This is a genomic window from Paenibacillus sp. EKM211P (assembly GCF_011066175.1).
Taxonomy (GTDB): domain Bacteria; phylum Bacillota; class Bacilli; order Paenibacillales; family Paenibacillaceae; genus Paenibacillus; species Paenibacillus polymyxa.
Genome location: NZ_JAAMNS010000026.1, coordinates 1 through 57671 on the forward strand (window position 1 = coordinate 1; position 57671 = coordinate 57671).

Annotated in this window: 52 protein-coding genes, 1 tRNA gene, 1 other RNA gene and 1 riboswitch (1 of these 55 running past the window's edge); of the genes, 38 read left to right on the forward strand and 16 right to left on the reverse strand. The window is 46.5% G+C overall.

What is annotated here, in order from left to right; all coding sequences use genetic code 11:
* The first annotated feature begins 424 nt into the window (after positions 1–424).
* The 10 genes from guaB (at position 425) to G9G57_RS24650 (ending at position 8879) form a co-directional block, all read left to right on the forward strand.
* Positions 425–1882 carry an IMP dehydrogenase gene (gene guaB / locus G9G57_RS24605; protein ID WP_017427215.1) on the forward strand — a complete coding sequence of 486 codons (1458 nt, stop codon included), beginning with the start codon at positions 425–427 and terminating at the stop codon, positions 1880–1882.
* Between the two features lie 326 nt (positions 1883–2208).
* Entirely contained in the window at positions 2209–3597 is a 1389-nt protein-coding gene (locus G9G57_RS24610; protein ID WP_016818537.1) for a D-alanyl-D-alanine carboxypeptidase family protein, read from the forward strand.
* A 132-nt stretch (positions 3598–3729) separates the two neighbouring features.
* The gene (pdxS, locus tag G9G57_RS24615) at positions 3730–4611 is read left to right on the forward strand and encodes a pyridoxal 5'-phosphate synthase lyase subunit PdxS (protein WP_013368723.1); all 882 of its coding nucleotides are present in this window, start codon (positions 3730–3732) and stop codon (positions 4609–4611) included.
* Between the two features lie 16 nt (positions 4612–4627).
* Positions 4628–5194, forward strand: coding sequence for a pyridoxal 5'-phosphate synthase glutaminase subunit PdxT (gene pdxT / locus G9G57_RS24620; protein ID WP_017427217.1), 567 nt, complete (start codon positions 4628–4630; stop codon positions 5192–5194).
* A 36-nt stretch (positions 5195–5230) separates the two neighbouring features.
* Positions 5231–6514 carry a serine--tRNA ligase gene (gene serS, locus G9G57_RS24625; protein WP_013368725.1) on the forward strand — a complete coding sequence of 428 codons (1284 nt, stop codon included), beginning with the start codon at positions 5231–5233 and terminating at the stop codon, positions 6512–6514.
* A gap of 90 nt (positions 6515–6604) precedes the next feature.
* A tRNA-Ser gene (locus tag G9G57_RS24630) sits at positions 6605–6693 on the forward strand.
* Between the two features lie 144 nt (positions 6694–6837).
* Complete coding sequence (locus G9G57_RS24635; protein ID WP_017427219.1) at positions 6838–7179, forward strand: hypothetical protein; 342 nt, start codon at positions 6838–6840, stop codon at positions 7177–7179.
* Positions 7180–7206: 27 nt separating this feature from the next.
* The gene (locus G9G57_RS24640; RefSeq protein ID WP_017427220.1) at positions 7207–7377 is read left to right on the forward strand and encodes a hypothetical protein; all 171 of its coding nucleotides are present in this window, start codon (positions 7207–7209) and stop codon (positions 7375–7377) included.
* A 72-nt stretch (positions 7378–7449) separates the two neighbouring features.
* Positions 7450–7605, forward strand: a complete 156-nt coding sequence (locus tag G9G57_RS24645) for a small acid-soluble spore protein P (RefSeq protein ID WP_014599349.1) — start codon at positions 7450–7452, stop codon at positions 7603–7605.
* A 197-nt stretch (positions 7606–7802) separates the two neighbouring features.
* Positions 7803–8879: a hypothetical protein gene (locus G9G57_RS24650; protein WP_031462570.1), complete on the forward strand. Its 1077-nt coding sequence runs from the start codon at positions 7803–7805 to the stop codon at positions 8877–8879.
* A 123-nt stretch (positions 8880–9002) separates the two neighbouring features.
* On the opposite strand, the gene G9G57_RS24655 is transcribed toward G9G57_RS24650, so the two are convergent.
* Together G9G57_RS24655 and tadA are read right to left on the reverse strand one after the other, a co-directional pair.
* Complete coding sequence (locus tag G9G57_RS24655) at positions 9003–9560, reverse strand: GNAT family N-acetyltransferase (protein WP_044788224.1); 558 nt, start codon at positions 9558–9560, stop codon at positions 9003–9005.
* A gap of 60 nt (positions 9561–9620) precedes the next feature.
* Positions 9621–10121 carry a tRNA adenosine(34) deaminase TadA gene (tadA, locus tag G9G57_RS24660; protein ID WP_017427224.1) on the reverse strand — a complete coding sequence of 167 codons (501 nt, stop codon included), beginning with the start codon at positions 10119–10121 and terminating at the stop codon, positions 9621–9623.
* Between the two features lie 328 nt (positions 10122–10449).
* On the opposite strand from tadA, the gene G9G57_RS24665 reads away from it, so the two are divergent.
* Both G9G57_RS24665 and rluF read left to right on the forward strand, forming a co-directional pair.
* The gene (locus G9G57_RS24665) at positions 10450–12726 is read left to right on the forward strand and encodes a PAS domain S-box protein (RefSeq protein WP_019685757.1); all 2277 of its coding nucleotides are present in this window, start codon (positions 10450–10452) and stop codon (positions 12724–12726) included.
* Between the two features lie 50 nt (positions 12727–12776).
* On the forward strand, positions 12777–13478 hold the full coding sequence (rluF, locus tag G9G57_RS24670; RefSeq protein ID WP_014599354.1) for a 23S rRNA pseudouridine(2604) synthase RluF: 702 nt from the start codon (positions 12777–12779) through the stop codon (positions 13476–13478).
* Positions 13479–13614: 136 nt separating this feature from the next.
* Here the strand turns inward: rluF and motB are convergent, their stop codons facing one another.
* Both motB and motA read right to left on the reverse strand, forming a co-directional pair.
* Positions 13615–14442, reverse strand: coding sequence for a flagellar motor protein MotB (gene motB / locus G9G57_RS24675; protein WP_016818543.1), 828 nt, complete (start codon positions 14440–14442; stop codon positions 13615–13617).
* Complete coding sequence (motA, locus tag G9G57_RS24680) at positions 14435–15229, reverse strand: flagellar motor stator protein MotA (RefSeq protein ID WP_013368736.1); 795 nt, start codon at positions 15227–15229, stop codon at positions 14435–14437. The genes motB and motA overlap by 8 nt, the downstream gene beginning before the upstream one ends.
* 187 nt (positions 15230–15416) lie before the next feature.
* On the opposite strand from motA, the gene G9G57_RS24685 reads away from it, so the two are divergent.
* A complete protein-coding gene (locus tag G9G57_RS24685) occupies positions 15417–15710 on the forward strand; it encodes a hypothetical protein (protein ID WP_028542600.1) in 294 nt (97 codons plus the stop codon).
* A gap of 118 nt (positions 15711–15828) precedes the next feature.
* Positions 15829–16128 (forward strand): 4a-hydroxytetrahydrobiopterin dehydratase, encoded by a 300-nt coding sequence (locus G9G57_RS24690; protein WP_007428083.1) that lies wholly within the window; start codon positions 15829–15831, stop codon positions 16126–16128.
* 78 nt (positions 16129–16206) lie between these two features.
* On the opposite strand, the gene G9G57_RS24695 is transcribed toward G9G57_RS24690, so the two are convergent.
* From G9G57_RS24695 to G9G57_RS24710, 4 genes are all read right to left on the reverse strand, one after another.
* Complete coding sequence (locus G9G57_RS24695; RefSeq protein ID WP_016818545.1) at positions 16207–16713, reverse strand: GNAT family N-acetyltransferase; 507 nt, start codon at positions 16711–16713, stop codon at positions 16207–16209.
* A 303-nt stretch (positions 16714–17016) separates the two neighbouring features.
* Complete coding sequence (locus G9G57_RS24700; protein ID WP_016818546.1) at positions 17017–17517, reverse strand: C40 family peptidase; 501 nt, start codon at positions 17515–17517, stop codon at positions 17017–17019.
* Positions 17518–17522: 5 nt separating this feature from the next.
* Positions 17523–17660, reverse strand: a riboswitch (cyclic di-AMP (ydaO/yuaA leader).
* Positions 17661–17936: 276 nt separating this feature from the next.
* Positions 17937–18764, reverse strand: a complete 828-nt coding sequence (locus G9G57_RS24705; protein ID WP_117290641.1) for a hypothetical protein — start codon at positions 18762–18764, stop codon at positions 17937–17939.
* A gap of 11 nt (positions 18765–18775) precedes the next feature.
* Positions 18776–20788, reverse strand: a complete 2013-nt coding sequence (locus G9G57_RS24710; protein ID WP_117290643.1) for a M1 family metallopeptidase — start codon at positions 20786–20788, stop codon at positions 18776–18778.
* A 124-nt stretch (positions 20789–20912) separates the two neighbouring features.
* On the opposite strand from G9G57_RS24710, the gene G9G57_RS24715 reads away from it, so the two are divergent.
* The 3 genes from G9G57_RS24715 (at position 20913) to G9G57_RS24725 (ending at position 22790) form a co-directional block, all read left to right on the forward strand.
* Complete coding sequence (locus G9G57_RS24715; protein WP_016818549.1) at positions 20913–21419, forward strand: YwhD family protein; 507 nt, start codon at positions 20913–20915, stop codon at positions 21417–21419.
* 348 nt (positions 21420–21767) lie between these two features.
* A complete protein-coding gene (locus G9G57_RS24720) occupies positions 21768–22274 on the forward strand; it encodes a PTS sugar transporter subunit IIA (protein ID WP_016818550.1) in 507 nt (168 codons plus the stop codon).
* A 165-nt stretch (positions 22275–22439) separates the two neighbouring features.
* Positions 22440–22790, forward strand: coding sequence for a YunG family protein (locus tag G9G57_RS24725; protein WP_044788227.1), 351 nt, complete (start codon positions 22440–22442; stop codon positions 22788–22790).
* A gap of 367 nt (positions 22791–23157) precedes the next feature.
* Here G9G57_RS24725 and G9G57_RS24730 read toward each other — a convergent pair whose 3' ends face one another.
* The gene (locus tag G9G57_RS24730) at positions 23158–23970 is read right to left on the reverse strand and encodes a pentapeptide repeat-containing protein (protein ID WP_117290645.1); all 813 of its coding nucleotides are present in this window, start codon (positions 23968–23970) and stop codon (positions 23158–23160) included.
* An 89-nt stretch (positions 23971–24059) separates the two neighbouring features.
* Complete coding sequence (locus tag G9G57_RS24735; protein WP_016818553.1) at positions 24060–24452, reverse strand: VOC family protein; 393 nt, start codon at positions 24450–24452, stop codon at positions 24060–24062.
* 122 nt (positions 24453–24574) lie between these two features.
* On the opposite strand from G9G57_RS24735, the gene G9G57_RS24740 reads away from it, so the two are divergent.
* Both G9G57_RS24740 and G9G57_RS24745 read left to right on the forward strand, forming a co-directional pair.
* Entirely contained in the window at positions 24575–25624 is a 1050-nt protein-coding gene (locus G9G57_RS24740; RefSeq protein ID WP_117290647.1) for a hypothetical protein, read from the forward strand.
* Between the two features lie 135 nt (positions 25625–25759).
* Positions 25760–26224 carry a transporter gene (locus G9G57_RS24745; protein WP_164965646.1) on the forward strand — a complete coding sequence of 155 codons (465 nt, stop codon included), beginning with the start codon at positions 25760–25762 and terminating at the stop codon, positions 26222–26224.
* A 148-nt stretch (positions 26225–26372) separates the two neighbouring features.
* Here the strand turns inward: G9G57_RS24745 and G9G57_RS24750 are convergent, their stop codons facing one another.
* The gene (locus tag G9G57_RS24750) at positions 26373–28430 is read right to left on the reverse strand and encodes a transglycosylase domain-containing protein (RefSeq protein ID WP_117290649.1); all 2058 of its coding nucleotides are present in this window, start codon (positions 28428–28430) and stop codon (positions 26373–26375) included.
* Between the two features lie 283 nt (positions 28431–28713).
* On the opposite strand from G9G57_RS24750, the gene speE reads away from it, so the two are divergent.
* Together speE and G9G57_RS24760 are read left to right on the forward strand one after the other, a co-directional pair.
* Positions 28714–29541 carry a polyamine aminopropyltransferase gene (gene speE, locus G9G57_RS24755; protein ID WP_164965650.1) on the forward strand — a complete coding sequence of 276 codons (828 nt, stop codon included), beginning with the start codon at positions 28714–28716 and terminating at the stop codon, positions 29539–29541.
* A 264-nt stretch (positions 29542–29805) separates the two neighbouring features.
* Entirely contained in the window at positions 29806–31098 is a 1293-nt protein-coding gene (locus G9G57_RS24760; RefSeq protein WP_107735245.1) for an MFS transporter, read from the forward strand.
* Positions 31099–31217: 119 nt separating this feature from the next.
* Here G9G57_RS24760 and G9G57_RS24765 read toward each other — a convergent pair whose 3' ends face one another.
* Together G9G57_RS24765 and G9G57_RS24770 are read right to left on the reverse strand one after the other, a co-directional pair.
* Positions 31218–32957, reverse strand: coding sequence for an ABC transporter ATP-binding protein (locus G9G57_RS24765; RefSeq protein WP_017427233.1), 1740 nt, complete (start codon positions 32955–32957; stop codon positions 31218–31220).
* Positions 32954–34705, reverse strand: coding sequence for an ABC transporter ATP-binding protein (locus G9G57_RS24770; RefSeq protein ID WP_164965647.1), 1752 nt, complete (start codon positions 34703–34705; stop codon positions 32954–32956). The genes G9G57_RS24765 and G9G57_RS24770 overlap by 4 nt, the downstream gene beginning before the upstream one ends.
* A 150-nt stretch (positions 34706–34855) precedes the next feature.
* Between G9G57_RS24770 and G9G57_RS24775 the strand changes: the two genes are divergently transcribed.
* From G9G57_RS24775 to argS, 3 genes are all read left to right on the forward strand, one after another.
* The gene (locus G9G57_RS24775; protein WP_016818561.1) at positions 34856–35746 is read left to right on the forward strand and encodes a LysR family transcriptional regulator; all 891 of its coding nucleotides are present in this window, start codon (positions 34856–34858) and stop codon (positions 35744–35746) included.
* Positions 35747–35856: 110 nt separating this feature from the next.
* The gene (locus G9G57_RS24780; protein WP_025363677.1) at positions 35857–36282 is read left to right on the forward strand and encodes a DUF1934 domain-containing protein; all 426 of its coding nucleotides are present in this window, start codon (positions 35857–35859) and stop codon (positions 36280–36282) included.
* Complete coding sequence (gene argS, locus G9G57_RS24785) at positions 36279–37958, forward strand: arginine--tRNA ligase (RefSeq protein WP_016818563.1); 1680 nt, start codon at positions 36279–36281, stop codon at positions 37956–37958. The genes G9G57_RS24780 and argS overlap by 4 nt, the downstream gene beginning before the upstream one ends.
* 126 nt (positions 37959–38084) lie before the next feature.
* On the opposite strand, the gene G9G57_RS24790 is transcribed toward argS, so the two are convergent.
* Together G9G57_RS24790 and G9G57_RS24795 are read right to left on the reverse strand one after the other, a co-directional pair.
* Complete coding sequence (locus G9G57_RS24790) at positions 38085–38945, reverse strand: hypothetical protein (RefSeq protein ID WP_113050834.1); 861 nt, start codon at positions 38943–38945, stop codon at positions 38085–38087.
* Positions 38946–39086: 141 nt separating this feature from the next.
* Positions 39087–39965, reverse strand: a complete 879-nt coding sequence (locus G9G57_RS24795) for a LysR family transcriptional regulator (RefSeq protein ID WP_113050835.1) — start codon at positions 39963–39965, stop codon at positions 39087–39089.
* 201 nt (positions 39966–40166) lie between these two features.
* Between G9G57_RS24795 and G9G57_RS24800 the strand changes: the two genes are divergently transcribed.
* From G9G57_RS24800 to G9G57_RS24815, 4 genes are read left to right on the forward strand one after another with little or no spacing between them, the layout of a single operon-like run.
* Positions 40167–41165 (forward strand): ABC transporter ATP-binding protein, encoded by a 999-nt coding sequence (locus G9G57_RS24800; protein WP_019685774.1) that lies wholly within the window; start codon positions 40167–40169, stop codon positions 41163–41165.
* 19 nt (positions 41166–41184) lie between these two features.
* A complete protein-coding gene (locus G9G57_RS24805; protein ID WP_113050836.1) occupies positions 41185–42255 on the forward strand; it encodes an ABC transporter substrate-binding protein in 1071 nt (356 codons plus the stop codon).
* A gap of 4 nt (positions 42256–42259) precedes the next feature.
* Positions 42260–43930 (forward strand): ABC transporter permease, encoded by a 1671-nt coding sequence (locus tag G9G57_RS24810; RefSeq protein WP_113050837.1) that lies wholly within the window; start codon positions 42260–42262, stop codon positions 43928–43930.
* Positions 43927–45312 (forward strand): MBL fold metallo-hydrolase, encoded by a 1386-nt coding sequence (locus tag G9G57_RS24815; RefSeq protein WP_016818569.1) that lies wholly within the window; start codon positions 43927–43929, stop codon positions 45310–45312. The genes G9G57_RS24810 and G9G57_RS24815 overlap by 4 nt, the downstream gene beginning before the upstream one ends.
* Before the next feature lie 18 nt (positions 45313–45330).
* Here the strand turns inward: G9G57_RS24815 and G9G57_RS24820 are convergent, their stop codons facing one another.
* The gene (locus tag G9G57_RS24820; RefSeq protein WP_016818570.1) at positions 45331–46491 is read right to left on the reverse strand and encodes a S8 family peptidase; all 1161 of its coding nucleotides are present in this window, start codon (positions 46489–46491) and stop codon (positions 45331–45333) included.
* Positions 46492–46896: 405 nt separating this feature from the next.
* On the opposite strand from G9G57_RS24820, the gene rpoE reads away from it, so the two are divergent.
* From rpoE to dnaX, 10 genes are all read left to right on the forward strand, one after another.
* On the forward strand, positions 46897–47448 hold the full coding sequence (rpoE, locus tag G9G57_RS24825) for a DNA-directed RNA polymerase subunit delta (RefSeq protein WP_013368770.1): 552 nt from the start codon (positions 46897–46899) through the stop codon (positions 47446–47448).
* A gap of 401 nt (positions 47449–47849) precedes the next feature.
* Positions 47850–49451, forward strand: coding sequence for a CTP synthase (locus tag G9G57_RS24830; protein ID WP_016818572.1), 1602 nt, complete (start codon positions 47850–47852; stop codon positions 49449–49451).
* 214 nt (positions 49452–49665) lie between these two features.
* Positions 49666–50034 carry a response regulator gene (locus G9G57_RS24835; RefSeq protein ID WP_164965648.1) on the forward strand — a complete coding sequence of 123 codons (369 nt, stop codon included), beginning with the start codon at positions 49666–49668 and terminating at the stop codon, positions 50032–50034.
* A 248-nt stretch (positions 50035–50282) separates the two neighbouring features.
* Complete coding sequence (gene fba / locus G9G57_RS24840; RefSeq protein WP_016818574.1) at positions 50283–51137, forward strand: class II fructose-1,6-bisphosphate aldolase; 855 nt, start codon at positions 50283–50285, stop codon at positions 51135–51137.
* A 225-nt stretch (positions 51138–51362) separates the two neighbouring features.
* A complete protein-coding gene (locus G9G57_RS24845) occupies positions 51363–52616 on the forward strand; it encodes a UDP-N-acetylglucosamine 1-carboxyvinyltransferase (protein ID WP_016818575.1) in 1254 nt (417 codons plus the stop codon).
* Between the two features lie 260 nt (positions 52617–52876).
* Complete coding sequence (gene rho / locus G9G57_RS24850; protein ID WP_019685779.1) at positions 52877–54214, forward strand: transcription termination factor Rho; 1338 nt, start codon at positions 52877–52879, stop codon at positions 54212–54214.
* A gap of 93 nt (positions 54215–54307) precedes the next feature.
* The gene (locus G9G57_RS24855; RefSeq protein ID WP_019685780.1) at positions 54308–55579 is read left to right on the forward strand and encodes a radical SAM protein; all 1272 of its coding nucleotides are present in this window, start codon (positions 54308–54310) and stop codon (positions 55577–55579) included.
* 152 nt (positions 55580–55731) lie between these two features.
* Positions 55732–55929: a 50S ribosomal protein L31 gene (gene rpmE, locus G9G57_RS24860; RefSeq protein ID WP_016818578.1), complete on the forward strand. Its 198-nt coding sequence runs from the start codon at positions 55732–55734 to the stop codon at positions 55927–55929.
* A 111-nt stretch (positions 55930–56040) separates the two neighbouring features.
* Positions 56041–56307: signal recognition particle sRNA large type (gene ffs, locus G9G57_RS24865), an RNA gene on the forward strand.
* 157 nt (positions 56308–56464) lie between these two features.
* Positions 56465–57671 carry the 5' portion of a DNA polymerase III subunit gamma/tau gene (dnaX, locus tag G9G57_RS24870; protein WP_164965649.1) on the forward strand. It continues 542 nt past the right edge of the window, so only the first 1207 of its 1749 coding nucleotides appear in the window; its start codon is at positions 56465–56467; the stop codon falls past the right edge of the window.

Consider the following 57671-nt stretch of genomic DNA (forward strand, 5'->3'; position numbering starts at 1 on the left):
ACGACCGTTAAGCCCTCCAGCGCCGATGGTACTTGGACCGCAGGGTCCTGGGAGAGTAGGACGTTGCCAAGCAACAACTAAAGAGGACCACGATCTTACTGAGATCATGGTCCTCTTTTGTATATTTTTTTATATAAGTGAATTTATTTATATTCTTACTCCTTTGTTGCTTACTCAAAGTGAAATATGCTTTTGTAAGTAGAGAGGTACCTTTAAACCGTTTGTTTATAATGGTTGTCCTTCGTAGGAGTACAGTTGTTTGTACAGGGAAATACTACGGGTTAGGGCTGTTGATGAAGGCTTGACACCCCTATACCGCTTTGCTAAGATTGCAATAATATATTTTCAGAGAGCCTTGATTTGTCCATGTCGGACAGACAACAAGACCAATACAGACTAAACATTTTGAAGGAGGATCATCTTGGTGTGGGAAGATAAATTCGGTAAGGAAGGCCTTACCTTTGACGATGTTTTGTTGGTACCTCGTAAGTCGGTGGTACTGCCCAAAGAAGTAAGCGTAGCAACTCGTTTGAGTGATAACGTGAAGCTGAACATTCCTTTAATGAGTGCTGGTATGGATACTGTTACTGAGGCAGTGTTAGCAATTGCGATGGCTCGTGAGGGCGGTATTGGTGTTATTCATAAAAATATGTCGATTGAACAGCAAGCGGTAGAGGTAGATAGGGTTAAACGCTCAGAGAGCGGTGTTATCACCAACCCATTCTCATTGACTCCGGATCACTTGGTATCCGATGCTGAGGCCGTTATGGGTAAATATCGTATTTCCGGTGTGCCTGTTGTAAACGAAGAGAACAAATTGGTGGGTATTATTACTAACCGTGATCTTCGCTTTATTCACGACTTTGATCTTAAAATTAGTGAAGTCATGACGAAGGAAGAACTGGTAACTGCACCAGTAGGCACGACTTTACAAGAAGCGGAAGTCATTTTGCAAAAGCATAAAATTGAAAAGCTTCCACTGGTCGATGAAGGGAACTACCTCAAAGGTTTGATCACCATCAAAGATATTGAGAAAGCTATTCAATTTCCGAACGCAGCGAAGGATGCACAAGGGCGTCTTCTGGTCGGTGCGGCTGTCGGCATTTCCAAGGATACGTTTGAACGGACTGAAGCACTTGTAAAAGCTGGTGTGGATTTGATTGTTGTGGATTCCGCTCATGGCCATCATATTAACATTATTGAAGCAGTCCGCGAGTTGCGTAAAACATATCCTGACCTGACGATTGTAGCAGGTAATGTAGCTACAGGTGACGGAACGCGCGAATTGATTGAAGCAGGAGCATCGGTCGTTAAGGTCGGTATTGGTCCAGGCTCTATCTGTACAACACGCGTAATTGCAGGGATTGGTGTTCCACAAATAACAGCTATTTATGATTGTGCAACAGTAGCACGTGAATATAATATTCCGATTATTGCAGATGGCGGTATTAAATACTCTGGTGAAATTACAAAGGCCATTGCGGCAGGGGCCTCTGCAGTAATGCTGGGAAGTCTTTTTGCAGGTACGGAAGAAAGCCCAGGCGAGTCGGAAATTTATCAAGGACGTCGCTTCAAAGTATATCGTGGTATGGGCTCTATGGCTGCGATGAAGCAAGGTAGTAAAGATCGTTATTTCCAAGATGACGACAAGAAATTGGTACCAGAAGGTATAGAAGGACGCGTTGCTTATAAAGGGCCACTTTCTGACACTGTTCACCAGCTGTTGGGCGGTCTTCGCTCCGGTATGGGATATTGTGGTACTGCTAATATTGAGGAGCTTCGAAACGATACAAGCTTTATCCGTATTACAGGTGCAGGTCTGCGCGAAAGCCATCCGCATGATGTGCAGATTACGAAAGAAGCACCAAACTACTCTCTATAAAGTTCGGCTGTAATAGACTTGACGACAGGCAGAGCGCATTTCGCTCTGCCTGTCTTTTTTTAGAGATACCCCTGTGATAGAATAGACAAGTGTCCGCCTTCTCATGAGGTTATTGATGAATTAGGACGCTTAGGTATTTTGGACGATTCCTACCAGTTAAGAAGATTCGAGCACAGAATGCTCATGACAAGCTATATCTTAGGAAACGAAATGACACTAAATTGTATAATACTAAAACATTAATTCTTTGGCCAAGTAAAGGCTGTAACCACCGTCTCGTTATACATAGCGGATCGGGTTGAGGTACGAGAGGAGTTTGTATTCATTTGAAAGCGAACAATTTTAAGAAAAATAATAAACGCAGCATGATTAAAAAGAGTGTGACTGCAGTCATGGTGCTTAATATGATGTATATGTCAGCTTTACCTGTTGTAGGCAATTTCGATTCAAGCGTGGCTACTTTTGCTGCTGGAGCGGCAACAGAAGCAACGAATATCACGGGAACAGGTTCTATTAACCCCCCTAGTCTGGCACTTCGTTCAGCTATTTTGATTGAGCCTTCCACTGGGCAGGTTTTGCTCTCTATGAATCCAGATGAGCCGCTCCCGCCAGCCAGTATGACCAAAATGATGACAGAGTACATCGTAGCGGAGCAGGTTAAGCAAGGCAAACTTAAGTGGACGGATAAGGTTACAGTGAACGAGAATGCTTCTAAGAGTATCGGATCACGTATTTTTTTGGCTCAAGGGGATCAACATACGGTAGAAGAGCTTTATATTGCCATGGCAGTAGGTTCTGCCAATGATGCAACAGTAGCTCTTGCTGAACGCGTATCTGGAACCGAGCAGGATTTTGTGAAACTAATGAATGAAACAGCTCAGAAAATGGGTATGAAAAATACGTATTTTATCAACTCGACTGGTTTGGATCGCAAGGATATGCCTGCAGGGTTTCAGCCGGACACAGACCGGGAAACTGTGATGACTGCGAGAGACGCAGCTACTCTAGCAGGTTACATCATTAAGGACCATCCAGATTATACACGGTTTACCACAATTCAATCGTACAAATTCCGTCCAACCGATAAAGCACCGATTATTAACTATAACTGGATGCTGGAAGCGAACAAAAATATTACTAACTTTAGAAAATTCGCTTATCCAGGTTTAGACGGAATGAAAACAGGTCATACGGCTAATGCTGGAAACTGTTTTACAGGTACGGCTGAACGTAATGGAATGCGTCTCATCAGTGTAGTTATGGGCGCTGACTCTGATGCACACCGTTTTACAGAGACGGCTAAAGTGCTGAACTATGGCTTTGATAACTTTGAAGTGAAGCAGGTTGTGGCTCCAAAGACGGTGGTTAAAGGTGTTGAGAATGTGCCTGTGACCAAAGGTACGGAAACAGAAGTGCCGATCGTCACAAAAGATGCAGTAAGTTTTATCGTGCCTAAGGGTGCGAGCAATCCTAAGGTAACCTTTACAACGAATATAACACCAGCAAGCTCTCTCGTGGCACCTTTGAAGCAAGGGGCAAAAGTCGGAACGATTACGTACACATACAAAACGGATGGCGTGGATAAAGGCCAGACGAAAACTGTTGATTTGGTTACAACTACAGCAGTAGAAGAGGGCGGTTGGTTCCGAATGCTTTTCCGGGCAATTGGTGATTTCTTCGGCGATTTGTTCCAGGGAATTAAAAATCTCTTCTAAAGATGAAACGCTAACCGGTCTAACCTGTTCTGCATTACTTATTTTGCAACTTGAAATGATTGTGTATTTGGCGTTCGTACGGTAAAATCTTAAGTTAGAAATCTAAACGTAACCCTTACAGGAGGCAACGACATGGAAACGGGAACTTCGCGTGTAAAAAGAGGTATGGCAGAGATGCAAAAAGGCGGCGTAATCATGGATGTCATGAACGCTGAACAGGCTAAAATTGCTGAGGCAGCAGGCGCTACAGCCGTAATGGCTCTTGAACGAGTGCCTTCGGATATCCGTGCAGCGGGTGGGGTTGCTCGCATGGCTGACCCTACGATTGTGGAAGAGGTAATGAAGGTTGTTTCTATTCCTGTTATGGCTAAGGCTCGTATTGGTCACTTTGTTGAGGCAAAGGTACTGGAATCTCTAGGTGTTGACTACCTCGATGAGAGCGAAGTATTGACACCTGCGGATGAGGTATTCCACATCGATAAGCGGGAGTTCACCGTTCCATTTGTTTGTGGAGCCAAGGATCTAGGGGAAGCATTGCGTCGTATCGGTGAAGGCGCATCTATGATCCGTACAAAGGGTGAACCGGGAACTGGAAATATTGTTGAGGCTGTTCGTCACATGCGTTTTATCAATGGTCAAATTCGCAAGGTGCAAAACCTGTCAAAGGACGAGCTGTATGCAGAAGCGAAAAACCTCGGAGTTGCTTATGAGCTGCTGTTGGAAGTGCATGAGCTTGGTAAGCTTCCAGTGGTTAACTTCGCAGCGGGCGGTGTAGCAACACCTGCAGATGCTGCGTTGATGATGCATTTAGGCGCTGATGGTGTATTTGTAGGTTCTGGTATCTTCAAGTCGGATAGTCCTGAGAAATTTGCGCGGGCCATTGTGGAAGCGACCACTCATTATACGGATTACAAGCTGATTGCAGAAGTGTCCAAGAATTTGGGGACTCCTATGAAAGGCATTGAAATTTCCAAACTGGCGTCGCATGAGCGCATGCAAGATCGTGGTTGGTAAGAAAGAAGGGACCGGCATGAAAATAGGTGTATTGTCGCTGCAAGGCGCTGTAGCTGAGCATATACGAAGTGTTGAACGTGCGGGTGCTGAAGGTATAGCAGTGAAGAAGATCGAACAGCTCGATGAGCTGTCCGGTCTTATCATTCCCGGTGGTGAAAGCACCACTATCGGTAAGCTAATGCGCAAGTATGATTTTATAGAGGCTATACGCCAATTTTCCAATCAAGGGAAGCCTGTATTTGGCACTTGCGCGGGATTGATTGTACTGGCCAAAACGATTCAAGGACAGGAAGAAGCACATTTGGGACTCATGGATATTACAGTATCGCGTAATGCCTTTGGTCGCCAACGAGAAAGCTTTGAAACTGACTTGAACATTAAAGGGATTGAGGAGCCGGTTCGTGCGGTGTTTATACGCGCGCCTTTAATACAATCTGTCGGAATGGGAGTAGATGTGCTATCTGAGTATAACGGCGAGATTGTAGCAGCCCGTCAGGGTCATCTGCTGGCTTCATCTTTCCATCCGGAATTAACAGACGATTACCGGTTACATCAGTATTTTGTGGATATGGTCCGCGGATAGCGGAAAGTCAGGTTTGTAGTGTAGGAGGGATCACCTGTGTTAGATATAAAGATTTTGCGTAATGAGCTTGGTCGGGTTGAGAAAGCTTTACAGAACAGAGGTAAATCTCTGGATCTGATTAATGGTTTTACAGATCTGGATGTAAGCCGTCGTGAGTTGCTTCAGGAAAGTGAAGGACTCAAAAATCGTCGGAATGTCGTATCTGGTGAAGTAGCCAAGTTGAAGAAGAATAAGGAAAATGCGGATGATCTTATTGCTGAAATGCGCCAGGTCTCCGATCGTATTAAAGAATTGGATGAGCAAGTGCGGGAACTGGAAGTTCAGATCGACGAACTGGTGATGTCGATTCCTAATATTCCTAATGAGACTGTGCCTGTAGGCGCTTCGGAAGAGGATAATGTGGAAATTCGCCGCTGGTCGGAGCCGCGCGAGTTTTCTTTTACACCCAAAGCGCATTGGGAGTTGGCTCAGGATCTAGATATTCTTGATTTTGAGGCTGCAGCTAAGGTGACGGGTTCTCGTTTTACGTTCTATAAGGGACTGGGAGCGCGATTGGAACGTGCGCTAATTAACTTTATGATGGATCTGCACAGCAGTGAGCATGGTTATGAAGAAATGCTACCTCCATACATTGTAAATCGGGACAGTCTGTACGGAACGGGTCAGCTTCCGAAGTTTGAAGAGGATCTGTTTAAACTGCGTGATACCGAGTATTATCTTATTCCTACGGCCGAAGTTCCGGTAACGAACTACCACCGTGAAGAGATTATGAATGCAGATCAGCTTCCTAAATATTATGTGGCATACAGCTCTTGCTTTCGCTCAGAGGCAGGATCAGCAGGGCGTGATACACGTGGCTTGATTCGTCAGCATCAATTCAATAAGGTGGAAATGCTCAAGCTGGTTCACCCAGATACCTCTTATGAAGAATTAGAGAAAATGACGAATAACGCTGAGCGTGTTTTGCAGCTGCTTGGACTTCCATATCGGGTGCTGGCACTTTGCACAGGAGATATGGGTTTTACGTCTGCCAAAACGTACGATCTGGAAGTATGGTTGCCGGAGAGCGGCATGTACCGTGAGATTTCTTCCTGTTCCAACACTGAAGACTTCCAAGCGCGTCGTGCAAACATCCGGTTTCGTCCAGATGCGAAGGCAAAGCCTGAATTTGTACATACACTGAACGGTTCAGGATTGGCTGTAGGACGGACTGTAGCTGCTATTTTGGAGAACTATCAGCAAGAGGACGGAAGCATTGTGATTCCCGAAGTGCTACGTTCATACATGCGAGGCATTGAGGTTATAACTCCTAAACAGTAAGCCTTGCATTCTTAAAAATTCTGTGGTAAAATAATTTTGTTGCGCCTGAGTTGTTTAATAGAGGGAAGCAGCTTTATCCATTTACCACCTGGAGAGGTACCGAAGCGGTCATAACGGGGCGGTCTTGAAAACCGTTAGAGTGCAAGCTCACATGGGTTCGAATCCCATCCTCTCCGCCATATTCTAAATAAAACCAAGCCATTCGAATCTGATAGCTGGTACATTAGGCTCTATATGCTAATGATCAGGATCGTGAAGAATGGCTTTTTTGTTGTATAAAAAACCTGTTTTTTTCACACGTTATCAGATGTGGAGGTGCTGGCATGAATCGAGAAATGACAGTAGATCAGCAAAAGCTGGTAGAGGCCTGGCAGGAACAACTGCCGATTCTTTTGAATTCAGGGGATAAATCACAGGTACAGGCAGATGAAGCTGATAACCGGGCTATACGAATCCATATCGAGGTAGAAGGCCGACAAATGTACTCCTTTAACTTTGCATGTACGTATGTAGATTCTCGGGAGGTACAGGTTAGCTTAGTCGATGTAGAGCGTGACGGACGGTCTGTGGATGAACGAACAGATATCATTCAACAGCTGGTGTCCGATTATACGCGGCACATTCACCAATGCGCCCAAACATTACAGTCATTAACGCACTCGTAGTCATGAAGGAATGAGGAGGAAGGTTACATGACCAAGGCCAAAAACGGATTGGATAAAAACCTGTCCAACATTGTCGATGATTTGGAACAACGTCCAGTCAATAGTCATCAGGCACAGCAAGTGCAGCAGGATCGTAATGATCGTCGTCATCAGGATTCACTGAATCACGATAAAACGGAAGATCTGAACCATCTATAGTCCTATTTTAAATGGTAATAAACGGATTCGTTGATGTGCCAATAATTTAGACTGAGAATGGAGGATGCGTAAATGGGCAAACCTAGAGCTGTTCCTGTTCCCGAGGCTCAGGATTCTGGTGGAAGTAACGAAAAGCGTGAGCGTAGTCATCAACAAGAGCCGTTATCCGGTTCCAAGAAGGTGAAACAGCGCAATCACGTGGATCACCATAACAGACAAGGTTCATAAGCAGTCAGACTTTTCTCCTAAAAATATTAAGAAGTATAGTACACCCTGGTTAGAGAGCCAGGGTGTCTTTGTGCTTATTGCAAGAAAATTTTCCAATAAGTGTTTCGCCGTTTATGAATATGAGTTAAAATAGAGGGTGTGTATTTTTTTGTTAGCATAAAAAAAGGGGTTAATTATGAGAGGAGAGAATCTACACAATGAGTAAAAAATTATCCGTCTTGGTCCTCACTATGGTGTTGCTAATGACGGTAGCGCTGGTAGGTTGTAGCAAGAAGTTAGAACCGAAGGAAGCTGTTACGACTGGTACAGCAAATGCGATGAAGTTGAATTCCTATGAATCCAAAAGTCAATTTACCGTTAAGGAACTGACAATTACCTCCGCTTCTGTGCCAGCTGAGCAAAGTGCAATGGTAACTAGCATGCTGAAAAATGCTGATATTACACTGGATGGCGTATACCAAAAGGAGCCTTTCCAATCTGAAATGACGCTTGGCATTCATTTGAAAGGTGATCTTTCTACTAGCTTTACGATTCCAATGGTAATGACTAAAGATAAATTGTACGTTAAAATTCCTAATATTCCATTTTACCCGCTTCCACAGGATGTTGTAGGTAAATTCCTGCTCATTGATCCACAAGAACTGGCTAAACAAACGGGACAAGAATTTAACCCTGCAACCATGGATCAGGAAAAATCTCAGAAATTTGCGAACGAAGTGATTGCTGCGATCATGGGCGAGTATGATCAAGCTACGTATTTCTTTGATATTGATCCTAAAGATGCTAAATTGCCGCAAGGCGTTGAAGCTAAACAAGTGGTTCAGTTTAAAATCACGAACGATAACGTGAAGCAAGCGACCAATACATTTATCACTAAGGCGCTTCCTAAGGTCCTGGATATAATGTCTAAAGACGAATATGCTGGCATGCTTCAAGTGAAGAAGGAAGAACTGGCTGAAGCGAAAAAAGAACTGCAATCCAACACCAGCGAAGTTAGCAAAAAGCTGGATGAGTTGAAGAACTATTTGACAGTGAAACAGTTTGACATTAACACTGCTTTGAACAAGGATAACGTTCCTGTGTATCAGGATCTGAATGCGAACGTGGAAGTGAATGATCCTTCTACGAAAGATAATGTGAAGTTGTCTGTAACAGGCTATTCGCAATACAGCAAAATCAATGAAAAAGCATCATTTAAAGTGGGGATTCCAACAGCGGACCAAGTCCTCACTATCGAACAACTACAACAAAAAATGCAAACTGTATCTCCTTAAACAGAGGATGACAGGATTACAAACATCATTTCTTCGAATGTGATGTAAGAAAACCGCTCGGCATAGGCCGGGCGGTTTTTTTGTTCATGATTAAGTTGTCCTCTGTGCAGTTGTTCAGATTCGTCACACGTCATCTTCAGCTAGAATCCCGAACATCTGATGATCCTGCCATTCGCCCTGAATCTGTACCAGCTTGCGAGCAATACCTTCCGGTTGAAAGCCACACTTCTGTAATACACGTTGTGAGCGATCATTATGCAGAAGGGTACCTGCTTGGAGACGATGTAGAGATAAGGCACGGAAGGCATACTGTATGATCAACTTTAAAGCGGCCGTCATATGTCCCTTACCCTGCTCATGTTGATCCATCATATAGCCGACGTCGGCGAATTGTCCAACTCCACGCACCAGATTGGAAATGGAGATGTAACCTATCAGCCGTTCTTGTTTTAAGAGAAAGATACCAAACAAGTACCCTCGATCTTCTTCCGCTTGACGCAATCTCTCACGGATGTAATCCTGTTGTTTCTTTAAAGTGAAAAATGAATCCTCATACAGTGGCTCATAGGGCGCATGAGAGTCCCTATTTCGAAGTCTAAGGGCGAGAAGGACTTCGCCATCCTCCAAGCTTAGGGGACGTAAAAAGATACCTTGAGGCGTATTATACAAGCTCATAGGCATAAGGTAATCTCCTTTCACGCGGAATTAGCAGTGAGATGAAGAGCTTTGGACTTTTCCTCCTCAGGATGGAGATGAAGGAGGAGACAATTTGGCAGCCGCTCTTTTTTGCCGGAGCTGCCGAAAAAAGTTTGTTAGCATGGAGGCACATTCTTCCTGAAGTACACCGCGGGTTACTTCTGTACAATGATTGAACCGAGGCTCCTGCAATAAATTCATTAGCGTGCCTGCACAACCCGCCTTGGGATCTGTGGTGCCGTATATTAGATGGGGGACGCGTGATTGCACAATGGCTCCAGCGCACATCGGACACGGCTCCAAAGTGACATACAGCCTGCAATCCAGCAGGCGCCAAGCGCCCAAATGCTCACTGGCCTGCCGGATGGCAACCATCTCTGCATGTGCAGTTGGGTCGGTGTCGGTCTCGCGCAAATTGTAGCCGCGACCGATGATTTCATTATCTTTTACAATGACAGCTCCGATGGGGACTTCACCCAACGCTTCTGCCTTGTACGCTTCCTGAATGGCTTCTCTCATCCAATAGGCGTGATCCATAATGGTCACTGGGAAAATGCTCCTTTCAAACGCGGAATTATCCAACGAACAAGTATTCCGTTGTTAACATGATGTGAATAAAATTGTGGATAACACCATACTTGTCCACAGATTTATCCACAGTTTATAATAACATCTGTGTATTTGTGGACTATATGTGGATGATTATCTTAATACATTGTAGGTAAATGCTCGCCTATTGACAACATTGTTCACAGGGTGTGTATTTATGTATATCCGGTAAATGTAAATGCTGGTATCCCAGGCACTATTACGGTATCATTGAGTTAGCAATTGCCAGTAATCGCCAGCATACGGCAAGAGGTGAGAAATCAGTGTGTCGATAAAAATCAGAATAACGATCATTTTGTCGGGGTCGGTCCTGTTTATCCTATTGTTAAACATCGCACTCAATTACTACACGACCCACGAAAATCTAAGAAGTGACAGTGAAACCAAAATGGTTCTGACGGCTAAAATCATCGGAGGAGCTATCGAACAAACCCGACATAGCTGGGAGGCCGTTGACAAGCAGCTCGGATATAATCTGTGGCTTTCTGCTACGTTGGCTGCCAATCAGCTCGATCCCGATATTCGTAATATCCAGCAGGAACAGCTACAACAGATAGCTACACTCCACAGGGATATTAATATCTCGTTGATGATCCGAGATGGACAGGGATATAAGGTTGTCAAATCTTCGAATCCTAAAGAGCTAACGTCATCCGATCCATTAATGGGGTATTGGAAAAATGCAGTTGACCAATTATATAAACATGGACAGGTGGCCATGGCGCATGGTCAGAACCTAGATCATTTTTGGACCAGTTCTTTTGATTACACAGATTCAGGTTCCTCACATATTAATAAATGGGGATTTTATTATGACCAAAAACGTAACTACTTAATTCGAATATCCTTCCAGGATACTTCAGTCCAGGATTTTATACCTATCCTGAGCCCAGCTGAGATTGTGAAGCAGACTCAGCAAGTGGATTATCGCATTTTGGAGATAACAGGAATCAACCCTGCAACCTTTGGTGGCGCTACGATGGACAAGAACGGTAACGATCGAAAACACTACTACATGTACAACGAACCGATCCAATTCGGCACGTATCAACTAACGAGAGTGCCTGAGGATCGTTTGGCTGTGTCCAGGGCGATCCTTTCGGGAGAGAGTATCGTACAAGATTGTTATATTAAAGGCGAACGGGTGCTTGTCAGTTACATACCTTTTTATCCGACAAACCGTGATTCCTATGTCATTCGTATTGTCATGAATTATGATACAATCGCTTCTGTTATATCCAAGCAATTAATCAGTTTAGTTGCTATTTCCATTGTTCTATTGGAGGTTGTGATCATTGGAAGCTATGTGCTCGCCAGCCTATTTGTCCGTCCGATTCAGTCGATATTGGGAAAAGTGAACGAGATGGCTGACGGCCATTTTGATACACGGCTAGAAATTAAGGGCGGCCATGAGCTTGCACAGCTGGGTGAGCGCATCAATGCGATGGCCTACAACCTGGGGATGTATACGAGAAGACTTGAACAAATGTATGAAGAAAACCGTTCTGTAAAGGAGCATCTAGAATCGGTTATTAATCAGACGGCAGATGCAATTCATGTAACCGATCAGGAGGATCGTGTTGTTCGGGTCAACCATGCCTTCGAAGCTTTGTACGGGTGGACCAAGAAAGAATTGGTTGGCCGTAAGCTGGAGTTTGTGCCTCCGCAGCAACAGGAGGAGTATGAATTTCAGAAGGAGAGCCTGCTTCAGGGAGAAAGCATCGTATCAAGCGAGACCCTACGAATGCGTAAGGATGGAAGTACAGTAGAGATTAGTATGAGTACTTCACCTATTCTGGATGAACAAGGCGAAATCTTAGGCTTTATCTGTGTCTCGCGTGATATCACAGGGCGTAACCGGATGGAGGAACTGCTACGTAGATCAGAGAAGCTGACAACCGTAGGACAACTGGCGGCAGGCGTAGCGCATGAGATTCGTAATCCATTAACCACGCTACGTGGCTTCCTACAACTACAGCAGCAAAATCAAGTGTTGAATATGAAACACAACGATATTATGATGTCTGAGCTGGATCGCATCAATTTGATCGTTAGCGAGTTTTTAATATTGGCAAAGCCACAGGCAGTACATTTTCAGAAAAAAGATGTTCGTTATATTGTGAGTGATGTTATTTCTTTGCTAGATAGCCAGGCGCATCTGTTGGGTATTGTATTCAACCTTCAGGTTACGGACGAGCCTGCCTTGGTATATGCTGAAGAAAATCAGTTAAAACAGGTATTCATTAATTTACTTAAAAATAGCATGGAGGCTATGAGTAAAGGCGGCATCATCACAATTCATTTGTTCTTAGAGGGAGAAAGCGTTAAAATCTTCATACGGGACCAGGGTACGGGTATTCCTGCAGAAATGCTATCCAAGCTGGGAGAACCTTTTTTCACAAACAAAGAAACAGGTACAGGACTAGGGCTTATGGTCAGCCAGCGTATTATACAGAGCCATAAAGGCACACTGGATATTGAAAGCATAGAGGGAGAGGGAACAACCGCCCTCGTGCAGCTTCCGATTGCCAAGCCCGAGTAACGGGCTGGGGGCAGGAGGAAGTGTGTTCGTAGAAATGGAGGGTACACAGGTTGCGCATTAACAAATTTATCAGCGAAACTGGCTTTTGCTCGCGCCGGGAGGCGGACAAGCTGGTAGAGAGCGGCCGCGTGACGATTAACGGCGAAGTGGCCGTGCTGGGCAGTCAAGCGGAGGAAGGCGATGACGTCCGTGTGAACGGCAAGCCACTGCGCGATAAGTCCGATCACGTCTATATTGCATTGAACAAGCCAGTCGGCATTACAAGCACGACAGAGAGCCACATTAGAGGCAATATTGTCGATTTTGTGGGGCACCCGCAGCGGATATTTCCAATTGGACGCCTGGATAAGGATTCGGAAGGTCTCATTTTATTAACCAATGATGGGGACATTGTGAATAAGATCTTACGGGCAGAAGGCAAGCATGAAAAAGAGTATATCGTAACAGTGGATCGTCCAGTCACACCATCCTTTGTGCAGGGGATGTCCAGCGGTGTAAAGATACTCGGTCATCGGACGCTGCCCTGTGAGGTAACACGTGTATCTGAGTATGTATTCCGTATTATTCTGACAGAAGGGAAAAATCGTCAGATCCGACGTATGTGTGCTGCCTTCGGTTATGAAGTTAAAAAACTGCAGCGCTTGCGAATCATGAATATTCGATTGGGGTCCCTTCAGAAAGGCGCCTGGCGCGATTTAACAGAGGCTGAAAAGCTGGAACTGGGCCAGATGCTTGATTATACGCTTAGCTAAGGCCAGAGGCCTTCTTATAGCCTTCAGCGCTGGGTTCTCCTATATGGCAGGGCTAGACAACAGGAATCACTAAATCAAAAGGCACCAGCTGCATAAAAAATGCGGCGGTGCCTTTGTTCATATAACATATTCATGATCAACCTTCATTCGAGCTTGAGGTAGGACTAATAACTTGTGTACCGTTCTGATATTTGCGAAGAACGGAAATTTCGACACGACGGTTTTTGGCGCGTCCTTCTCCAGTCTGATTGCTTGCCAATGGTCGATACTCGCCATATCCGATGGATACAAACTTGGTAGGATCGAGCTGCGGATTGAGCAGCAAAATACGCAAGAAATTGAGCGAGCGCTTGGCACTCAAATCAAAGTTGGACGGGAACTGACTATTGGAAATAGGTACATTGTCGGTATGACCGGATACGATAACATCATAACCAGGAAACTGCTGGAGCATGCTGGAAATGGATTTGGCTAGCTTTCTCGCTTCCGGCTTTACTTCGGCCTGCCCGGATGAAAACAGGGCATTATCACTAATGGTGATCATCAGCTGGGATTGGTTCAGCTTGGTGTTCAGTAGAGTGGACAGGCCGTTATTTTGAATATACTGATCCATTTGTTTTTTAAGTTTCTTTAAATCTTCTTCTTCCCGCTGGGCGAGTTGCTTCTGCAGATCAGAGGTAGAAGTGGCTTTCGATTTTAAAGGTTGCGATACCTCTTCTTTATTTTTGCCCATATCCATAGATTGTGACGACGGATTCGCGGCCGAGTGATCCAGCACGCCAGTACCACCACTAAAAGCTGAACTCAAGGATTGAGCCATAGTTTCAAATTTTTTGGCATCGAGCGAGCTCATACCGAATAAGACAATGAAAAGAGCCAACAGAAGGGTCATTAAGTCGGAATATGGCAACAGCCAGCTTTCGTCAGCATGCTCTTCATGCGGTTCATGTCTCTTTTTACTCACTGGAATCGCCATCCTTCTGGGTCATCGAAGCCCGTTCGGTTGGAGTTAGGAAGATTGCTAGCTTTTGGCTGATGGCAATTGTTGAGATACCGGATTGAATCGAAAGCAGACCTTCGACCATCATTAACTTAAGTTCCACTTCTTTTTTGGATAGCCGTTTCAGCTTGTTGGACATTGGATGCCATAGGACATAACCTGTAAAAATACCGAGCAACGTTGCAATAAAGGCGGCCGCAATGGCATGGGACAGTTTTTCCATGTCACTAAGGTCGGCTAGAGCGGCAATCAGACCTACAACCGCACCGAGTACCCCGAGTGTTGGAGCGTACATACCGGCTTGGGAAAAAATTAGTGCGCCTGCGCGGTGTCTATCTTCGGTAGCGTTAATGTCTTCCATCAGAACATCGCGTACGAACTCCTGATCATTACCATCGATAATCATACGCATACCGCCGCGCATAAAGGGATCGTCGATCTCTTCGACCTTGGATTCCAGCGCGAGCAGACCTTCACGACGGGTAATGGATGCCCATTCAGTAAATGTACCGATAAGCTCCTTGCGATCCAGCAATTTCTGCTGGGTGAAAATAATTTTAAACAGCTTTGGCACCCGTTTCATGTCATCCATCGGAAACGCCATGAATATACTTGCTGCTGTTCCGACGAAAATAATCATGTAAGCAGCGGGATTATTGACCAGATTGACGACTGGCGCGCCCTTCAGGATCATCCCGACGACCAGTGACAAAAGCCCGAGCACAAGTCCAATAATGGTTGTAATTTGCATGATACACCTCATCCATGAGAATAGATTTTGAATCCTTTCATGCCGCATGGGTCGTCCTTGCCCCAAGCGCGTCATTATGAGACGGATTATAGTATTTATCGACAAAACTCTCTTTTTTGTTAAGGGCGAATTTCCGGTATAATAAAGTGATTATGTATTGAATCGCTGAACTACTGGAGGAAATAGCATGGGAGTAAAGCATGGGCGCGAGTATGAACAAATTTTGAACGATTTGACAGAGGCTGTGGGACGCATTCCAGATAGCTATGAATTTTTTGAAATGGAAGCAGAAGATTGGGACAGGCTGGACCCAGCAGGGCGCCAGGAAGTCAATGAAGCTTTGGCAGAAGACTTATTTTATGCGCTGGGTACAGAGCCCATAATCACTGTAGGCAGCGGTGTTGTGATTTATGAGCCGGAGCAACACCGGATCTATGTACTCATCGGGGACGAGGAGCTGACGTCGGTCCCATTGATTTGATGGCCGTCTTTATGGATTTATCAACGGGGCCGTGGTAATATGTACACCAATATATCGTAGTTTTGGCCGTATTTAAGCGGCTAAAAGGCTTCCGTATAAACGGGGAGGAGTTCGTAACATGCCTTTTACACAAGAAGAGATTGAAGCACATCTGGAGAAGCTGGAGGGCTGGGAACTGGAGGAAGGACGTTGGATCGTTCGGAAATATAATTTTTCCAGTTTTATGAAAGGAATTGCCTTCGTGGATGAAGTTGCCGCTATATCTGAGGCATTTAATCACCATCCATTTATTACGATTGATTACAAGACCGTGACTCTGCGTTTGACCTCCTGGGACGATGGCGGTATTATGGCCGTAGATATTAAGGAAGCCCAACAATATAATGAAGCTTTCGAAAAAATGCGCAGCAGTCATTGAGTTTGTAATGATCTGTCGTATATATGAAGAGCGCCTTCGTTATACAACATCGCGGTTGTATAGTGAAGGCGCTCTTATTTATAGAACCCGATTCTGTTGTTCAGGACGATATACCATACAATGGAACGGCTTTCTGCCATCTGGAGTCTGGCGTTCATAGGTATCCGTCAGCTCAAATCCAGCTGCCTTGTAGGCTCGGATAGCCCGCTGATTCCAAGTGAGAACCTCTAGGTCAATTTCATTCTGCGGATGACGTCGTCTGGCTTCCTCGGCAATGGCCCGGACAAAATCGGAGCCTGTGCCATGTCCGCATCTTTCGGGATGCATTCCAAGACCCAGCCGGGTCACACCGACCATAGGGAAATATTGAGCAAATCCCGTCAGCTCATTCTCTTCGTCCAGGACCGCAACATATTGCTCTTGGCGAAGCGTGGGACTTCCAAATTCGACTTCAAGTGCCTTCATTTGTTCCCAGGGAAGCCAGCCGTATATGTTGTAGGGGGGATCATAGCGCCACTCACAGATTTCAGCCGCTTGATGCTCGTCCATCGGTACGATCCGGTAGTTGGATATTGAGGCCGGCACTTTTCCATTCCTCCTTATGCAGGTACTTCAATCATTAACCACAGATTGTAGACAAGTTGTAGGAGAATGGCAAGCGTGTTTATTTCGTACCTAAGTCGGGTATACATTCAATAAGAAGGATTTACTGCTCATATGCTCCCCCAGCGGTGACGGTAAAACCGACGATGTTCGCTAAAATTGAAACCTTTTGAGGTGTCAGTTCGTCAGTAATGATAATCATTGCTGATGTAGTGGACATAAAAAACCGCAATTCGATTCCGGCCAGAATCAAATTGCGGCTAGGGTTAGCTTGCTGTGCGGTAGTTATTCTACGTTGTCGTCATCAGGAATATCTGAAGCTACAGAATGGTAAGCGTCTGTGCTCATAATTCTTTTTGCACCGACATAACGGTTAGCGTAATAATTTTCGTTCAGTGAGCTAACTACTACACCACGTGAAGTCGAGGAGTGGGCGAATTTCCCTTCACCTACGAAGATACCTACATGGGAAACGCCTCTTCCTGTGGTGTTGAAGAACACCAGGTCGCCTGGTCTCATTTCATCGCGGGATACAGAAGAACCCATTTTGAATTGTGATCCAGATTGATGCGGCAGTTTAATTCCCAGTTTGTTGAATACATACATTGTGAAGCCGGAGCAATCGAATCCCTCGAGTGTAGTGCCTCCGCTTCTGTAGTTCGTTCCTTTGGCATCTTGGATGACCTGGTCCATCTTAGAGTCTGCAAATGCACTGCTGCCACCGAATGTAAAAGATGTAAAGGCAATGGCGAGACCCATGGCTGCGATCGTTAGCTTCTTCTTCAAAAAAAATATACCCCTTCCAATGCCTGCGAGGTTAGCTTAAGGATTCGGTAGAAGGTTCCCCTATGACCACTCTGTTGCGAGATCAATTCACCCAAACTGGTTCCCCCGCTTCCTAGGTGCCAGGAATTAGGCTTAACTTAAGATGTGCACCTTGGAGAGCAGTATTCACGACAACGATGTTTTTAAGATAAAGGTTACAATAAAGATTACAAAGTTGTTACTATCAGTTCACTGCGATTATTGTAACAAAGACAGCAGGCTTTGGCAAATGTTTCATCGCAAAAAGTTACAAAAAAAATCTGTTCCTAACGCTCCAGGAACAGATTCTGTTAACAGTATTCAGTTATGTGCTGTTTGCACGGGAAAGAAAAAAGTTTTTTCGACAGCTGAAAATACAGGAGAGAGCATATTGTGAGGGGTTAGCCTCTGCTGGAGATATCGATGTGCCATAGCCGATACTGTGAACTGATATGCCACAGCCTGACCAGACTGGTAACAAAATGATACGATTGCTGGAGAATCAGCGCCAACATACCCGTCCAAATCATCGCCACGGTGCCAAATAGACCGAAAACTAGCAACACACAAGTACCGAGCAACAGGGATACACCAACAGCCGGAAGAAGCTGGCGAAAGAAGGCAAGCAGGGAGGATAGTATGGCGTGACCACTGACAGTGCCCAGCTGCATATACAGGATGCACTGCCGAATGACCCAACCGTAAGCTATCCACCCCATGGCATAGGGCAACAAATGCAGCAGGTAAGAGGAAGATTGCAACGTTCCTACTACAATAGGATAGAGTCTCGGTACCACCCAAAAGGCGGGAAGCAGCAGCAAACCCAACTCGATGATGTAATACAATAGCGATGACATACCGTGGCGTTTCATCCCCTTGAAGAAGGACAGGCTTTGCGGTTCAGACGCATCGGTATGCAGGCTTTGATATATGCCAGCTCTAATGAAGGGAGTGATTAGTATGCGCAATACGGTCGCCCCTAGTAATATCCACAAGTACACATGTACTTCCCGGCTGTCCATCAAGGCGATCTGGCCCTCCATCCAAAACAAGGTCTTTCCCAGTTCGTTTTGGCTCTGATCAGGATAACGTAGCAGCAGCGGGATAACGGCAGACTGTACCAGCCTATAGAGAAATACTCCCCACAGCAAACGATACAGAAATAAAATGATAACGATATAAAAGCGTATGCGTACCAGCGCCCAGCCTTCTTTTATAACAGTCCGCATCTATAGACACCTCACCATGACAGACTTCCAAGCAGTGTCTCCAACAGCTTGGTTACACTTACACTCCAACGGGTTTGTTGTTTTTCGTCCAATTCAGCCTTCAGGCTATTATTAATATGCTTGTTCTCCAGTGCAATAGTGTATAGAGGATCTACAGTCACATAGGACACGGGGGAAGCGCTTTTGAGTCGGAAAGTTGTACTTTTGCCCGCACCATCCCATGCCTTGAATATCGTTGTGCCATCCTTGAAGGTAAATTGAACAGGGATTTTGGGATAATCTGCTCCTTTTTTGCTGAGCGTCACGACTGCTTCATATCCATTCTCCAACTTGCGGTTCGTGATGCGATCGACAGAAAAGTCCGCCATCTGGCCGTCATATACATATTGTTCAAAATAGTGGCTCCATGAGCGTCCAGTCACCCTCTCCACGACACGCTGAAAATCCTGTGAGGTCGGATGCTTGAATCGGTAGGTCTGGACATAGGTTCGCATAATCCGGTCCATTTTTTTCGTACCCACCTGACGTTCAATACCTCGTAGTACCAGCTTGCCTCGTGAGTAGGCATTTTGTGCATACTCAGCCGACGATCCGTACTTCCAGGATTCGCGGTTTAGGGGCTGTGGAGAAGCTACCTGTCCGGATTGTAATGGCAAGTTGGGGATAAGCCCATATTCTTGCTCCATGAGCCGTTCTTCTGCATAGGAGGTGAAGCCTTCATCCAGCCAGGGCTCCTCAAATTCATTATTGGCTACCATTCCGTAGAAATATTGATGCCCAATCTCATGAACCAGCGTCCGTTCCAGATTATAGCCGGGATTCAGTTGGTCCGCAGCTGCGGCCGTGATGAGTGTCGGATATTCCATGCCGCCGGCTCCACTGCCTGTTTTGGGTGGAACGACGATGGATAGAGTGGAATATGGATAAGGCCCGTACCATTTGCTGTAGTACGAAAGGGCAGCCTTGGCTGCGCTCATGTAACGTCCTTTGAGTTCCTTATGGGACGGGTCCAGATAGAGCTTGATTTTGACACCAGGAACCTCAGTAGAAGAGAAGGGTTCTTCTACGGCTACAAAGTTGGGTGAAGCAGACCAGGCAAAATCGTGTACATCATCGGCATAAAATTGATATATTTTTTGGCCGTTCTGTCGTACTGCACCACGGGTGGGAAAACCGGTCGCTGCTACGATGTGTGTTTCAGGCACCCGAATCCGTATACTGTAAATTCCGAAGTCGGCATAGAACTCGGAGTTGCCATGGTACTGATGGAGGTTCCAGCCCTCCTCGGCGCGTCCGCGTTGTCCTGCAGTCTCATAGACGCTGAGCTTTGGAAACCACTGTCCAGCCATTACAAAATCATCTGTCGCACCCATACGAGCAAAAATGCCAGGCAGTTTGACTTCAAACTTCATATATAGTGTGATTTCTTCGCCACCTCGTACCGGCTTGGGTAGACGCACCTTTATGAGCGAACGGTCGCTTGCGTTACCGTCATCTGGTTGTACATATTGAGTGCGGTGCATGAGAGATAAACCGTCTTCTGTTTTTAGTTCGGTCAGCGTCATGGAGCCAAAGCCGTCCTTAGGCATGGTGTCTCCGCGCAGCTTTCCGCCGGATTCCTTCATAAAGGTGGTTTCCATGGAAGAGAAGGCATTCGGGTATAGATGAAGATACAGATCATTCACAGTTTTCTTACCCGGATGCTTCCAGGTCAGTGTCTCAGTGCCTCGCAAAACCCGTCCTTTTTCCAGAGATACATCAATGTGATATTCCACCACCCGTTTGCTGAGAATTTCCGAAGCGGGCTGTGGAGGGTTCTTGGGCAGGTCGGGCATGATGTTGGCCCCTAGAGGCTTGCCCATATCTGGCGCAAGCGCAGACTCAGACTCGGAGCCGTATAGTAGTTTGCCTGCAGACTGAGGGGCGGATTGCGATTGGGGTTGCCAGGCAAACCATAACGTCCCTGCGAGGAGTCCGAGGGCTAGTGTAGACAATAAAACGATTTTGGAGCGTGCTGGGGTCATACAATGGATACCTCCCGTTGACAAGCATCTACAGCATGTATATGTTTGCTTTCGGGAGATTATTAGTTAAAATATTTATAGTGTAGAATGAGTGTGAAGACGGAAATTGGAGGTCTAGTGACGCATGAGTGAAAATCAACCGGACGGCAAAAAGCAGATTGCACTGAATATTGTCAGTGGCAAGAGTAAACATAAGGGCTTCGGCGCAGGCTCAATCGACCTGAACAGCATGTCCCCGGTCATCATTGACCGCGGAGAGGCGAAAATTGATGTCGGTGCCATGCATGCCAAAAGTAAAGTAGAACGTGGAATCAAGTTCTCTACGAATAAAGAGGACGTACCGAACGGACGCCAGGTATGGCTGGTATGGGTAGCTGTGGACCGTACGCCCGAAGGACGTATGTATGGTGGCGCGACGGCCTGCGAGATGCTGATTGACGACGAAGCCAAACGCGGCTGGAAAATTCTTGCCGATCATGTTAATCGTATGGATTATGCACTCAAGCGCCGTTTTATGCTGGATGATCTCGGCAGCGAAGATAAAGCAGCGCTCAGAAGCCTGCTGATTTCGCATAATCAGGAATGGTGGGACGCTTCGCCTGAGGAATTGAAGCAGGCGCTGGAAGGGTAAGCCTAGCGTTAACGAAGTAACAGTATTGTAGAAAAGCAGCCACTGTAGGCTGCTTTTTCCTATAAGAAGAACCGAATTGGAATCTCTATATAAGCTCTATGATGCCTTCAATTGTTAGTTTTCTGACCTCATAAAATATGTACCGGACAATAAAATAGTAGTCTACTTCCTTTTCATGTAAGTTATGAACATCATCGCCTTGACATCATGGAAAGGCATTCACTATAATTCAAATAGAAATCGGTTTCAATCCAGTTTTTATTTAATTCGTGGAACCGGTTCCTAAAAAGATGAAGTTTTTTCCTATCGCTGTTTATGAATGTAATCTCTAAATAAGGTGGCATCGTTATGTTTAAATGGTTGAAAAAGAAGGCGGCTCCCCGTATTGAACAATTCGACATGGTAGCGCCGGTTAAAGGAAAAGTGGTTTCTCTGGAAGAGGTTCCAGATCCTGCATTCTCGACAAAAGCTATGGGGGATGGCATCGCTATTCATCCGTCTGAGGGTAGGGTCACCGCTCCTTTCGCGGGAAAAGTTGCTCATGTTATGGAGAAAAGCAAACACGCTCTCATTATTGAACATGAATCTGGCGTACAAGTTTTGATACATGTCGGCATTAATACCGTTTCCCTCAAAGGACAGGGATTTAATCCTAAAGTTCAAGTAGGAGATAGCATTAAAGCAGGGCAATTATTGATGGAATTTGATCTGGATGCAATTCAACAGGGTGGATTACCTGTAATTACTCCAGTAATCGTTCCAGACGGGCAAGATATGATCAGCCATGTCGAAATACTGGATAATCCATCTGCTTCTCCAGATGTACCTGTATTAAGAGTTCACTTGAAAGCATAGTTAGCATTTTTGTTTCCTACTATTATGCTCATAGAAAAAATTCTTTGAATGTAAAGGTAAAATATGTAGAAGAAGACTAACCAGGAGATCTTGGTTGGTCTTTTCTTTTAATAAGTAAGTCCAGTTTAGGATAATGTAGAATGGTTGTGAAAGGGGAAATGTATATTGAATGCAAACCGTATTTTAAAATTAGAAAAGGCGTTGTTTCAGGCTTGGTCTTTGGAGTCTAGCTCTAAATGGACAGTCGATAATCCTGCCGCCGGACAATGTGGCGTCACAGCGCTCGTCGTTCAGGACAGGCTTGGCGGTGATATTTTGAAGACATGGCTGGATAGTGGCTGGCATTATTACAATCGCATCGGTGAGGACATTATAGATTTTACGGAGTCACAATTTTCAAGCCTTCCACAGTATCAGCATGTACAATCCAACCGGGAAGAAGCATTTTCAGACACCAACGCAGAGCAGTATGCAGCTTTAAGCCGGAGACTAGGGGAATCGTATATGGGTACATAATTAAAGCAACAAATTCGACTGGGCAAAGCTGGATATTGACTGCATACGAGGGGCCGGGTGGTTCAGCTATAGGGGGAGATACTGAGAAAGACTCTATAGCAGAAGTTGCACAGGATTTGCTGAATCTAATTGAGGTCACAAAGCCCGCCAATTTTGAAAACTTGGGTTATTATGAGGATACAGGATCTACTATTCATTATGGATGCAAGGATCAAGTCTGTTTTATCAGGAAAGCACCACAGAGCAATATGCACCGGATGAGTGAAGTTACGGGGTGAACATTAAAATATCAGAAGTAGATCGGTACCTTGTCGAGGGCGGTCTACTTCTTTTTCGTTTAGGTAAGTATTGTTGCTTACGAATAAAACTAATGCAGCCAATGGCTGGGAACGCATAGAGACGAGGGCAGTCTGGTTTTGCAATTGCCTTTAGCCGAATTTAATTGCGCTTGTGTAAGAAAGATACTTCCCTCCAGATTAGCCCCACTTAAATCAGCATCTCTAAAGTCTGCCCCGATGAGGTCAGTCATGCTCAAATCAGCTTCTCGCAGGTCAGCAGCAATCAGTAGAACGCCTCTCAGGTTGGCACCTCTCAGATTAGCGCCTCTTAAATTGGCACCGATCAGGTCTCTACTTTTGATTTTTTTACTCAGTTTATGGTTCTCCATGTTTTTCTTACATTTTTCTCGCACTAACTCACTTGTTTGTACAAGTAAATCATTGACTAGCGCCCTATGGGTGGGTACATGAAGATCTATGAGGGATTTTGGATCTTGATCCGTAAGCTGCTCGGTTTTCGCCATTGCTTCTTGTAACTCGGTATAGATGGAGTGAGTTTCTTGTAAGCTGAGGGCTTCATTTAGGTAATAGAGCATTTCATAAAGCTGCTGCATGATGGGAAATAGATTGAACATTTCATCAGCTATTGCCGGGTCGTCTCGCCAGCTTTTTCCGTTGTATGTAACTTGGGAAATTCTTTGACCTGCCCCAAAGCAATCATATACTGTACAGCCTCGCAAGCCTTTATTCCTCAGGTTCTTATGAATGTCACAGCGATAATCCGCATTTAGATGTTGACAGGGAGTTCCTCCATCCTTGTTAAAGGCAAAATCAGCAGATTTGGCATAAGGCAAGGCGACACAGCATAAACCAAAACATTTTTCACAATCGGCAGTATACAATAAATACACATCCTTTTATTAGCACCTACTACATGTAATAATACCAAAAAAAGATGCAGGATGGTGTATTGCTAAGTAAAATAGGTCGATTACCCTTTTGCCAAATTCAATTGCCATGAAACACCGTATTTATCTTCGACCCAGCCAAACTGTTGGCTTACGGGCGAGGCTTCAAGGGGCATCAAAACTCGGCCTTCCTGAGATAGCTGACCAAACACACGATGAATTTCTTCTTCCGAATCACAAGTGACGAATAGCGATAGAGCTGGAGTAAAAGAGTGTTTGTCCTGATGGTTATAGTCTATGGCCATAAAGGTTTGCCCTTTGAGGTTGAATACGGCATGTAACACGGTCCCATCTTCCTGATGAAAAATGCTCATGATACCAGACGGCTTAAATACAGAGGTATAATATTGCATGGCTTCCTCTGCTTGACCGGGGAACATGAAAAACGTTGTGATTTTTGGACTAGAATCCTGCATCAGATCAGCTCCCTTGAGTGGATTATAGATGATAACATTTTTTCTCTTTAGTAATAGAAATATTCATGATTAGAGAAGTACTTCATAAAGAAAGATAGGCATAACTGGGAAGGGGAAACCAGATGATAGATGCGACAGCAAAGCTTATTGAGATGGTGGGTTCAGGCAGGAAACTGGACGCCGGCATTATTTCGGCCTATACGGATGTAGTTGCCCAATACGGAACCGCGGAGGATGCTTGGGAGTTATATTGGCTTTTTGTAGAAGATCCTGATCACTATGTTAGGGGTTTGTTACTTGGGCCGATCATGAGATGCGGAGATGTTGCTCTGGCGCAGGATATGTACGGGCGTTACGTTCGAAATCAGACATCCCAGGAACATATACCTGATGGTGTGCTGCATGTGTTAGGTTATTTGGGTTATGTGGAAGCTGCGGCTGATCTCGTCGCATGGTTGAACGGGCCCTATGGGGCAGCATCCGTGGATGCTTGTCTGGGGCTCGTACATCTTCCATGCGAATCGTTTCGTGAACGATTGGCGACTGAATTGGAAAAAGCAGTAAATCAAAATCTGTTTAATGAATTCTTACCTCTACTGAGCTTTAAATGTACTACAGAGGATATGGTTCCGCGATTGGTGCATTGGGGAGAGCGGCATGCTTCCGTAGACTGTAATGCGGGAATTATTGCTGGAATTGCATTGTTTGGAGAAAAGCAGAAGGATACGATCCGATCTATTTTGTGGAATCCGCTTTGGGAGGCTCATGGAACGGCTACGGGAAGTTGTGTGTGGTCTTATATTGCTATGCAGCATGTAGGGTTGACCTTTAGAGAGCTTATTCAGGATATAAAAAGCTACGATGTATTCAAAGCAGGTGTACAGGCATTGGAGTACCGCTTGGATGTGTTATATGAAATGTTGGAACTAAAGCTCAGCTATAGAGCTCGGCCAATCCGGTTCGCTCGCTGTAACGAGGAATCATTTGCTCAAATCTATAGCGATTTGTTTAGCTGGTCGACGGAGCATAAGGATGACTCTATGATAGGTTGGATGAACGAACATTTGGGGTATGAGCACCGGTTGCTGGAACAGTATGATGAGATTAGGAAACGAATCGAGATCAAAATGGTGCATGAAATTGAGCTGGAGCATGTCCAGACGGGGAGTTAACCGGGTTGAGATATAAGAAATTTTGGTATAAAAGGACGAAATGACGGAGTTTGGCGGTGATATAGGGATTCGCCCAGTCCACGGGCTGATGTCCCGCATAGGATACATCAGCCTAGAACACAAGGAGTGAAACACATGTCTTTACTGCCACAAGTTCCTTTCGGAACGCAACCGGGTATTCCGGGTCCATTCACACCGTCAGGTCCTTCGATTCCACAATTTCCTGATATACAGGATTCGTTTCCGTCTCCGGTAGGTCCGCCACCAGGGCCAGGCCCCTTTTCGCCACAGCCTTTCTCACCGCCGCCGCAAGGGCCGTTCGGTCCGCAAGGTGGGCAACAAGCTCAAGCACCAACTTCCCCACCACCACCATTTACGCCACCAAAGCCGCTAGTTTCAACATTTGCGGTTGACCCTGGAGCCATTTTCGGTTGTTTGTTCCGCAATACGTTTGTATGGCTGACGAACGGAGAGCGTTTCTGGATGTACCCTGTCTTTGTAGGCAGAACATCGGTAGCGGGTTTTCGGTGGAGTGGACGTTTTTGGTTTTACTATGGTGTAGACACCAACCGTATTGAGTCGTTTAGTTGTTTTTGGTAATAGCGCAGCTTTAGGGAAGAACGGGGCTTAACTGGGGAATGGCTGATGGCACTGGCAAGAGAGCTATAATGGGCGAATGAAATAAGTGAAGTAAAGATAAAAAAGACTGGGAGAGCGCATCATGGCGTTTCCCAGTCTTTTTTTGCTATTACTCCATCCACCATCGCTTAAAATTGCCCCACCAGGATTTTTTTTCGGCCTGCCGTTCCGCTTGGTCAGTAGGTGCCGATGCCTGTGGGTTATTCTGCCCCGATAGGGTCTCTTTCGGCTCGGTACCGCTAACGAATACCTCCAGCCGCTTGTCGGGACTGTCCGGCGCAGCCAGCTTGCCGCTGGCCGGATCAATATAGGCGCTGACTACGCCGTCAGGGATCGGGAAGATTTTGGGCGGCACATTCTCCAGCGCTTTTTCTGTATATTGTGCGAAAATCGGTGCCGCCCGCCGGGCATCCTGCGTGCTGATGGCCTTGCCTTTGTCATATCCAACCCAAACAGCGGTGGATAGCTCGGGGGTGAAGCCGACCATCCATGCGTCCGTGTTGGTCGTGCCGCTCTTGCCGGCAACCGGGCGTTTGATCAGCTTCGCGACCCGGTTACCGGTGCCGCCTTCTTCAAACACGCCTTCCATGAGGCGTGTGAGGACATAGGCGGAGGCGGGCTTCACGACCTGCACAGGTGCGGCCTGCGGTGCTTCGTACAGCGATCGTCCGGCCGCATCGGTGATGCGCAGCACCGCTACCGGAGCCACCTTTTGCCCGCCGCTGCTGATGACCGAGAAGGCCGAGGCCATCTCGAACGGGCTGACGGGCGACACGCCCAGCGCCAGCGAAGGCACGGGCTTGAGCTCGCTCGTAATGCCCATTTTGCTGGCGAGGTCCATGACCTTATCCGCTCCCACCTGCAAAATGGTGCTTACGGCATAAATATTATCAGACGCCGCAATGGCGCGCCGCAGATCTATTTCGCCCCAATATTTGTCTCCAAAATTTTTGGGCTTATAAGTTTTACGGTTGTTGTCGTAGTGGAACAACGTTGGTCGGCTTTCGAACTTAGACGTACTTGTCAATTCACCGGAATCGAGCGCGCTGAGATACATGATCGGCTTGAAAGAGGAACCTGGCTGCCGGGTTGTGGCTAGCGCATGGTTATATTGATTCCCTACATAGTTCGTTCCGCCGACCATAGCCTTGACATGTCCGTTACGCGGGTCCATAGAGATTAATGCAGTTTCCAGTCCATTGCTGTTCTTCATGCCCTCATTGACAGCCGCCTCGGCTGCCTGTTGCATGTGCATGTCCAGCGTCGTATAAATGCTTAGCCCGCCATGCTCAAGCATCGCTTCGCTAATCCCAAGTTGATGAGTCGCTAGTTGGCGAACGTAATCGCGAAACCAGGGAGCGGCTTCCACTGTCCGACGCTGGCTCTCGGGCCGCAAGGGCAGTATTTCCTCATAGGCCTTGCTGGCTTCAGCTGGTGTAATTTTACCGATGAGTGCCATAGAGTCCAGTACAATTTTCTGCCGATCCTTTGCGTTTTTCATATGATTATAGGGTGAATAGTAGGTCGGTCCTTTCGGAATACCTGCCAATAGGGCGCTTTCGGCCAAATCCAGATCCTTTGCGGATTTACCGAAATACATTTGCGAGGCCGCCTCAATGCCATAGGCCCCATGGCCATAGTAAATTTCATTCAAATACATTTGCAGCAGCTCATCCTTGGAATACTTCATTTCAAGCTGTGCAGTATAGATGGCCTCTTTGGCCTTGCGCGTCCAGGTTTTCTCGTGAGATAAGTACAGATTGCGCGCAAGCTGCTGAGTCAGCGTGCTGGCCCCCTGTGACATATCCCAGCGGGTCAAATTAACGATTACTGCCCGGCCCAGGCCTTTGAAATCAAAGCCAAAATGATCGTAAAACTTCCGGTCTTCCACAGCCAGTGTAGCTGCTATTAAATCGGGCGAAATATGATCAAGCTGGACAGGAATAGATTCCTTGCCTCCGGCAGAGAAGGTAGCAATGACTTGCCCCTGACTATCGAGCAGACGTGAATTCCGATCTGTATCGGCGAGTGGAAGACTGGTTGTGTACAAATAAGCGAGCAGAATGCAGGCGGCGATGACCGTCAGAATCGTGAGAGACATTAGCCCTTGAAAGCATCGAAGCCAAAGCGGTTTACGCTTGGAGGATCGCCCGGTAGTATCGGTCATCATGCCACCTCCTTCCATAGTTGATGTTCTCAGTATAGTCAATCCGAAAGCGTCTATTCATCAGATGCGCATACGTATCTATTTTAAACAAGATTAAGCCCTAAAAATGCTTTTGCAGTCCATTCAGGTATCGCTTATAATGCAAAAAGTGTGAAATTCAAGTGTGTTTGGTACAATAAATATAGCAAACTCGGCGTTTGCGTGTTGCAGTTATAAGGGAAAGTCCATGTTTATGCTACCGGATTGCCGGACACATACTTTGATCAGAAAGAAGGTTGGAATGATGGACTTGTGGTTTACGGAGAAGCAGACTCCCTCTTTCGGCACTACAGCAAAAATCAAACAAACCTACGTCTCTGAGAAAACAGATTTTCAGGATCTGGCAATGATCGAGACGGAGGAATTCGGCAATATGCTTGTTCTGGATGGCATGGTGATGACAACGGTTAAGGATGAGTTTGTATATCACGAAATGGTAGCGCATCCGGCCTTAAATACACATCCGAATCCGAAAAAGGTTTTGGTTGTGGGTGGCGGCGATGGCGGCGTTATCCGTGAGGTCATCAAGCATCCTGAAGTGGAAAAGGCTGTATTGGTTGAGATCGACGGTAAAGTCATTGAATATTCTAAAAAATATTTACCTGAAATTGCCGGGAAGTTGGACGAGCCTAATGTGGAAGTGCTGGTCAATGATGGTTACATGCATATTATCGAACACAAAAATGAATACGATGTGATTATGGTCGATTCGACGGAGCCAGTGGGTCCGGCAGCGCCGCTGTTCGAACGTGGGTTTTACCAAGGTATTTTTGAGGCGCTGAAGGAAGACGGCATTTTCGTGGCGCAGACGGATAATCCTTGGTTCAAGGCTGACCTGATTCAGAAGGTCAACAAAGATGTAAAAGAGATTTTCCCGATTGTGCGTGTGTATGGTGCAAACATTCCAACCTATCCAAGCGGTCTATGGACATTTACATTGGGCAGCAAGAAATATGATCCGCTCGAAGTGGACGAGAACCAAATTCCAGAGATGGACACTCGATATTACAGTCCGCGTCTGCACAAAGCAGCGTTTGTACTGCCTAAATTTGTGGAAGATTTAACAAAGTAAACATTTTAAGAAGCGTCGTAGTGATCTTTATCGCCAGTATAGAGCGAAAAGAGCGCTATAGACGCTTTTTTTGTGTTAAATCAGAACGTAGTAGGGATGAGAATATAGTGGACACTGAATTTCCTTTTAAGATAAAAGAAGGAAATTTAAGGGTACGTGTAGAACATACAAAAAACCAGACATTTAACAGATTTGTAATCGACAGGGGAGGTTTGGTTATGGAAATACATAAATTGGCGATGTACCAAAGAGGGGGAAACTTTTTTGATCAGACGCTCTTTTTATTACCTGTTGGGGTCTCAGACGATCTCCAACGCAGCAGATATCATCTACATGTTGAGTGTGGTGGTGTTGGTATTCAGTTCAAGTAATTCCTTAATGACGACTATTTTAATCCCGTTGTTCCGGTTGTCAGCTCAAGTGCTTAGTGGGCTTGTTGCACCGATCGTGCTCGGTCGATTTCGGCTGACGCAGGTTCTTCTATTTTCCCAGTTTGGGCAGTTCGTCATTTTTACGCTGCTGCTGCTTTATTTGTGGATCGTACCTGAGCAGAGGTCGTTTCTGTTTATTTTTGTAATGGTGTTCGGTATGTCTTTCCTAGATGGCTGGACCAATCCTGCGCGTAATGCGCTTGTACCCCGTTTGGCTACGGGTGAAGGACTGATGCGTGCCAACGGCATGGTAGCGGTCAGTGATCAGGTGGTCAGGTGTGCAGGCTGGGCATTAAGCGGAATTATTGTGGCTTGGCTGGGTTCCCTGAATACGCTTGCAATTGCCTCCTGTTGTTATCTCGTGGCTGTAACTGTCACGTCCTTCATTCGTGATCCGCTGGATCAGAAGCACCTAGGTCTTGAAGCTTCGAATTCCCCAACAAATGCGGAAGAACCCGCAAAGGAAAAGGAAAAAGGCTCCCATTGGAAAGAGCTTGGGGAAGGCTGGAAAATCATTTGGCACAACCGCCGTATTCGTTCTCTGATGATCGTCGATAGCGTGGACAGTATTGGGGGAGTCTCCTGGCTCGGTGTATTTATTTTGGCGTACGTCAGCCAAGTGTTGCATCGTGATGAGAGCTGGTGGGGCTTTATGAATGCGTCCTTTTTCTCCGGCACGATTTTGGGTGGGTTAATTGTTGTTGGCTTGGTTAAGCGATTGCAAAAGAACAGCTTTTTGTACATGCTCGGAGCTTTGCTGGTGTATGTACTGATTACCATTGTATTTGCGCTAAATACCATTCCCGTGGCTGCGCTTGTTCTTTTTGCTGTATCAGGCTTACCTGTTCAAATGGCGGGCATTATTCGCCGCACCTTGCTACAAAGCAGTGCACCGGCAGCCCAACTACCCAAAGTGATGGCAGGGATTGATGTGATTACCAATCTCGCTTTTGGCCTGGCTTTATTATTCATGGGCTGGTATGCTGACCGATTCGGCATGGTGCAGGTGTATTTGCTGGCTGCGGCTATGACTACCATTGCTGTTCTGATCGGCTGGTGGTATCGGCGTGATTTTCAGGAAGACGAACCGATTGATCATCCGACCGCTACGGGAGCAGGGATATGAATTACATAAGCAATAGCTCCTTTCTGTGCCACAACAAAAAAGTCGGTTGCATAAGAGCAACCGACTTTTAAGGAGAACGTTTTTTACGAACGTAACGTCCTGTTACCATAACTGCGATGTTAGGCCGTAGTGAACTGGCTGTTATAAAGCGAGGCGTAATGGCCGCCGCTTGCTAGTAGTCCTTCATGGGTACCGCTTTCGACGACATCGCCGTTTTTCATATATAAGATCAGATCCGCTTCGCGGATGGTCGATAGCCTGTGGGCGATGACGAAGCTGGTGCGTCCATCGATCATTTTCATAAAAGCCTTTTGGATACGGGCTTCTGTAAGGGTGTCTATGCTGCTGGTTGCTTCATCCAGAATGAGCATAGGTGGATCGACGAGAATCACCCTCGCGATGGTGAGCAGCTGCTTTTGCCCTTGCGATAGGCTGTCGCCTGACCCGCTGATGACCGTATCGTAACCATGAGGCAGGCGCTTGATAAAGCTATGCGCATTGGCAGCTGTCGCAGCCGCGATAACTTCTTCGTCTGTGGCCTCTGGCTTCCCGTAAGCGATATTGTCCCGAATCGTTCCGCTGAACAGCCATGTATCCTGAAGCACCATACCAAAGTTAGTCCGCAGGCTGTCCCGGCTCATATCGTTGATATTCACCCCATCGATGGAGATCGAACCGCTGTCCACATCGTAAAAGCGCATGAGCAGGTTAACGAGTGTGGTTTTGCCTGCTCCAGTCTGCCCGACAATAGCTACGCGGGTGCCTGGCTTGACCTCCAAACTAAAGTTCGTGATGAGCGTCCGTTCCGGATTATAGGAAAATTTCACATGATCAAACAGAATCGTGCCTTTGCTACGCTCCAGCTGTACGGCGTTCGATTTTTCCGGTTGCTCCGGCGGCGAATCCAAAATAGCAAATATGCGCTGAGCAGAAGCCGTAGCAGCCTGAAACTGGGTCAGCACTCCTGTAATTTCATTAAAGGGCTTGGCGAACAAATTGGTGTAAATGAGAAAGCTCGACAAACCGCCTACCGATATCCCACCCAAAATGATTGAAATACAACCAATCATAGCGGTGACTGAAAAAGTCATGTTGTTGACCAATCGGGTGGAAGGGTTGGACAAAGATCCGTAAAACTGTGATTTAACTCCCGCTTGATACAACTGCTCGTTTCGGGCGGAAAATTCCTCAAGCGAACGATTTTCATAATGAAAGGCAGTAACTACCCGCTGTCCGCCAATCATTTCTTCCACATAACCGTTCAGACTTCCTAAAATTTTGGCCTGTTCGCGGAACATACGTTGCGATCTTGTAGTAATGAACCGTGCAACGCCATATGTGATGGGGGCAGACACTAATACCACCAGCGTCATCACTGGACTGATATACAGCATGAGTACAATCGAACCAACAATAGTAATCAATCCGGTGATCAAGGTGGAAAAGCCCTGCAACAAGCCATCCGACACGGCATCCATATCGTTCACAAAACGGCTAATACTATCTCCTTGCGGATGATTGTCATGAAAGCTTAACGGAAGGATATTAAAATGATCGAATAACTCCCGTCGCATATCATTTACAGTCTGAAAAGCAATGCGGTTCGTCAAATATGTGAGCAGCCAACTAAATAGACTGCCTACAACATATACAACGCCTAGTCCAGCTAAAATCTGTGCAATACCTCTAAAGTCTACCGTTCCCTTATTCACCATATGGTCGATAGCCCGACCAATCATATAGGGTCCGACCAGACTGGCGAGCACGCTGAGAATCGCACTGACGATGACCCAAAACGTTGTTGATTTATATTGTCCCACATAGGTTAACAATCTTCTCCAGGTTTCCTTGCCACTCATTGGTCTACCTCCTGCGTTGAGAGCTGGGAGCGATTAATTTCCTGATATACCTCCGAGCTGCTCATCAACTGATCATGTGTGCCGATCCCGACAATCCGGCCTTCATCAAATACAATGATTTTATCGGCATGCTGTACACTGCTTACTCGTTGTGAGACCAGCAGGACAGTCATGCGGGTGCTATTTTCCCGAAGCGATTTCCGAAGGGCGGCATCAGTTGCAAAATCAAGTGCGCTTGAGGAATCATCCAAAATCAGTATTTCCGGATTGCCTACAATAGCTCTGGCAATGGTAAGTCGCTGCTTTTGGCCGCCTGACAGATTAAGTCCACCTCGCGTGATCGGGGCGTCGAATTTTTCCGGTAAGTTAGAAATAAATTCATCCGCTTGCGCGATAGCGACGGCCCGGGCGACTTCCTCATTGGTGGCATGTTCATGTCCCCAACGGATATTATCCGCTATAGACCCTGTGAACAGCAGTGCCTTTTGTGGAACAATCCCGATTTTCTGCCGCAATTGCTCCAGCTTGTAATGCCGTACGTCGATGCCATCGACACGTACACAACCTTCTACTGCATCATAGAAGCGGGGAATCAGATTCACGAAGGTGGATTTTCCCGAGCCTGTTCCTCCTATGATTCCAACCGTTTCACCGGGATAGATGTCTACGACTACATCGCTAAGTGCCAGTTGTCCTGTCTTATTGTAGCCAAAGGAGACATGATCAAAGGAGATAGCTGGTACTGTGCCGATCTTACCCGTTCTTGCCTGGTCTAATGATGCAGAATTGGCAGTATCGGAAATCGAAGCTTCCGTATCTAGAACCTCCTGAATTCTCGCGGCTGAAGTGGCCGCCTTGGTGAACAGAATAATGAGATTCGTCACCACAATCAGGGCCAGTAAAATCTGCGTAATGTAATTAATAAACGCAATAATCTCTCCTTGTGTAAGAGATCCATATTGGATATGGATACCGCCGATCCACAGAATGGAAATAATAGCTCCGTTGACCACCAGTAAGGTGGCTGGGCTAAGTAGAGCAGAAATACGGCCGACACGAATAGCGGTCTGGGTCAGGTCATCTGAGGCGGTATTGAACTTTACTCGTTCAGCTCCTCTTTTGGCAAATGCACGGATAACCCTTACACCTGTGAGATTCTCGCTTAGCACCAGAGCGATTTTATCGAGCTTTTTCTGGTATAGCTGGTACAGCGGAGAAGCCTTCGTAATGACTACATACAGAATCAAAGCCAGAACGGGTGTAGCCGCCAACAGCACCAAAGCAAGGCGGAAGTCCAGTATCATGGACATGATGATCGCCCCGATACAAATAAAAGGAGCACGAATAACCAGACGAATCAACATCGCTACAGCTGTTTGCAGCTGATTCACATCATTCGTAATTCGGTTGATGAGAGAGGGCGTACCGAATTTATCGAGATCTGCATAAGAAAACGATGAAATATGCTTAAACATCGTATTGCGCAGTGTGGTTCCGAATCCTTGGGAAGCACGGGCTGCGTAAAACTGGCACACTAGAGAACTGCCAAAGCCCAGTATAGTCATGAGCAACATTAAAAGACCCATTTGCCAAACATAATGGGTGTCTCCCTTACCAATGCCATGATTAATCATTAAAGCCACCATAGTAGGCAGCAACAATTCCAGAATAGCCTCAATTAGTTTAAACAGAGGCCCAAGAATCGTTTCCTTTTTATAGGGTTTCAAAAAAACAGCAAATTTCAACAAATCAACCATCACCTAACCTGAATATTGTATAAAGTTTTCTATTGTAATTGCATATCTGAATATGATTATGGCATATCCCCAACCATATGAATAATATTTAATATATATTAGAGATATAGGTTTTACATATATCAGGACCGGAGGTTCATGATGGAATTGAGACATCTCAAATATTTTTTAGCGATTGCAGACGCTGGACAGATTACAGCGGCAGCCAAAAAACTGCAAATCGCACAGCCTCCCTTAAGTCAGCAGCTTATGCAGCTGGAGGAAGAGCTGGGTGTAAAGCTTGTGCATCGAGGCTCACGAAGCATTCAATTGACAGAGGCCGGAATCATTTTACGGAACAGGGCCAAGCAGATTTTGGAGCTGACGGATGCTACGACAAGGGAAATAAACGATTTCGCCATGGGGATGAAGGGGACGCTCACCATTGGAACGGTTTCTTCCTCTGGGGCAACCCTGATGAAAGACAGGCTTTCCGAATTTCATAAAACCTATGCGGGTGTAAAATTTGAAATACATGAGGGAAATACCTTCCGGATTCTCGATCTTTTGAACAAAGGAATTGTAGAAGTCGGTATCGTCAGAACTCCTTTTAATACCACTGATTTAGGGTGTAGATATGCGTCCACTGAGCCGATGGTAGCAGTGATGACGGAAGAACATGATTGGAGTCCCGAACAGAAGAGCATATCATTGGCTGAGCTGAAGAACAGACCACTCATCGTATATCGTCGTTTTGAGCAATTGATCCACGACACCTGTATGAAGCATGGCTTTGAGCCAAACTACTTTTGCAAAAATGACGATGCCCGCACCACGCTTCTTTGGGCCAACGAAGGGCTGGGTATTGGCATGATTTCGAGCTCCGCATTGTCTTTGGGCAGCAATAATCATTTAATTGTTAAGGAAATTATGTGTGAAGATTTGCACACTCGTGTGGCTGCCGTCTGGTTGAAGGATAAATACATGTCTTCTTTGGCTTCCCGGTTCATTGAAAGTTTTAGTCAGGCATCCAGTGTAGCTGACCTACAGTAGTTGAATTTTTTAAGGGCGAAAGCATCTTTTTGTAAAAACTCATTTGAATTGCAATCGGGAACTGGATATAGTAGTACAGTAGGATAGCGATAGAATGGAGTTTGGAACACATGCCACACAATGCAAAGGTTCGAATCCGTCTTCATAGTCATCATGACGGAGAAGATGTGGTACAGGAGCTTCCTGGAGAAGCAATCGTTCGCGGGAAGCATCTATATATAAGGTACGAGGAGCCGCAAGAGAGTCCTGAGGGCGGTACGACACGGAACACAGTCAAGATCGGACCGGATGAGCTAAAGCTGATTCGTCACGGTGAGGTACAATCAGAGCAGTCGTTCGCGCTGGGACGCAGGTTGCCTGGATTTTACCGCTCGCCTTATTTAAACCTGAACATGTCTGCGCATACGCAGAAGCTCGATATTCGGATGGATGGATTCACCGGACAAGTGAGCTGGACTTATGATCTATACGTATTTGAGGATTTCTCGGGGCATTTTGCCATCAGTTTGCATATACAGGAGGAGCAACAATCATGACAAGCAATCCACTGGAACTTATTAATCAAAAGGTGACCTCAGCAATCGAGGCAGCGGTGCTGGCTGCTGGAATCGTGGGTCGCGAAGAGCTGCCGACCATTACGCTGGAGGTACCTAAGGACAAGTCACACGGTGACTTAGCTACCAACGTAGCCATGCAGCTCACTCGCATTGCGAAGAAGAACCCGCGTCAAATCGCTGAAGATCTGATTGCGAATATGGACTTAGCTTCCGCTTCTATTGAAAGTGCGGAAATCGCGGGACCAGGCTTTATTAACTTTCGCCTGAACAAGAGCTACCTCTATGCAGTGATCGGACAAGTACAGGAGCAAGGAGCAGATTACGGTCGTGTACAGGTAGGTGAGGGCAAAAAGGTACAGATCGAATTTGTCAGCGCCAATCCGACTGGGAGTCTTCACTTGGGCCATGCACGTGGTGCAGCCGTAGGGGATGCGCTCTGTAATGTGCTTGATTTTGCCGGATATCAAGTCACTCGTGAATATTACATTAATGATGCAGGGAACCAGATTTACAATATGAGCCGTTCCATTGAAGCGCGTTATTTGCAGGAGCTAGGACAGCCTGCGGAGATGCCGGAGGACGGATACCATGGTGAGGATATCATCGGGTTTGCGAAGGAACTGGTGGCTGAGAAGGGCGATTCTCTGTTGTCTATGGAACCGGGAGATCGTGCCGCTTATTTCCGTGAATACGGTCTGGAAAAGGAACTGAATAAGATCAAGCGTGATCTGGAGCGGTTCCGTGTACCTTTTGATTCCTGGTTTAGTGAAACATCACTGTATGATAACGGTGAAGTGCTTAAAGCGCTGAATGAGCTGCGTGACCGTGAGGAAATTTATGATAAGGACGGAGCTACTTGGCTGAACACGACTAAGTATGGTGACGATAAAGACCGCGTATTGATCAAAAATGACGGTACTTATACGTATCTGACTCCGGATATCGCCTATCACCGTGACAAATATGCTCGTGGGTATGACACGATCATCAACATCTGGGGAGCGGATCACCACGGCTATATTCCACGGATGAAGGCCGCAATGGAAGCACTGGGCAATGACCCGGATAAGCTTAAAGTGCTGATTGCCCAAATGGTCAGCTTGTTCCAAAACGGGGAAAAAGTAAAAATGTCCAAGCGTACTGGCAAGGCCGTAACGATGGAGGATCTGATGGAAGAAGTGGGCGTAGACGCGATTCGTTACTTCTTCACCATGCGTAGTATGGATTCGCATCTGGATTTTGATATGGATTTGGCGATTTCTACCTCCAATGAGAATCCGGTATTCTACGTGCAATATGCACATGCACGTGCATGCAGCGTATATCGTCAAGCCGAAGAGCAGGGTATTGCTGTACTGCCATTGGCAGAAGTTGACTTGTCGAAGCTGACGGCTGAGCATGAATACGATTTGTTGCGCAAAATTGGCGAGTTGCCAGAGGAAGTATCGGTGGCAGCTGCAAACTTTGCGCCGCATCGTATGATTCGCTATGTCTACGAGCTGGCATCCATGTTCCACAGCTACTATAAAGCAGAGCGTGTCATCACGGAGGATGCCGCTCAAACGCAAGCTCGCTTGGCGTTGTTTGGCGCGGTCCGCACGACCATTGCCAACGTACTGAAGCTGGTGGGCGTGTCTGCACCGGAACGTATGTAAGTAAACAACTGCAACATAATGATTTTGTAGTCATATGTATAATGGTTAAAGGAACCGTTCGTGCTGCCCTCTAGGGAGGCTCGTTCGGTTCCTTTTTTTGGTTTGAATACAATAAGTTTGAGTAGCTTAATAGCGTTCCAGTACCAGATTCGTTTTCAGGGAATCAGCAGGAATCAGCCATCCTTTGGATTGTAGCAGATTCATCAGCTTGGTGCGGTTGCTTGCGGCAGTATTGTAATCCGAAGTTTTGAAGGAGATTTCGATGATATTGTCGGTACCCGATCCGTTGGCGCTGCGAATAGGCCATACTTCAACGTCAGTATCCAAGCCCTGAAAGCTGCCCTTATATTTGCTGACCTGTACAGGACCGCGTACTCTGGAGTTTGCCAAGGTATGTTTGCCCCAGTTGCTGCTTTTCCAGTTTTGCAGCTTGCCCGGAAGATTGTCCTGCAATTGTTTTAATGCCTGATACGGGGAAGGCAGAGCTAATCCTTTGGAGGCGTTCGTTTTCTTATCATTGGAAAAGCTTAATGTCTGCTTGCTGTATCCCCAATCCACCTCAGCCTCATAATTATCATCAGAGGCACTGAAACCTTCTTTATTCGCTTGGGTAAGTGCTGCGTCGATATTCCCATTTGTGATCGTATATCGCTTTTTGTAGGTTAACTCATAATTTTTTTTGTCCTCTTTTTTGCGAAATCTAACGTTCCAGCCCTCGTCATTCAATTGCAAGGAGTCTGTATCAAAATACTCGACGCTTAATCGTTGCGCATCTTCACTGATTCCGAACTCATTTACGATGCCGCTTTTTAAAGAGCCATCCGCATTGAGGACCTGAGCTGTATCCAGCAGCAGCTTTACCTCATAGCTTGGTGTGGCATTGACAGCGGCTTGTACGGGCTCTGCACCTTTCCATCCTGTTGCGAGCAGCACTGCACTCAGAGTTACTACTGACATGAATTTAGTGATACGCAGGCTTGTTTTCATTTCATCCTCTCCTGTTCGTCCGAATAGGTTACACGCTTCACTTTACGGGTGATTTGTCAGTCGTATGTCAAGCTAAGATGGTATTCTGGTTAAAAAATACCATAATTTTTATATGACAGCTAAGATTTAATCTTGGTTCCATCATAAATATTTAGTGAATCTGTGAATCAGCGCGGAGCGATGACGATCTTTGTTGCTGACGATATAAATATGCCGCTCAACAGGCTGTCCCGGAATAGGTCTTATGATCAGTAAACCCCGCTCAACCTCTGATTGAACAGCAAGGCGAGAGACAAAGGAGATGTGTTCTCCCAGCATAACCGCCTGTTTGATAGCTTCCAGTGAATCCAATTCCAGATAGGATGGAAGTCGGCGCCTTCCGCGCTCCAGCCATTTGTCAGTCACGTGGCGTGTGCTGGAATCCTTCCCATGCAACACAAAAGAGGAAGAAGCGATGCGCTCGGGTGTTACATCGGTTTCGCTAGCGAGCGGATGAGTGGGTGAGCAGATGAGCACCAGTTCATCTTCTCCCAAGGATTCTGAGAGCAACGTTGGGGATTGAAACGGCTCTGCCGAAATAATGCCGAGGTCAATTTCGTGGCGAGCGAGCATGTCCTTGATCACGGGCGCTGTTTTCACGGACAAGGCAATGTGAATGCCCGGATGCTCGCGGGCAAACCGATGCAGCACGGCAGGAAGCAGATAGGTGGCAGGTACATAGCTTGCGCCAATCCGTATACTCCCTCGTTGGAGCGTATCGAACTCACGGACAACTCGCTCAGCCTCAGCCGCAAGTGCATTAATCTTGGTGGCATAGTGCAGCAGCGCATCTCCGGCATCCGTCAGGATGATTTTGCCCATACGTGTATCAAACAGCTTTACTCCAAATTCACGCTCCAGATTTTTCATATGAAAAGTAACAGTGGGTTGCTTTAGGCCGAGAACCTCGGCTACGGTGGTAATTTTATGGTGCTTGTTCAGCAGCTCTACAATATGTAACTTTAGAAGACTTAAGTTCACTTAGAATGCCTCGCTTTCAGTTAAGTCAAACAATCATGCTTATTCTCTGGGCAACAGCATCAACCGCCTCTATATAGATTAAATCTATGAGTGTTAACACAATTCATTGAAATAATTAATTTTGTTTTAACTTCCCAATAACACAGGTTGCGAATTCAAGTTTTACACTGGGGTCAGTCACAAGAACAGGCAGGTAATGCGATGAATCAGGATCTATATATTCGCGGATTAAGTAAAACCTTCGGCCATACCACCGCGTTGCATGAGACGAATCTGGTCGTACGACAGGGCAAGTTCACCACACTGCTCGGACCGTCCGGTTGTGGGAAGACGACGCTCTTGCGCTTGATTGCTGGTCTGGAGACACCAGATACCGGCACAATCACGATGGGAGAGGAAATTCTCTTTTCAGCTGAACGCAAAAAGGATGTTCCCGCACATCTCCGCCACTTTGGTATGGTCTTTCAGGATTTTGCGCTGTGGCCGCATATGACGGTGTTTGAAAATGTGGCCTTCGGCTTGCGAGCGAGCAAGCGGGGAAAAGGGGCTGTTAGCGCTCAAGGCAAGGAACTGCGGGCAGTGGTGCTGGAGGCGCTCGATAAGGTGAGGTTGTCAGGGATGGAGGATCGCTATCCCCATCAGCTGTCCGGTGGTCAGCAGCAGCGGGTTGCTTTTGCAAGAGCAGTTGCTATCCGGCCTCGACTGGTTTTGTTCGACGAGCCACTCAGTGCACTGGATGCCGTACTTCGGGAGGAGATGCGCATTGAGATGATATCACTTGTGCGCGATCTGGGGCTGACCGCCTTATATGTCACTCATGATCAGATCGAGGCCATGTCCATGTCTGATGAAGTAGTGGTTATGAAAAGTGGACATATTTTGCAGACCGGAACACCAGAGGTGATCTATGGTTGTCCGTCTCATCCAGAGGTGGCAAGCTTTATCGGCAAATCCAACTGGATCGAGTTGGAACGGACACTATTTCGACCTGAACATGTCCGTTGGGAACAGGAACAAGCGGATCAGCACACTTTTACAGTAGAGATCCTGCATGTCAGCTATGTTGGCGATCGCTATGAAATCCGTCTAGTAGCCGAAAACGGCGAGCAATGGACTGCGTATCACTCCACCCGCTTGCCCATAGGCGAACAAATGCATATTTGGGTATCACCGCAATACATCCACCAACTTGAAACATAGGGAAAAGGGGTTATATAAGATGATGAATAGGCGTGTTTTTCGTACAGGATGGAAAAAAGGGGCTATGCTTGCTTTAACATTGACTTTTGGACTGGCTGTGGCAGGCTGCGGAACCGCTACGACATCGAAGGATGGGGCGCAAGCCGATGGATCAGCAGGACAAGCAGGAGCGGCGTCGACTGATCAGAAGCTGGTTGTTTACAGCGCAGGCCCGGATGGACTGGCGAAAAAGCTGGTAGCGGGGTATGAGGCGCAGAGTGGAGTTAAGGTAGAGTTATTCCAGGGAACGACCGGTAAGATTTTAGCCCGCATGGAAGCGGAGAAGGCGAATCCGGTAGCGGACGTGGTTGTGCTGGCATCGCTTCCGTCTGTACAAGGCTTGAAAAAGGAAGGACTTACACTTCCCTATCCAGATGCCAAAAATGCGGACAAGCTAAACCCGGATTGGTCCGATAAGGAGGGTCACTATTTCAGCACAAGTGCTTCTGCTTTGGGTATTGCATATAACACGAAGTTAGTGAAAACGCCACCTACTTCATGGGCCGATTTGGCGAAGCCTGAGTACAAGGATCAGGTTAACATTCCCGATCCATCGCTGTCTGGCTCAGCGTTGGATTTTATGACAGGCTATCTGAGCGCCAAGGGCGATGGAGGCTGGACGTTGTTTGAGCGGTACAAGGCTAACGGTGTGGCCATGGCCGGTGCGAATCAGGAAGCGCTGGATCCCGTGATTACGGGGGCTAAAGGTGTAGTCGTCGCTGCGGTTGATTACATGACCTACAAGGCTAAAGCCAAAGGGGAGCCGATTGACATCGTCTATCCGACAGAGGGAACGGTCATTAGCCCGCGTCCTGCCGCAATCCTCAAGTCCACACAGCATGAGCAAAATGCCAAAGCGTTCATTGACTATCTGTTGTCAGACGAAGCACAGAAACTAGTAGCAGATGCTTCCCTACTCCCTGGACGCACGGATATCAAAGCTGACAAGCGTGCAAACCTCGACGAAATCCCATTGCTGAAAACCAACTGGGAATGGATGGGTGAACACGGATCAGACGTGACGGAAAAGTTCACGCAAATGTTCAAATAAGCCGATGGGAGGTTTGTCTGTTAAACACATCAGGGGATGGTCCCTGACACTTGCTCTGATCGCGCTTTTTATCCTAATTGTACTGCCGTTGCTGCAAATCTTCATCCAAAGTGTGTATGTTGATGGGACATTTCAATGGGCTGCGCCTTTTCGAACGTTAGCTGCTTCTCAATTTGCAGGAGTGCTATTCAACTCGATCTGGCTAGGCATCTGTGTGATCGCAGGAACGACCGTCCTTGCACTTCCGCTAGCCTGGATCATGTCCAACACCCGACTCGCACACTGGCGCTGGTTGGATGTCGTGCTGCTGATTCCGTTTATGACTCCGCCCTATATCGGTTCCATGGGATGGATCCTGTTTATGCAAAAAAACGGGTATATGGAGCAGTTGCTCCCGGATATGCATTTCTTAACGGCTTCCTTCTTCAGCCTTGGCGGCATGGTGATGATCATGAGCCTGCATCTGTTTCCATTCCTGTACCTGCTGTTACGCGGGGCGCTGGTGAGGATTGGCGGCAGTCTGGAAGAGGCGGGTGCTGTCATGGGCGGAGGCTTTCTGTACAGGTTCCGTCGAATCATTTTACCGCTGCTACTATCGGCATACGGAATGGGTGCGCTGCTCATTTTCGTTAAAACGATTGCCGAGTTTGGCACACCCGCTACCTTTGGGAGACGTATCGGGTATGAGGTTATGACTTCTGAAATTCACAAATATATTTCCAGCTGGCCCATCGATTTTGGCAAAGCGACGTCCATGGCCTCGGTGCTGTTAACGGCCTGCCTGCTTATGTGGTATGTGCAATCGGTGATCAACCGAAAGTTCACATACAGACTGGTAGGGGGTAAAGGTTCCCGTCCTTCCCGTCTTCGTGTATCCAGCTGGACTACAGCACTGAGTGTCATGTTCATCCTATTGCTGCTCATCGCAGCTATTGGCATCCCTTACTTTTCAATTATTGCGGCCTCCTCCATGAAGCTGCGGGGAATCGGATTGGCATGGAACAACCTTACACTCGACTATTACAAGGAACTGCTGTCGTGGGGTTCTGAAAGCATGGAAGCGCTACTGAACAGTGTATTTCTCTCTTTGGGTGCATCGACACTTGCTGTGGTGCTGGGCACCTGGTTTGCGCTTGTTATCGGTGGATCACGCACGAAAATCCAACGGACAGTTGATGCATTCAGTTTACTTCCGAATACAGTGCCGGGAATTGTTATGGTGGTGGGTCTGATTTTGTGGTGGAATTCGCCGTGGATGCCCATTCCATTGTATAACACATATGGCATGGTCATTCTGACGTATGTTATTTTGTTTGTTCCTTATACGGTGCAGTATGTCAAAAGCGCCTTTACACAGGTGGACACTGGTCTTTTTCAGGCGGGACAGGTATTCGGCGGGCGTCCGTCTTACATATTCCGCCGGATTGTACTGCCGCTGATTGGACCGGGGATGCTCGCTGGTTGGATGATGACCTTTACCATTACTTCACGGGAGCTGGTAGGATCGTTGCTGATTTTACCGCCATCCGTCCAGACGTCTGCAACCTATATATTTGCCCAGTTTGAGCAGGGACAGGTGTCGCTTGGCATGGCGATGGCTGTTATATCGGTTGGTTTGACCACATTGCTACTGATCTTAATGGAAAGCTTAAACTCGCGGAGAAAGTGGAAATGATGATGACCAAGCTTAGGATTTGGGGTGGAGCGGGCGAACATGGCCGCTCCTGTTATGTTTTTGAAGGAAAGCAGCATCGTATCATGCTGGATTGTGGCGTAAAAAAGGAAGGAACCGGGCAATATCCGGTTTTTCCGCCACAGAAGGTGAAGGAGCTAACTACTGTTTTGCTGTCTCATGCACATGAGGATCATTCCATGGCGCTCCCCTTACTGTACAAGTATGGATATCGGGGAGAGGTCTGGACGACCAAGGCTACCGCTGAGCAGCTGGGATCCTATTTTCGCTCCTGGCAAACTTATGTTGAATCGAGAGGCGGCGAATTGCCCTACAGTGAACAAGATATCCAATCTATTACCTATCGCTATCTAGAAGACGAGGGGCCTTCAGGAGTATGGCGTGAAGCTTGTCCGGGTGTGAAAATGATGTGGGGACGCAGTGGGCATTTGGCTGGTGCAGTGTGGTATATCGTAGAATTGGAAGGGAAGCGGCTGTTCTTTTCCGGAGACTATAGCCGTGAATCTGAGCTTCTTGCTGCCGATGCACCGGACTTGTGTATGGGAGAGGGGGGAGATGACCTTCCTGGATGCAAGCCAAAGTCCAATCTAGTGGACATATCTATCATGGACAATGCTTATGGTATGGATATAGACCCGCAGCCTGTTAAGCTGGAGCGGCTGAGGGTCGAGATGGAGCAGGTATTATTGTCTGGCGGCCATGTGTTGTTGCCAGTGCCTGCCTTTGGCAGAGGACAGGAATTGATCGTATGGGCCAGCGAGCAATTTCCTGAACAAGCAATAATTATAGAGCCTGACCTGTGGCACGGATTGAAACAGTTAAATCGATGGAAAGAGTGGCTACGTCCGGGAGCTTCCACGCGAATAAAACATGTGTTGAACAGTGACAGGGTGTTTGTGCCTCGTGATACTGCGGAACGAATAAGTCTGCTGGAACGGAACACGGCCACTATTATCGTAACAAGAGACGGCATGATGGATTCCCCGCAGGCGCGTTGGTATTATCAATATCTGTCGGATCACCGCAATATGCTGATCGATGTGGATAGCGGGGAGGATATTAGGAACAGTGTGATATTGACCGGGCATGCTTCCAATGGTTCTTTTGGTAAACATCTGTTGGAACGTGCAGACGCCAATGACATCTGTATAGCTCGGCATTTGATTTACAAGGTGCACCAAGGATTATCGGATGTACGGCAAATGCTGAAGGAGATGCCTAGCAAACAGGTTGTACTCGTTCATGCACCCAAATTGCAGACCGACCTTGTACGAGATGAGTTAATAAGAGAAGGAAATAATGAACATGGAGGTCCTGCCAGAGAAGTTCACTCTTTGGAGCCAGGTGCAACGATAGAGGTTTAGTATTCATCAGATCGTGGTTCACTTTGTGCCCTCTTGCATCAATCGGAAGGCATCCACTTCTCCAAGCTTGGTGGAAATGGAAGTGCGTCCAGCACTTTTACGAAGGCGTAGCGGTGTGGCAGTGCGCTTAAGCAGCGCTTTAATTTCTCCAGGCTCCAGTTCCGGTCTCAGTGAAAGGAGAAGTGCGATGCTCCCGGTCACATGGGAAGTAGCCATAGAGGTGCCGCTCATTTCATGATGCTTTCCATGAATCCAGGAGGATCTGATCTTCTCACCAGGTGCGTACACGTCTACGAATTGCCCCCGATTGCTAAAAGGAGCGATACGTCTGTATTTGTCGGTAGCTCCGACTGAAATCGTCTGGGAATAGCGGGCTGGGTAGTCAATACTTCGACGCTTACCCTCATTTCCCGAGGAAGCTACGATTACAATGCCGTTATGATATGCTTTATTCACCATATCAAGCAGTGCCTTGCTACGCGACTTCATCCCAAAGCTCATATTAATAATATCGACACGATTTAATACACACCAATCGATACCAAGAATGATGTCAGAGACATAGGCGGCTCCATTATGATCAAATGCTTTTACAGGATGAATTAAAGCCCGTGGTGCTACGCCAACCATACCTTCGTCATAGTTGGATGCCGCGATGGTTCCTGCAATATGAGTGCCATGGCCGTTGTCGTCATAGGGTAGCATGGTCCGGTTCAACAAATTGATACCTCTGGCAAGGGAATGGCGAAGATCAGGATGATGAAAATCCGCTCCTGTGTCGATCACACCGATTCTGACCCGATTCCCTGTCGAGGAAGGCCAAGCCTTGTATGCACGTACCTGTTTGACTCCCCATGGCATAGAAATGCTTTTCTCTGCTTTCGGTATATAAGCCGTTTCTGCGTGAACCTTTATGCGGGTATCTTCTTCAACGGTAACACCGTGGTGATATTTGCCCAGCCTGTCTCCCCCTGAAAGCGGAGCGATGAGAGCACGGATTAGCCTAGCCGGTTGTACTTGCCGTAATCCCGTAAGCTCAGGTTTCAGCTTCCTGAGATAGGACAGGCATTCCCGGTATTGGTGAGGCTTATCGAACGTGATAATCTGTTTGTTCCGTCCACTGCCGGACGGCTCCGAAATACCCTCATGCAAACGCTGCAAAAAATCCGGATAGTCCATTTGAGACGGTCCCCCTCCGATGAGCCATGCTGAGGTATTGTATGAGCAAGCGTCAGCTACGGCATGGGAAACTTGCCCCTTTTTTATGGAAATAGGCCTGCTTGTCGTGTCAAAGTAGCTATGGACACATACGATACATGGAGGGCATAAGCTCTTGTGCAACAACTTTGGGAGGCCTCTCCCGGAGCGGGTACAGTCGGAGGCGGGGGGAACCCCGTCTTTTTACGTGTGCCGTCTTGTGCAGAGGGATATTCTTGGAAATTATGACGATACCCATGTTTAACTTGCAATTTGCTTCCAAATAGGTTTTACTTAGTTTTGATAATGGATATGTTAGTATTGCATGTATCGTGTATGCTTTGAAACATGTTCTTGTGAATTACGTGTGAGAGGAAGTGTCCCTAGGTGAGTACACCACTCAACTTGAAGATTGACCCGGAGAAAGTCCACGAGACTCCAATGGTGGATTTGGCATTTATGGTATTGAAAGCAGCCAATACTCCATATTATTACCGTGACCTGATGAATGAAGTCGCCAAATTGCGCGGCTTGTCCGACGAAGAAATTAATGACGTTATTGCTCAGCTATATACTGAAATCAACATTGACGGGCGTTTTGCCTGTGTCGGTACGAATCTGTGGGGCTTGAAACGTTGGTATCCGGTAGATAAATCCGAAGATGCCCTGACAGGCGCCAAGCGTCCTCGTATCATTAACGATGAAGACGATGACGACGAAGATGACTATCATGAGGAAGAAGAAACATACAACTCCGATGACGACTTCGATGCAGATAGCGAAGACGAGGATGGCGAAGACGAGCTGTTCGACGGAGAAGATGACGATGATAGTGACGATGACGTAGTTATTGACGATGAAGACCTCAGTGATGAGGAAGATACAGATGATGAAAATGACGATGAGTCGATCGAAGACGACGACGATTCACTTCGTTAGGAACAGGTTGCAAGGGGAGATACGCTCTCCCCTTTTTCATGACCGTTTTCTTGAAACCCCTGCTGATTTATAGCTTTCAGATAGATTTATTCCAATCAGGTTCAAAGGACAAATTAACACAGATAACTTCCTTGACAGCGGATTGGACACGGGGTAAACTATTGCTTGGGCTTATGATTGATTCACTTATATGTTTGCTTTTTGTATAAAAGTGCCCCGTACTACGGGAGTGCTTTTTTGTTTTTTATAGGGGTGTTTTCACTCATGAAAGAGGGCTAAGGGCGGCGGATTGGAAAATATAACCGCTGCCTTCTTCATGGATGATAATCCGTGCAAACGGGTTACGATAACATCATAATGTCGCCTGAATTTTTGCATCTTATCTAGGAGGGTTTTGAACAGTGACGAAGTATATTTTTGTGACAGGCGGGGTTGTGTCTTCCTTGGGCAAAGGGATTACGGCAGCTTCACTGGGGAGGCTTTTGAAGAACAGGGGACTGAAGGTAACGATTCAAAAATTTGATCCGTACCTGAATGTCGATCCAGGTACCATGAGCCCTTACCAGCACGGTGAAGTGTTTGTAACGGATGATGGTGCGGAAACGGATCTCGACTTGGGACACTATGAGCGCTTTATTGATATTAATCTGTCCAAGAACAGCAATGTCACAACAGGCAAGGTATATTCCAGCGTGATCAGCAAAGAGCGTCGCGGAGAATATTTGGGCGGTACCGTACAGGTTATCCCTCATATTACGAACGAAATCAAGGAGCGCGTGTACCGTGCAGGCCGTGAAGCGGGTTCGGATGTCATTATTACGGAAATCGGCGGTACTGTAGGCGATATTGAAAGCTTGCCATTTTTGGAAGCCATTCGTCAGCTTAAAAGTGAAGTTGGGCGCGAAAATGTGATGTACATTCACGTAACGCTCATTCCTTATATTAAAGCTGCTGGTGAGGTTAAAACCAAACCAACTCAGCACAGTGTGAAAGAACTGCGCAGCATCGGCATTCAACCGAATGTCATTGTTTGCCGTACAGAGCATGAATTGTCCTCCGATATGAAGGCTAAAATTGCATTGTTCTGCGATATTGATGCGAATGCAGTGGTAGAATGCCGCGATGCTTCGACTCTCTACGAGGTTCCGTTGAACCTACGTGAAGAAGGTTTGGACGAAATCGTAGTTAACCACCTGAAGCTGACAACACCTGCACCGGATATGACCGAATGGGAAGGGTTAGTTGATCGAATCAGCAAGTTGGACAAAACGGTTGAAATTGCTATTGTTGGTAAATATGTTGCGCTACATGATGCATACTTAAGTGTTGTTGAGTCACTTTCTCACGCTGGATTTGATGCAAATGCGGACGTGAAAATCCGCTGGGTGAACGCTGAAGAAGTAACGGACGAGAACGTAGCTGACATGCTGGGCGGCATTGGCGGTATTCTCGTACCAGGTGGCTTCGGCGATCGCGGAATTGAAGGCAAAATCAGCACCATTCGTTATGCACGGGAGCAAAAAATTCCGTTCTTCGGTATTTGCCTGGGTATGCAGGTATCTGTTATTGAGGTTGCTCGTTCCCTGGCTGGTCTCGAAGGAGCCAACAGCTCGGAAATTAACCCGGCTACCGATTATCCTGTCATTGACTTGCTTCCTGACCAAAAAGACATCGAAGATTTGGGCGGTACCATGCGTCTTGGCCTGTATCCATGTAAACTGGTGGAAGGTTCCCTGGCAGAGGCTTGCTACAACGACGAGCTGGTGTACGAGAGACATCGTCATCGGTACGAATTCAATAACGAATATCGTGAAGTTATTGAAAAAGCAGGTCTTCGTATTTCTGGTACTTCACCGGATGGACGTTTGGTGGAAATTGTCGAGCTTCCTGAGCATCCATGGTTCCTGGCGGTACAATTCCATCCAGAATTTACTTCCCGTCCGAATCGTCCACAGCCTTTGTTCCGTGAATTTGTAAAAGCGGCATTGCAGCTTCAAGGTTAATGCTACAGCTTGAAAGACCTCCTTTGGGAGGTCTTTTTTTTATCCCATGCTTCCTGATTATGAAAGAATATTCCACAATTATGTATAAGAGCAGGATTTTCTTTTTGCAGGAGCGAATATAGTTTTAGGTATGGGACGGATATTGTACGTCATCGGACGCTGTTATGGCAATAGCTGCATGATCCTCGTTTTAAGATCTTAGGAGGTTAAAACATTGGAAAAGAAAAAAGTATTAATCGTCGATGACCAGAATGGAATACGGATTTTACTGATGGAAGTGTTCGGAAGTGAGGGTTATGAGACCTTTCAGGCAGCGAACGGGAAAATTGCTCTTGAGATTGTTGAGAAGGAACCACCTGATCTGGTTCTGCTCGATATGAAAATTCCAGGTATGGACGGACTTGAAATTCTGAAGCACCTAAAAAGCATGAATCCCGACATCAAGGTTATTATGATGACAGCGTATGGAGAACTGGACATGATTAAAGAGGCGACGGAGCTAGGTGCACTTATGCATTTTACCAAGCCCTTTGATATTGATGAAATACGGATCGCCGTGAACAAACAACTCAGAGGTGACTAGGGAAGTCATTTTGGTTGAGAACTCTGTTAACAAAACAGGGTTTTTTGTTTGTGATTATGGGAAATACTGAAAGTAAATCCTCTCCTTATACAATTCTATGGAAAAACGGCGTCCTGAGCGTGATTTTTGTATGTGTTGATATGCAAAAGCTTGTTTAGTATTTAACATGGGTTGTGGTATAATAAGCCCGTATGTGATGTCGGCTAAAAATATAGACAAACCCAAACACCTTTAGGAGGACTGTAACCATGCCATTGGTATCTATGAAAGACATGTTGAACAAAGCACTCGAAGGAAAATATGCAGTAGGTCAATTCAATATTAATAACCTGGAGTGGACTCAAGCTATCTTGGGCGCTGCTGAAGAAGAAAAATCCCCAGTAATCTTGGGTGTTTCTGAAGGCGCAGCACGTCACATGGGCGGATTCTACACTGTTGTTAAAATGGTAGAAGGTCTTATTCATGACATGAAAATTACGGTTCCAGTTGCAATTCACTTGGACCACGGTTCTAGCTTTGACAAATGTAAAGAAGCAATCGACGCTGGTTTCACATCTGTTATGATTGACGATTCCCACAGCCCAATCGAGAAAAATATCGAAACAACGAAGAAAGTTGTTGAATATGCACATTCCAAAGGTGTTTCCGTTGAAGCTGAAGTTGGAATGGTTGGCGGTCAAGAAGATGATGTTGTAGGTGACGTAATGTACGCTAAGCTGGACGATTGTGTACGTATCGTTAAAGAAACAGGCATCGATACACTGGCTCCTGCACTGGGTTCTGTTCATGGACCATACAAAGGTGAACCAAACCTGGGCTTTAAAGAAATGGAAGAAATTCGCGATGCTGTGAAAATGCCACTCGTTCTTCATGGCGGAACAGGTATCCCTACACATGACATCCAAAAATCCATTTCCCTGGGTACTTCCAAAATCAACGTAAACACTGAAAACCAAATCGCATTTGCGAAAGTGGTTCGTGAAGTGCTTGCTGCAAAACCAGATGCTTACGATCCACGTACATTCATCCAACCAGGTCGTGAAGCAATCAAACAAACAGTTATCGGTAAAATCCGTGAGTTCGGTTCCAACAACAAAGCGTAATAAGTTCCAACTAGTCATGCCTCTGCATAGACTGGATGCATTTCTTCGTTGTAGCTGTAATTATGCTGCACAAAATATTTAAATCTGTACAGTTGAATAGTGTGGTATGGAAAGCACACCGCTTAGCCGGTGTCTTTCCATTTTAACCACTTAAAAAGTTGAAAGTTTATGGTTTCAGTTCATTGTTTGACCGACTGCAAAACACGTAGGGGGACCCTCAAGCTTATGGAAAAATTGATGATCACCGGTGGACGGCCGCTTCAGGGTACAGTTTCCATCAGCGGTGCCAAAAACAGTGCCATCGCCTTGATTCCCGCAGCCATTCTGGCAGAGTCGGAAGTCATTTTGGATAATTTGCCGCTGCTCAGTGATGTGGCGGTGTATTCCGAAATATTGGAGGAGCTTGGCGCAAAGGTTACCTGGGAAGGTAGCCAGATGAAGATAGACCCTTCCTCCATTAAATCCATTCCCATGCCGAATGGACCTGTTAAGAAATTACGAGCCTCTTATTATATGATGGGGGCCATGCTGGGCAGATTCAAGGAAGCGATCATCGGTTTGCCAGGAGGATGTAATTTTGAACCCCGGCCCATTGATCAGCATATCAAAGGTTTTGAAGCGCTGGGTGCCACGGTTACGAACGAGCACGGCGCTATTCATTTGCACGCCAAAGAACTGCGCGGCACCAAGATTTATTTGGATGTCAGCAGCGTAGGAGCAACCATTAATATTATGCTGGCGGCCGCACGTGCCAAAGGCGCCACAACTATCGAAAATGCGGCTAAAGAGCCTGAGATTATAGATGTAGCAACTCTGTTAAACTCCATGGGGGCGATTATTAAAGGCGCTGGTACGGAGACAATTCGTATTGAAGGTGTGTCGGAGCTGCATGGTTGCCGTCATTCCATCATACCTGACCGTATACAAGCAGGCACTTATATGATTGCTGCTGCGGCAACCCGTGGAAATGTATTGATTGACAATGTAATCCCCAAACATATGGAGGCTCTCACTGCCAAAATGCAGGAAATGGGCATCGGCATCGAGGAATATGATGAAAGTATTCGCGTACTGGGTGCACCTTCCTATGGGCATGTCGACGTTAAAGCCTTGGTATACCCCGGCTTCCCCACAGATTTACAATCTCCCATGACCAGCTTGCTAACCCAAGCTCAGGGTGTCAGTGTGTTGAGCGATTTTGTGTACAGCAATCGTTTTAAGCACGTCCCTGAACTGGTGCGAATGGGGGCTAAAATTCGCGTAGAGGGTCGGTCTGCCATTATTGAAGGTGGTCAACTGAATGCGGCTAAAGTGAAGGCTGCAGATCTGCGCGCCGGAGCGGCCCTTGTCATTGCTGGACTTACAGTAAGCGAAGGGGTAACCGAGGTAGCAGGTGTCGAGTATATTGACCGTGGTTATGATCATCTCGTTTCGAACCTGCGTCTTTTAGGCGCAGATGTGTGGCGGCAGACTGAGTAATTAAACCATGTACTTTGTTTGAATTTACTGTAACCAAAGCGGAATAACGGGTAACACACCTATGCAGCCGCTGCTTGGTATAAGATTTGGTCATACCTAACAATCTTTTATCAAAAAACCGGAATAATTCGGTATAATTCAGGCAGCTGGCTGCATAACTTTATTTGTTTTGGTTAAAATTATGTTGATGGTGTTTATGATATCATTGTCTATCATTTAATTGTATGAATGGACTTAATAATTGAATAGGTGGTTATTATATGGATCTGCAAATTTCCGATCTGGAAGAAATGAAGCTGACCGACCTGTACAAGCTGGCCAAGCAATACCAGATCCCGTACTACGGAACGCTCAAGAAGAAAGAATTAATTTTCGCCATCCTGCGCGCACAAGCTGAGAAGAGTGGATTAATGTTTATGCAGGGTGTTCTGGAAATACTTCCTGAAGGTTACGGCTTTCTGAGGCCGATCAACTATCTCCCGAGTACCGAAGATATTTACATCTCTGCTTCACAAATCCGCAAGTTTGACCTGAGAACGGGCGATCTCGTTTCCGGTAAATGCCGAACGCCGAAAGAAAATGAACGGTATTTTGGATTGCTTCAAGTTAACGCCGTCAATGGAAGAAGTCCTGAGCAAGCTGCTGAGCGGCTACATTTTCCTGCACTGACTCCACTGTATCCGCAAACCAAATTAGTCCTTGAAACTTCCCCCAACCATTTGTCTACGAGAATTATGGATGTACTGGCCCCTGTCGGACTTGGACAGCGCGGACTTATTGTGGCACCTCCCAAAGCTGGGAAGACGCTTCTCCTCAAAGAAATTGCCAATAGCATTTCTACCAACAATCCCGAGATTGAGCTATTTGTCTTGTTGATTGATGAACGCCCTGAAGAAGTGACTGACATGCAGCGTTCTGTCAAAGGTGAAGTTGTGGCCTCTACATTTGATGAACTTCCTGAAAATCACATCAAAGTGGCAGAACTGGTGTTGGAGCGTGCACTGCGTCTCGTAGAACATAAAAAGGATGTTGTAATCCTGTTGGATAGCATTACACGGTTGGCTCGTGCGTACAATCTCGTCATCCCTCCTTCTGGTCGTACTTTGAGTGGGGGTATTGATCCGGCAGCATTTCACCGTCCAAAACGCTTTTTTGGCGCAGCTCGGAATGTGGAGGAAGGCGGTAGCTTGACGATTCTTGCCACAGCGCTGATTGATACAGGATCTCGTATGGACGATATTATTTACGAAGAGTTCAAAGGCACAGGCAACATGGAGCTGCATTTGGACCGCAAACTGGCAGAACGTCGTATCTTTCCTGCGATTGATATTCGTCGTTCCGGTACACGTCGTGAGGAAGTGCTGTTGAACAAGGAAGAATTAGATACGATCTGGGCTATTCGTAAAAATATGACGGAAAGCCATGACTTTGTGGAAGGCTTCCTCAAAAAACTGCGTAACAGCAAAACTAACGCTGAGTTTTTAGCCTCGTTTGATTTGACAGCACCTTCTTCCAGCGGCTCGCAAGGTAGCTCTGGTGGCCAACAACGAAGAACTACGCGTTCTACCACAGCGTCGGTTCCCGCCACAACCAATTAAACCCAAACCATGTATTTTATCTGTTCCGTAAGTAGACAGCCATTACTATTCATTTGTTAATGGCGCGTTTAATGGAACGAAAGGAGCTCCATAATGTATTTGGTGTATGCCGACGAAAAAGGCAATGTATATGATCATGCTTCTTTGTATGGGCTTGCCCGTAGTGCAGACATGATTGTTGAAATCATGGAGGATGAGCTTATTCCGTTGCCGGAAGGAGCCACACTGGTAAGCCTGCCCAGCACCCGCCCGGTCGGTATGAACCCTGAAACAGGGGAAATGGTCTCTCTTCCGGGAAATATGCAGGCAGTAGGGGCTTTGTTACCCCAAGGTTTTACTCGCCTGTGTCTGCCGGGATATGTGAAGACGGATAAGGAGTATAAACTCCCCTTGTTCGGTTATTCAGCCGTTGTCTGGAAAGATGGGGCGTTTTATGTAACAGCAGAGCAGAGTGACAGTCCTTCCAAATGGAATCCCGAAAACTGTGACCGCAATCAAGTTAAATTGGGAGTTCAGCGGATGACAGAGCAGTATCCCGAAAATAGGCTGTACCAGCATTTGTCTAACTGTGCGCTGGGGTATGAATGCCTTACTTCCTCGAATACGTTCCTGAATCGCTGGGAGGGGGGAGTTCCGGTATCTTATTCTTGTAATGCGGGCTGCTTTGGTTGTATATCTGAACAGCCGGATGACAGTGGTTTTGTATCTCCTCAGACAAGAATGAACTTCCGTCCCCGCGTGGAAGAGATTGTAGAAGTTATGTTGGAACATTTGAAGACACCTGAGTCTATCATCAGTTTTGGGCAAGGTTGTGAAGGTGAGCCCTCCACTCAAGCCAAACTGATTATTGATGCGATCAAAGAAGTACGTTCCGTTACAGATATGGGATATATTAATATCAACACCAATGCGGGATTGAATGATCATATCCGGGGAATTGTGGATGCGGGTCTTGATCTCATGCGAGTAAGCACAATTAGTGCATTGGACGACCATTACAATGCGTATTACAAGCCGCGCGGATACACGCTGGCTAATGTGGAAAAGTCACTCCGTTATGCGTCCGATCAGGGAGTGTATACGTCCATCAACTATTTGATTTTCCCGGGTGTAACAGACCGGGAGGAAGAAATTGAGGCAATGATTGAATTTGCCAAACGCACTAAGCTCAAGCTGATTCAAATGCGTAATCTGAATATTGATCCTGAAAGCTATCTGGAGTTGATTCCACCGGCTCAAGGGGAGATACTTGGTATGAAGCAAATGCTTGAGATTTATCGTGAGGAACTGCCGGATGTGGTTATCGGTTCTTACACTCATGTGCCGCCGCAAGGGCTAGCACGTCCCAAATTTGCCAGAACCTAAACGGTCGGGAGTTATTTGAAACACACTGATCTTACACTGTTTTGTGTGCTAAAAAGATGTTGAAACACTTATATTCAAGTGCTATAATTTGAACATGTGTTCATACAACTCTGGGCTGATAGGACGTTCAGGGCGGAAAGAGGTGAAAGTTAATGCAACAGGCTATTCAACCGAAGTATAACGTAACTAATGTTACTTGCGCTTGCGGGAATACGTTTGAAACTGGTTCTGTAAAAGAATCTCTGCGTGTGGAGATTTGCTCCGCTTGCCATCCGTTCTTCACAGGTAAGCAGAAGTTTATTGATGCTGGTGGACGTGTGGATCGTTTCAAAAAGAAATACGGTATGTAATAAGTTGCCGCAAGAGATAAAGTTATTAGAGCCTTCTGCAATTGCAGGAGGCTCTTTTTGTCGTTATTTGCTATTTGCATTTTGTGCAACCATGAGATATACTTATTTTCACCGTGCTAGATGGGGAGGTAGCGGTGCCCTGTAACTCGCAATCCGCTATAGCGAGGTTGAATTCCTGTTAGAGGTGTTGTTGATGTGAGGCTGGTCCCTGCGCACAATGTTGACGGTTGGGTCCTCCGCAATGAGTACTTGTGAACCTGGTCAGGTCCGGAAGGAAGCAGCCATAAGCAAGCCCACTCTTGTGCCGGAGGGTTGCCTAGCCCGAGTTGTTGCTCAGGGTTGCCGCTCGGATCACAACGATCAATAACAGGTGCACGGTATATACTTAGGAATTGGAACATCTTGGCGATTATGCGAAGGTGTTTTTTTTGTGCTTATAATTTGAAATGTGTCTGGTTTAGATTCGGACGGGAGTATAGTATAATGAAGTGACCATAAATGGTCATGAAAGTGAATGGGAAAGAGGGAACGCGCATTGGAACATATAGCGTTGTACCGTGCTTGGCGGCCGCAGGCTTTCAAGGACATGGTAGGACAACAGCATATTATCCAGACATTGCAGAATGCCATCCGCGAAAATCGCACGTCCCATGCCTACCTGTTCAGTGGTCCGCGAGGAACGGGTAAGACCAGTGCGGCCAAAATTTTGGCCAAGGCAATCAACTGTGAGCATGGACCTGCGCCGGAACCTTGCAACGAATGCGAAGCCTGTAAACGGATCACGGCCGGAGCGGTCATGGATGTACAGGAGATTGACGCAGCCTCTAACCGGGGTGTTGAAGAGATTCGTGATTTGCGCGATAAAGTCAAATATGCGCCCACAGAAGTGCGGCACAAGGTTTATATCATTGATGAAGTGCACATGCTGACGACGGAAGCGTTCAATGCGCTGCTCAAGACGCTGGAAGAGCCGCCGCCACACGTAATGTTTATATTGGCTACGACAGAGCCGCATCGGATTCCCGCGACAATTATTTCACGTTGCCAGCGTTTTGACTTTCGGCGAGTATCGCTGGAGGAGCAGACGGAGCGGCTTGACCTGATATGTCAACAGGAGAACATCCAGGCTGATTTGGATGCACTGCAATATATTGCACGTCTTTCAGATGGTGGGATGCGAGATGCGGTTAGCGTTTTGGATCAGATATCCTCGTTTACTGATGGCCGGGTTACGTATCAGCAGGTGCTGGATATGACGGGCGGGATCGCATCCGAGCAATTCGGTAAATTGGCCTTGGCATTACTGAAAGAAGATGTGGGCACAGTGCTCCAATTGATCGAGAACTTTATGCAGGAAGGTAAAAGTGCGGATAAGTGTATGGAGAATCTTCTGTACTATTTCCGAGATCTGCTAATGATCAAGATGGTGCCGCAGGCGACCAAAATGACAGAGCGAGTGCTGAATCCGGAGCAGTTTAAGGAAGTGGCAGATGCTTTTACCAAGGAGCAGCTCTTTGCAATGATCGACACCCTTAATCGTTATCAAGGTGAGATGAAATATGCCGTTCAGCCCCAAACTTTATTTGAGGTAGCTCTATTGAAGTTATGCAGCATTCCGGGGGAAGCGGGAACTGCTGCTCAGCCGACTGTACAGCGCTCTGGTGCTGCTGGTCAGGAAGAAGTGGCCATGTTAAAGCGCCAGCTTGCTGAGCTGGAAAAGAAGCTGGAACGTGCAATGCAAG

Excerpts from the sequence above, each read along its gene's own strand:
- pdxS (WP_013368723.1), top strand. The coding sequence starts at position 3,730 with ATGGAAACGGGAACTTCGCGTGTAAAAAGAGGTATGGCAGAGATGCAA.
- pdxT (WP_017427217.1), top strand. The coding sequence starts at position 4,628 with ATGAAAATAGGTGTATTGTCGCTGCAAGGCGCTGTAGCTGAGCATATA.
- G9G57_RS24635 (WP_017427219.1), top strand. The coding sequence starts at position 6,838 with ATGAATCGAGAAATGACAGTAGATCAGCAAAAGCTGGTAGAGGCCTGG.
- G9G57_RS24640 (WP_017427220.1), top strand. The coding sequence starts at position 7,207 with ATGACCAAGGCCAAAAACGGATTGGATAAAAACCTGTCCAACATTGTC.
- G9G57_RS24645 (WP_014599349.1), top strand. The coding sequence starts at position 7,450 with ATGGGCAAACCTAGAGCTGTTCCTGTTCCCGAGGCTCAGGATTCTGGT.
- G9G57_RS24650 (WP_031462570.1), top strand. The coding sequence starts at position 7,803 with ATGAGTAAAAAATTATCCGTCTTGGTCCTCACTATGGTGTTGCTAATG.
- G9G57_RS24655 (WP_044788224.1), bottom strand. The coding sequence starts at position 9,560 with ATGCCTATGAGCTTGTATAATACGCCTCAAGGTATCTTTTTACGTCCC.
- motA (WP_013368736.1), bottom strand. The coding sequence starts at position 15,229 with ATGCAAATTACAACCATTATTGGACTTGTGCTCGGGCTTTTGTCACTG.
- G9G57_RS24685 (WP_028542600.1), top strand. The coding sequence starts at position 15,417 with ATGGGAGTAAAGCATGGGCGCGAGTATGAACAAATTTTGAACGATTTG.
- G9G57_RS24690 (WP_007428083.1), top strand. The coding sequence starts at position 15,829 with ATGCCTTTTACACAAGAAGAGATTGAAGCACATCTGGAGAAGCTGGAG.
- G9G57_RS24705 (WP_117290641.1), bottom strand. The coding sequence starts at position 18,764 with ATGCGGACTGTTATAAAAGAAGGCTGGGCGCTGGTACGCATACGCTTT.
- G9G57_RS24710 (WP_117290643.1), bottom strand. The coding sequence starts at position 20,788 with ATGACCCCAGCACGCTCCAAAATCGTTTTATTGTCTACACTAGCCCTC.
- G9G57_RS24715 (WP_016818549.1), top strand. The coding sequence starts at position 20,913 with ATGAGTGAAAATCAACCGGACGGCAAAAAGCAGATTGCACTGAATATT.
- G9G57_RS24720 (WP_016818550.1), top strand. The coding sequence starts at position 21,768 with ATGTTTAAATGGTTGAAAAAGAAGGCGGCTCCCCGTATTGAACAATTC.
- G9G57_RS24735 (WP_016818553.1), bottom strand. The coding sequence starts at position 24,452 with ATGCAGGATTCTAGTCCAAAAATCACAACGTTTTTCATGTTCCCCGGT.
- G9G57_RS24740 (WP_117290647.1), top strand. The coding sequence starts at position 24,575 with ATGATAGATGCGACAGCAAAGCTTATTGAGATGGTGGGTTCAGGCAGG.
- G9G57_RS24745 (WP_164965646.1), top strand. The coding sequence starts at position 25,760 with ATGTCTTTACTGCCACAAGTTCCTTTCGGAACGCAACCGGGTATTCCG.
- G9G57_RS24750 (WP_117290649.1), bottom strand. The coding sequence starts at position 28,430 with ATGACCGATACTACCGGGCGATCCTCCAAGCGTAAACCGCTTTGGCTT.
- speE (WP_164965650.1), top strand. The coding sequence starts at position 28,714 with ATGGACTTGTGGTTTACGGAGAAGCAGACTCCCTCTTTCGGCACTACA.
- G9G57_RS24765 (WP_017427233.1), bottom strand. The coding sequence starts at position 32,957 with ATGAGTGGCAAGGAAACCTGGAGAAGATTGTTAACCTATGTGGGACAA.
- G9G57_RS24775 (WP_016818561.1), top strand. The coding sequence starts at position 34,856 with ATGGAATTGAGACATCTCAAATATTTTTTAGCGATTGCAGACGCTGGA.
- G9G57_RS24780 (WP_025363677.1), top strand. The coding sequence starts at position 35,857 with ATGCCACACAATGCAAAGGTTCGAATCCGTCTTCATAGTCATCATGAC.
- argS (WP_016818563.1), top strand. The coding sequence starts at position 36,279 with ATGACAAGCAATCCACTGGAACTTATTAATCAAAAGGTGACCTCAGCA.
- G9G57_RS24790 (WP_113050834.1), bottom strand. The coding sequence starts at position 38,945 with ATGAAAACAAGCCTGCGTATCACTAAATTCATGTCAGTAGTAACTCTG.
- G9G57_RS24800 (WP_019685774.1), top strand. The coding sequence starts at position 40,167 with ATGAATCAGGATCTATATATTCGCGGATTAAGTAAAACCTTCGGCCAT.
- G9G57_RS24805 (WP_113050836.1), top strand. The coding sequence starts at position 41,185 with ATGATGAATAGGCGTGTTTTTCGTACAGGATGGAAAAAAGGGGCTATG.
- G9G57_RS24810 (WP_113050837.1), top strand. The coding sequence starts at position 42,260 with ATGGGAGGTTTGTCTGTTAAACACATCAGGGGATGGTCCCTGACACTT.
- G9G57_RS24815 (WP_016818569.1), top strand. The coding sequence starts at position 43,927 with ATGATGATGACCAAGCTTAGGATTTGGGGTGGAGCGGGCGAACATGGC.
- G9G57_RS24820 (WP_016818570.1), bottom strand. The coding sequence starts at position 46,491 with ATGGACTATCCGGATTTTTTGCAGCGTTTGCATGAGGGTATTTCGGAG.
- fba (WP_016818574.1), top strand. The coding sequence starts at position 50,283 with ATGCCATTGGTATCTATGAAAGACATGTTGAACAAAGCACTCGAAGGA.
- G9G57_RS24845 (WP_016818575.1), top strand. The coding sequence starts at position 51,363 with ATGGAAAAATTGATGATCACCGGTGGACGGCCGCTTCAGGGTACAGTT.
- rho (WP_019685779.1), top strand. The coding sequence starts at position 52,877 with ATGGATCTGCAAATTTCCGATCTGGAAGAAATGAAGCTGACCGACCTG.
- G9G57_RS24855 (WP_019685780.1), top strand. The coding sequence starts at position 54,308 with ATGTATTTGGTGTATGCCGACGAAAAAGGCAATGTATATGATCATGCT.
- rpmE (WP_016818578.1), top strand. The coding sequence starts at position 55,732 with ATGCAACAGGCTATTCAACCGAAGTATAACGTAACTAATGTTACTTGC.